At 59.3% G+C, this 57,210-nt stretch carries 53 protein-coding genes and 2 pseudogenes; 30 read left to right on the forward strand and 25 right to left on the reverse strand.

The window, feature by feature from the left end; all coding sequences use genetic code 11:
- Nucleotides 1–222: 222 nt before the first annotated feature.
- Nucleotides 223–1,428, forward strand: coding sequence for a replication initiator protein A (locus M673_RS22870; RefSeq protein ID WP_061979092.1), 1,206 nt, complete (start codon nt 223–225; stop codon nt 1,426–1,428).
- A 979-nt stretch (nt 1,429–2,407) separates the two neighbouring features.
- Here the strand turns inward: M673_RS22870 and M673_RS24410 are convergent.
- Nucleotides 2,408–2,716: a ribbon-helix-helix domain-containing protein gene (locus M673_RS24410; protein ID WP_148640244.1), complete on the reverse strand. Its 309-nt coding sequence runs from the start codon at nt 2,714–2,716 to the stop codon at nt 2,408–2,410.
- On the reverse strand, nt 2,713–3,342 hold the full coding sequence (locus tag M673_RS22880; protein WP_061979059.1) for an AAA family ATPase: 630 nt from the start codon (nt 3,340–3,342) through the stop codon (nt 2,713–2,715). Before M673_RS22880 ends, M673_RS24410 begins: the two co-directional genes overlap by 4 nt.
- 88 nt (nt 3,343–3,430) lie before the next feature.
- Between M673_RS22880 and M673_RS22885 the strand changes: the two genes are divergently transcribed.
- Entirely contained in the window at nt 3,431–3,625 is a 195-nt protein-coding gene (locus tag M673_RS22885; protein WP_061979060.1) for a hypothetical protein, read from the forward strand.
- Nucleotides 3,626–3,694: 69 nt separating this feature from the next.
- Here the strand turns inward: M673_RS22885 and M673_RS23905 are convergent, their stop codons facing one another.
- Nucleotides 3,695–4,786, reverse strand: coding sequence for a helix-turn-helix transcriptional regulator (locus M673_RS23905; protein ID WP_187301376.1), 1,092 nt, complete (start codon nt 4,784–4,786; stop codon nt 3,695–3,697).
- Between the two features lie 866 nt (nt 4,787–5,652).
- On the opposite strand from M673_RS23905, the gene M673_RS23910 reads away from it, so the two are divergent.
- Both M673_RS23910 and M673_RS23915 read left to right on the forward strand, forming a co-directional pair.
- The gene (locus M673_RS23910; protein WP_082640094.1) at nt 5,653–5,892 is read left to right on the forward strand and encodes a hypothetical protein; all 240 of its coding nucleotides are present in this window, start codon (nt 5,653–5,655) and stop codon (nt 5,890–5,892) included.
- Nucleotides 5,893–6,290: 398 nt separating this feature from the next.
- Nucleotides 6,291–6,875 (forward strand): helix-turn-helix domain-containing protein, encoded by a 585-nt coding sequence (locus M673_RS23915; protein WP_244493300.1) that lies wholly within the window; start codon nt 6,291–6,293, stop codon nt 6,873–6,875.
- Nucleotides 6,876–7,033: 158 nt separating this feature from the next.
- On the opposite strand, the gene M673_RS24415 is transcribed toward M673_RS23915, so the two are convergent.
- Complete coding sequence (locus M673_RS24415; protein WP_148640245.1) at nt 7,034–7,288, reverse strand: hypothetical protein; 255 nt, start codon at nt 7,286–7,288, stop codon at nt 7,034–7,036.
- Between M673_RS24415 and M673_RS23920 the strand changes: the two genes are divergently transcribed.
- The 4 genes and pseudogenes from M673_RS23920 to M673_RS22900 all read left to right on the forward strand — a co-directional run bounded on the left by M673_RS23920 (nt 7,275) and on the right by M673_RS22900 (nt 10,081).
- Nucleotides 7,275–7,529, forward strand: a complete 255-nt coding sequence (locus M673_RS23920) for a FitA-like ribbon-helix-helix domain-containing protein (RefSeq protein WP_082640102.1) — start codon at nt 7,275–7,277, stop codon at nt 7,527–7,529. The two genes, M673_RS24415 and M673_RS23920, sit on opposite strands and share 14 nt — an antisense overlap.
- Nucleotides 7,526–7,947, forward strand: a pseudogene (locus M673_RS22895) (type II toxin-antitoxin system VapC family toxin). The gene M673_RS23920 and the pseudogene M673_RS22895 overlap by 4 nt, the downstream one beginning before the upstream one ends.
- A 997-nt stretch (nt 7,948–8,944) precedes the next feature.
- A complete protein-coding gene (locus M673_RS23925) occupies nt 8,945–9,088 on the forward strand; it encodes a DUF1127 domain-containing protein (RefSeq protein ID WP_082640095.1) in 144 nt (47 codons plus the stop codon).
- A gap of 408 nt (nt 9,089–9,496) precedes the next feature.
- Nucleotides 9,497–10,081 (forward strand): YqaA family protein, encoded by a 585-nt coding sequence (locus M673_RS22900; protein ID WP_061979062.1) that lies wholly within the window; start codon nt 9,497–9,499, stop codon nt 10,079–10,081.
- A 117-nt stretch (nt 10,082–10,198) separates the two neighbouring features.
- Here M673_RS22900 and efeO (M673_RS22905) read toward each other — a convergent pair whose 3' ends face one another.
- The 4 genes from efeO (M673_RS22905) to efeU are packed head-to-tail and all read right to left on the reverse strand — an operon-like array spanning nt 10,199 to nt 14,398.
- A complete protein-coding gene (gene efeO, locus M673_RS22905; RefSeq protein ID WP_061979063.1) occupies nt 10,199–11,014 on the reverse strand; it encodes an iron uptake system protein EfeO in 816 nt (271 codons plus the stop codon).
- 14 nt (nt 11,015–11,028) lie between these two features.
- Nucleotides 11,029–12,345 (reverse strand): iron uptake transporter deferrochelatase/peroxidase subunit, encoded by a 1,317-nt coding sequence (gene efeB, locus M673_RS22910; protein ID WP_061979064.1) that lies wholly within the window; start codon nt 12,343–12,345, stop codon nt 11,029–11,031.
- A complete protein-coding gene (gene efeO, locus M673_RS22915; RefSeq protein WP_061979065.1) occupies nt 12,342–13,544 on the reverse strand; it encodes an iron uptake system protein EfeO in 1,203 nt (400 codons plus the stop codon). The genes efeB and efeO (M673_RS22915) overlap by 4 nt, the downstream gene beginning before the upstream one ends.
- Before the next feature lie 20 nt (nt 13,545–13,564).
- A complete protein-coding gene (gene efeU, locus M673_RS22920; protein ID WP_061979093.1) occupies nt 13,565–14,398 on the reverse strand; it encodes an iron uptake transporter permease EfeU in 834 nt (277 codons plus the stop codon).
- Between the two features lie 323 nt (nt 14,399–14,721).
- Here efeU and M673_RS22925 point away from each other — a divergent pair, with 323 nt between their 5' ends.
- Nucleotides 14,722–15,249 carry a hypothetical protein gene (locus M673_RS22925; protein ID WP_061979066.1) on the forward strand — a complete coding sequence of 176 codons (528 nt, stop codon included), beginning with the start codon at nt 14,722–14,724 and terminating at the stop codon, nt 15,247–15,249.
- 308 nt (nt 15,250–15,557) lie between these two features.
- Here the strand turns inward: M673_RS22925 and M673_RS22930 are convergent, their stop codons facing one another.
- Nucleotides 15,558–15,962 (reverse strand): host attachment family protein, encoded by a 405-nt coding sequence (locus tag M673_RS22930; protein WP_061979067.1) that lies wholly within the window; start codon nt 15,960–15,962, stop codon nt 15,558–15,560.
- 156 nt (nt 15,963–16,118) lie between these two features.
- The gene (locus tag M673_RS22935) at nt 16,119–16,337 is read right to left on the reverse strand and encodes a hypothetical protein (RefSeq protein WP_061979068.1); all 219 of its coding nucleotides are present in this window, start codon (nt 16,335–16,337) and stop codon (nt 16,119–16,121) included.
- 525 nt (nt 16,338–16,862) lie between these two features.
- Here M673_RS22935 and M673_RS22940 point away from each other — a divergent pair.
- A complete protein-coding gene (locus tag M673_RS22940) occupies nt 16,863–17,465 on the forward strand; it encodes a GIY-YIG nuclease family protein (protein ID WP_061978982.1) in 603 nt (200 codons plus the stop codon).
- Nucleotides 17,466–17,549: 84 nt separating this feature from the next.
- Here M673_RS22940 and M673_RS22945 read toward each other — a convergent pair whose 3' ends face one another.
- Nucleotides 17,550–18,278 carry a hypothetical protein gene (locus M673_RS22945; protein ID WP_061978983.1) on the reverse strand — a complete coding sequence of 243 codons (729 nt, stop codon included), beginning with the start codon at nt 18,276–18,278 and terminating at the stop codon, nt 17,550–17,552.
- Nucleotides 18,279–18,709: 431 nt separating this feature from the next.
- On the opposite strand from M673_RS22945, the gene traA reads away from it, so the two are divergent.
- The 4 genes from traA to M673_RS22960 all read left to right on the forward strand — a co-directional run bounded on the left by traA (nt 18,710) and on the right by M673_RS22960 (nt 27,570).
- Nucleotides 18,710–22,669, forward strand: coding sequence for a Ti-type conjugative transfer relaxase TraA (traA, locus tag M673_RS22950; protein WP_082640096.1), 3,960 nt, complete (start codon nt 18,710–18,712; stop codon nt 22,667–22,669).
- A 389-nt stretch (nt 22,670–23,058) separates the two neighbouring features.
- On the forward strand, nt 23,059–23,943 hold the full coding sequence (locus M673_RS22955; RefSeq protein ID WP_244493303.1) for a prohibitin family protein: 885 nt from the start codon (nt 23,059–23,061) through the stop codon (nt 23,941–23,943).
- 745 nt (nt 23,944–24,688) lie between these two features.
- Complete coding sequence (locus M673_RS24420) at nt 24,689–25,633, forward strand: hypothetical protein (protein WP_148640246.1); 945 nt, start codon at nt 24,689–24,691, stop codon at nt 25,631–25,633.
- A gap of 134 nt (nt 25,634–25,767) precedes the next feature.
- The gene (locus M673_RS22960; RefSeq protein WP_061979070.1) at nt 25,768–27,570 is read left to right on the forward strand and encodes a flagellin N-terminal helical domain-containing protein; all 1,803 of its coding nucleotides are present in this window, start codon (nt 25,768–25,770) and stop codon (nt 27,568–27,570) included.
- A 113-nt stretch (nt 27,571–27,683) separates the two neighbouring features.
- On the opposite strand, the gene M673_RS22965 is transcribed toward M673_RS22960, so the two are convergent.
- On the reverse strand, nt 27,684–27,953 hold the full coding sequence (locus M673_RS22965) for a hypothetical protein (RefSeq protein ID WP_061979071.1): 270 nt from the start codon (nt 27,951–27,953) through the stop codon (nt 27,684–27,686).
- Nucleotides 27,954–28,055: 102 nt separating this feature from the next.
- Here M673_RS22965 and M673_RS22970 point away from each other — a divergent pair, with 102 nt between their 5' ends.
- On the forward strand, nt 28,056–28,253 hold the full coding sequence (locus tag M673_RS22970) for a hypothetical protein (RefSeq protein WP_148640247.1): 198 nt from the start codon (nt 28,056–28,058) through the stop codon (nt 28,251–28,253).
- A gap of 92 nt (nt 28,254–28,345) precedes the next feature.
- Nucleotides 28,346–28,639 (forward strand): hypothetical protein, encoded by a 294-nt coding sequence (locus tag M673_RS22975; RefSeq protein WP_148640248.1) that lies wholly within the window; start codon nt 28,346–28,348, stop codon nt 28,637–28,639.
- Here the strand turns inward: M673_RS22975 and M673_RS22980 are convergent.
- The 3 genes from M673_RS22980 to M673_RS24775 all read right to left on the reverse strand — a co-directional run bounded on the left by M673_RS22980 (nt 28,620) and on the right by M673_RS24775 (nt 30,210).
- On the reverse strand, nt 28,620–29,192 hold the full coding sequence (locus M673_RS22980) for a hypothetical protein (RefSeq protein WP_061979074.1): 573 nt from the start codon (nt 29,190–29,192) through the stop codon (nt 28,620–28,622). The two genes, M673_RS22975 and M673_RS22980, sit on opposite strands and share 20 nt — an antisense overlap.
- On the reverse strand, nt 29,192–29,869 hold the full coding sequence (locus M673_RS22985) for a hypothetical protein (protein WP_148640249.1): 678 nt from the start codon (nt 29,867–29,869) through the stop codon (nt 29,192–29,194). The genes M673_RS22980 and M673_RS22985 overlap by 1 nt, the downstream gene beginning before the upstream one ends.
- A gap of 170 nt (nt 29,870–30,039) precedes the next feature.
- A complete protein-coding gene (locus M673_RS24775) occupies nt 30,040–30,210 on the reverse strand; it encodes a hypothetical protein (protein WP_156421159.1) in 171 nt (56 codons plus the stop codon).
- A 212-nt stretch (nt 30,211–30,422) separates the two neighbouring features.
- On the opposite strand from M673_RS24775, the gene M673_RS22990 reads away from it, so the two are divergent.
- A complete protein-coding gene (locus tag M673_RS22990) occupies nt 30,423–30,878 on the forward strand; it encodes a helix-turn-helix domain-containing protein (RefSeq protein WP_061979076.1) in 456 nt (151 codons plus the stop codon).
- Here M673_RS22990 and M673_RS22995 read toward each other — a convergent pair.
- Nucleotides 30,801–31,457 carry an SOS response-associated peptidase gene (locus tag M673_RS22995; RefSeq protein ID WP_061979077.1) on the reverse strand — a complete coding sequence of 219 codons (657 nt, stop codon included), beginning with the start codon at nt 31,455–31,457 and terminating at the stop codon, nt 30,801–30,803. The genes M673_RS22990 and M673_RS22995 overlap by 78 nt on opposite strands.
- A gap of 189 nt (nt 31,458–31,646) precedes the next feature.
- Between M673_RS22995 and M673_RS23000 the strand changes: the two genes are divergently transcribed.
- Both M673_RS23000 and M673_RS23005 read left to right on the forward strand, forming a co-directional pair.
- Entirely contained in the window at nt 31,647–32,453 is an 807-nt protein-coding gene (locus tag M673_RS23000; RefSeq protein WP_244493301.1) for a thermonuclease family protein, read from the forward strand.
- 297 nt (nt 32,454–32,750) lie between these two features.
- Nucleotides 32,751–32,999 carry a hypothetical protein gene (locus M673_RS23005; protein ID WP_148640250.1) on the forward strand — a complete coding sequence of 83 codons (249 nt, stop codon included), beginning with the start codon at nt 32,751–32,753 and terminating at the stop codon, nt 32,997–32,999.
- 618 nt (nt 33,000–33,617) lie between these two features.
- On the opposite strand, the gene M673_RS24780 is transcribed toward M673_RS23005, so the two are convergent.
- Both M673_RS24780 and M673_RS23010 read right to left on the reverse strand, forming a co-directional pair.
- Entirely contained in the window at nt 33,618–33,758 is a 141-nt protein-coding gene (locus tag M673_RS24780; RefSeq protein WP_156421155.1) for a hypothetical protein, read from the reverse strand.
- Nucleotides 33,759–33,892: 134 nt separating this feature from the next.
- Entirely contained in the window at nt 33,893–34,132 is a 240-nt protein-coding gene (locus M673_RS23010) for a hypothetical protein (protein WP_148640251.1), read from the reverse strand.
- Nucleotides 34,133–34,450: 318 nt separating this feature from the next.
- Between M673_RS23010 and M673_RS23015 the strand changes: the two genes are divergently transcribed.
- On the forward strand, nt 34,451–34,729 hold the full coding sequence (locus M673_RS23015; RefSeq protein ID WP_148640252.1) for a hypothetical protein: 279 nt from the start codon (nt 34,451–34,453) through the stop codon (nt 34,727–34,729).
- 94 nt (nt 34,730–34,823) lie between these two features.
- Nucleotides 34,824–34,955 carry a hypothetical protein gene (locus M673_RS25135; protein ID WP_274534691.1) on the forward strand — a complete coding sequence of 44 codons (132 nt, stop codon included), beginning with the start codon at nt 34,824–34,826 and terminating at the stop codon, nt 34,953–34,955.
- Nucleotides 34,956–35,137: 182 nt separating this feature from the next.
- On the opposite strand, the gene M673_RS23020 is transcribed toward M673_RS25135, so the two are convergent.
- Together M673_RS23020 and M673_RS25250 are read right to left on the reverse strand one after the other, a co-directional pair.
- The gene (locus tag M673_RS23020) at nt 35,138–35,353 is read right to left on the reverse strand and encodes a CsbD family protein (protein WP_061979081.1); all 216 of its coding nucleotides are present in this window, start codon (nt 35,351–35,353) and stop codon (nt 35,138–35,140) included.
- Between the two features lie 341 nt (nt 35,354–35,694).
- The gene (locus tag M673_RS25250) at nt 35,695–36,816 is read right to left on the reverse strand and encodes a globin-coupled sensor protein (RefSeq protein WP_061979082.1); all 1,122 of its coding nucleotides are present in this window, start codon (nt 36,814–36,816) and stop codon (nt 35,695–35,697) included.
- Between the two features lie 635 nt (nt 36,817–37,451).
- On the opposite strand from M673_RS25250, the gene M673_RS23030 reads away from it, so the two are divergent.
- The 7 genes from M673_RS23030 (at nt 37,452) to M673_RS23930 (ending at nt 47,550) form a co-directional block, all read left to right on the forward strand.
- Nucleotides 37,452–38,036, forward strand: coding sequence for a recombinase family protein (locus M673_RS23030; protein WP_061979083.1), 585 nt, complete (start codon nt 37,452–37,454; stop codon nt 38,034–38,036).
- A gap of 466 nt (nt 38,037–38,502) precedes the next feature.
- Nucleotides 38,503–40,251, forward strand: coding sequence for a type I secretion system permease/ATPase (locus M673_RS23035; protein ID WP_244510327.1), 1,749 nt, complete (start codon nt 38,503–38,505; stop codon nt 40,249–40,251).
- A 94-nt stretch (nt 40,252–40,345) separates the two neighbouring features.
- Nucleotides 40,346–41,764, forward strand: coding sequence for an HlyD family type I secretion periplasmic adaptor subunit (locus M673_RS23040; RefSeq protein WP_082640099.1), 1,419 nt, complete (start codon nt 40,346–40,348; stop codon nt 41,762–41,764).
- 23 nt (nt 41,765–41,787) lie between these two features.
- The gene (locus M673_RS23045; protein WP_061979085.1) at nt 41,788–42,051 is read left to right on the forward strand and encodes a hypothetical protein; all 264 of its coding nucleotides are present in this window, start codon (nt 41,788–41,790) and stop codon (nt 42,049–42,051) included.
- Between the two features lie 161 nt (nt 42,052–42,212).
- A complete protein-coding gene (locus tag M673_RS23050; protein WP_061979086.1) occupies nt 42,213–42,521 on the forward strand; it encodes a helix-turn-helix domain-containing protein in 309 nt (102 codons plus the stop codon).
- A gap of 63 nt (nt 42,522–42,584) precedes the next feature.
- The gene (locus M673_RS23055) at nt 42,585–44,438 is read left to right on the forward strand and encodes a hypothetical protein (RefSeq protein WP_148640253.1); all 1,854 of its coding nucleotides are present in this window, start codon (nt 42,585–42,587) and stop codon (nt 44,436–44,438) included.
- Between the two features lie 352 nt (nt 44,439–44,790).
- Nucleotides 44,791–47,550 carry a beta strand repeat-containing protein gene (locus M673_RS23930; protein ID WP_082640100.1) on the forward strand — a complete coding sequence of 920 codons (2,760 nt, stop codon included), beginning with the start codon at nt 44,791–44,793 and terminating at the stop codon, nt 47,548–47,550.
- A 259-nt stretch (nt 47,551–47,809) separates the two neighbouring features.
- Here M673_RS23930 and tnpC read toward each other — a convergent pair whose 3' ends face one another.
- From tnpC to M673_RS25055, 4 genes and pseudogenes are all read right to left on the reverse strand, one after another.
- Nucleotides 47,810–49,345: an IS66 family transposase gene (gene tnpC / locus M673_RS23065; RefSeq protein WP_061976823.1), complete on the reverse strand. Its 1,536-nt coding sequence runs from the start codon at nt 49,343–49,345 to the stop codon at nt 47,810–47,812.
- A gap of 55 nt (nt 49,346–49,400) precedes the next feature.
- Nucleotides 49,401–49,757, reverse strand: a complete 357-nt coding sequence (tnpB, locus tag M673_RS23070) for an IS66 family insertion sequence element accessory protein TnpB (RefSeq protein WP_061976826.1) — start codon at nt 49,755–49,757, stop codon at nt 49,401–49,403.
- A complete protein-coding gene (gene tnpA / locus M673_RS23075) occupies nt 49,754–50,209 on the reverse strand; it encodes an IS66-like element accessory protein TnpA (RefSeq protein WP_148640090.1) in 456 nt (151 codons plus the stop codon). Before tnpA ends, tnpB begins: the two co-directional genes overlap by 4 nt.
- A gap of 90 nt (nt 50,210–50,299) precedes the next feature.
- A pseudogene (locus M673_RS25055) lies at nt 50,300–50,473 on the reverse strand (IS3-like element IS426 family transposase); the annotation flags it as partial.
- A 94-nt stretch (nt 50,474–50,567) separates the two neighbouring features.
- Here M673_RS25055 and M673_RS23080 point away from each other — a divergent pair.
- Nucleotides 50,568–51,337, forward strand: a protein-coding gene (locus M673_RS23080; RefSeq protein ID WP_148640254.1) for an IS5 family transposase whose coding sequence is annotated in 2 segments (ribosomal slippage) — nt 50,568–50,883 and nt 50,883–51,337 — 771 coding nt in all. Because the reading frame shifts where the segments join, the coding sequence is not laid out codon by codon here.
- Between the two features lie 363 nt (nt 51,338–51,700).
- Here the strand turns inward: M673_RS23080 and M673_RS23085 are convergent.
- Nucleotides 51,701–52,822: an acyltransferase family protein gene (locus tag M673_RS23085; RefSeq protein ID WP_061979090.1), complete on the reverse strand. Its 1,122-nt coding sequence runs from the start codon at nt 52,820–52,822 to the stop codon at nt 51,701–51,703.
- Between the two features lie 520 nt (nt 52,823–53,342).
- On the opposite strand from M673_RS23085, the gene M673_RS23935 reads away from it, so the two are divergent.
- Nucleotides 53,343–57,209, forward strand: a complete 3,867-nt coding sequence (locus M673_RS23935; RefSeq protein WP_082640101.1) for a class I SAM-dependent methyltransferase — start codon at nt 53,343–53,345, stop codon at nt 57,207–57,209.
- Nucleotide 57,210 lies beyond the last annotated feature (1 nt).

The raw sequence follows: 57,210 nt of genomic DNA on the forward strand, positions 1-57,210 counted from the left end.
TTATAAATGAACAAGCACGAATGGGATAATCTGAAGGATTTCCTATTCGTGCTGTTTGGCCGCCTTTAAATTATTCTTCTCGTGGAAAGACTGGTCGTGTTTTTCCATCGCCGCTGCGAATGGTGAGTGTTGCGTATACGATATTAGACATCGAACGCATATTTCCGATATGTCTTATCATCTGGCTTCATTGGCACCGGTTTGCCGGTCACGGTCTTGTTCATGAGCAGGCATAAACTCGATCTCTTGGCGCGCGAAGCCTTTGCGGCCCTCTCGCTCCACGAGAAGAACGCCTACCTCCAGGGTGTGGTCAAGGAGATCCAGACTGCCCGCGCAGAAGCGTTCGAGCCTCTGGACAAGGATGCGCTAAGCCGCCTGCGCCGCTTCTACTCGCGCCGCAGCTTTGCCGATCTCCAACTCGAAAAGATCGCCAACGAGCGCCTGCGGGCCGCTATGGGGAAATGGGGCGAAGCCATTCACCTAGGCGAGGTTCAGAAGGCCATCACGCACGAGGCGCCTAGCCAAGTTCGCCCTATCAAGCGGGCTGCGCCGCTCGATGACGATCAGCTCTCCTTCTTTGTCCCGACGGTGCATGACGCGCCGGTCAAGGACGATCTCAACCTGATGGATATCGCCCCCTTCTCGTTGTCGAAGACCGTCAAGGGCGGCGTTTTGCGATACGAATTGAAGGACAGCATCGTCACGATCGAAGGCGGTGCCGAGGTCGGACTGGCGACAGCCTACGACTACGACATCTTCATCAACATGGTTTCGCATCTCGCGGCCGAGATGCGCGACTATGGGATCGCTCAGAAAAAGGGGTTGCGGCCGACTATTCCCGCTCGCGTCTATCGCCCTGCAGCAGCTGAGCTTTTGAAATTCTGCCGGCGCGACCTCGGGGGCAAGCAATATCTAGAACTGGAGAAGGCTCTCGATCGCCTGCAGGCTACGCGCATCAAGATCACCAATCTGAGTGATGGGAAACGTCGTGAGACCGAAGCCTTTCCGCTCATTGGGCATTTCAAGGTCGTATCGCGCACTGTCCAGGACAAGATTGATCAGGTCGAGATCGAGATCCCGGGCTGGGTCTATGAAGGCGTTGTCACCCCTTCTGGGAAGCCATCGATCCTGACGCTCAATCCCGATTATTTCCTGATTGCCCGCCCCCTAGCAAAATTCATCTATCGTCTCGCACGAAAGACTGCTGGAGAAGGAGAGGCCTTTTACCGCGTCGACGACGTTCACGTGCGGAGCGGCTCGCGATTGCCACCTCATAAATTCGCACAAGCACTCGAACGATTGGTCGAGGGAACGAAGGAGGATCCTCTTCCCGACTATAATTTGGAGTTGCGAAAAGGGGATAGAGGGCAAGTGCTCTATATGAGCAAGCGATTGGACACGATGACCGAGATCAGCGGGAAGGACTGACAAAACACCGTACTTCAGTCCGCGATGGTTTGACAAAAAGAGGCTGCAGCTTTCACTGCGCCATGTCAAAATGCCGTACATCAGTCCGAGCAGCTTTGACAAAATGGCCTGCGTGGCCTTCTCCAAGAACTGCCAAAACGCCGTACATCAGTCCGCCCGGTTTTGACAAAAATTCTGGCGCTTGCAATCGATCAACGTCCTTCTGGTGAAAGGCTAAACCGTACATCACTGCCAAAAAAACCGTACATCATTCTGTCAACGCCGTACATCATTCCGTCAAAACCGTACATCACTCCCAAAATCACCTTTAAGGCTTTGATTCAATAAGGATATTTTCTCTAAAACTAAAGAAAAAACTAGAAAAACGTCCAAAAACCTCCAGCGCGCGAATTTTGACAAAAATGACGGAATTTTCCGGGGCTGGTTTTTTCGAAGAAAAAGCCCCGCTTAGCCCCGGCAATGGACCTCAGAACTCTCAGAAATCAGCCCGACGAGATGCACGTCGTAGTCTGTAGCAGACCCTAGATCAGTGAACGCCTAGTCACATAGATCAGCTGGAATTGTCCTCTTTGAAGAGACATCCAAGGATCCCATCGTCTCTGCTAAGACCCCTCTTTACCTCGCTTGAGTCATGACGCTCCTGCGTTGCGTCGCTCGTGCATCATGCACCCCAGAGAGGGTTCTCGAATGAATAGATAGTTCGCCTTTCACCGACCAAACAAGCTCGCCCCTGTGCTTCGAAAAGCGGGCCTGGAAGAAGCTTGGCACGTTGCGGTAGGAAATGAGCGATACCCTGCGAAGACGCACGGGAGGGCGATTTTGGCAATTTATGAAGCCACCCAATGGCTGGTCTGCGCCGAGGCAATCAATTTCGACGTCATAGCGTTTTAAATTAACATCGGTGAGTCGGTTAAAACTAGGTTCGATGAGTTACGGGCCGGAGATAACGAAGGGCGCAATGGTGGCCCTAATCGCGGTTTCATCGCGCTCTGCTTCTCTCATCAGGCGTTACCTTCATTGCAATCTCAGGCAAATTGCGGCTCCTGAAAAGCAGGTTCAGGCTTTCGACAAAAAGGTCGCCGATTGGGGTTCCCTCATTGGCGGAGAGGATCTTCAGAGCGCGATGCGTTTCCTCGTCCACCTTCGCAAGAACGGCTTTGTAAGACGTCGTCTGATCACGAGTTGCAGAGCGCGGAGCGCCCTCGAGGGTCTGCTGCTCGACTTCGACTGAGGCAATCACTCCACCCTTCTTCGGGGCAAGGCTGGCAATGCTAGGTCGCTTCGTCACTTCATGCGCTCCTTCAACTCGCGCCACAAAATCACACACTCTCGCGCAGCCTTCCCCTCTGGCTCGTATTCGCCGGCGCTCGATCCAGACAGGAGGGCATGGGAGAAGGCTGCACGTTGCCCGATCGTCGCCTTACAGACGTCTACTGGCAGACTGGCGAGGTAACCCCTCGCCTCCTTCACAATCGAAGCCTCGCCACCTGTCATGCCCGGAGGCGCACCAGTGATGACTGCGATGGCTGGCTTCTTCAGCGTCCGCGCCATGCTGATCGTGCTTTCGGCAGCTCGCAGATCAAAAAGGCTCGGACGAACGGGGATCAACACAAGGTCGGCTAGGCGCATGGCCTCGGAGATCGACGCCTCGTTGTGCGGCGGTAGATCGATGATGCTCCAGGCGAACCCTTCGGCATGAGCGGTTTCGGTAACCCCACGGATCCCGTTCTGGGGTGCTGCCACGACATAGGGGCGCTCAGCTTCCCGCAGTTCGTACCAAGCCGAAGCCGATCCCTGAGGATCGGCGTCTACGATGACGCATCCACCATCGGCATCAGCGAGACCCGCTATATGAACGGCCGTGGTGGTCTTGCCCGAACCGCCTTTGCGGCTCGCTATCGCCAACGTTTGCACTTCTTCACCGTTCCACTATTTGACCGTTTAACCGATTTACAGAAGAAGCTTGTTCAAACCTGGATCGCGCCCTCGAAGGTGCATTGCAATGGACGATCTGATCGACATTGAGTCGTCGCATCTTCGCGACACACTTGAAAACTCTGGAGTCAGCGCGGAGATCCTCGCCAAGAGCAACCGCCGAAAACTCGTCCCACATGATCGAGCAAAGTACCGCTGGCGCAACCAGATTGAGCGCCTCTTCAAAAAGCCGAAGAGGTTACAAGGCGACGCCGCCTGCTAAGACATAATCCCTAAATAATATATTTAATTATCAATATCGCATCATTTTCTCCATCTAGTATTGTGCGGTTTAAAGTTGATTTTTTAGGGCAGAGAGGCTGCTTATTGAAACGAGAAAATCTGTTTGTCGAGAAAAACCAGTTTTTCTTAGAATGGCCTTTACATGCGTCCTGACCGTGTTTTCTGAAGTACTTGTCTCTTGAGCGATTTGATTTACATTCAAACCGATGCTGAGCTTGGAAGCAATGACTGCTTCAGTAGCAGTCAAGTCGTACAGCCAGCGGAGGAATTCTGGCGCCGCGCCAGCGTTCTCCCTCGGCTGTGCGAGCACAAGAAGCGTAGCATCGGAGCCGAGAAGATCCATCGCTTGGCGGCAGGCTGGAACGGTGTGAAGCACGCCGACAACTCCTTCACTAGACGTGACGGGGATGGAGCGCACAATTGGATTGTCCGAACTCGTAGTTGACAACGCCTGTTGCAAAGCTTTGTCTGCTCGTCGATCAGCTAAAGATATGCGACCCAAGGCGCGTGTGATGAATACGGTGTCGATCAAGTCATCGAAAAGGGCGTTCGTCGCCAATAATCCCTTGCCCCGCTGTATAACAGCCGCTGGGATGCCAATCATCTGTAGCGCAGCGGTGGTGTTTGCCGCCACGCGCATTTTCAATCGACTTGTCAGCGAAACAGACCGACTGAGGTGAGGGCGCAGATGGTCGAGCCAGCCAATATCTGTCGGCGTAAAATAACCCGCTTTCATACCTCGATCGACTGAGAAAACTGCGAGATCGCCCTTAGCGCCTGAAATAACCGTAGCGGCCGTATAAACTATATCATGCGGGCGAAGGAAGTCTTGAACAATCGGCAGCGAGTCGTACTCACCGTTTGCAACGTCGCTATCCTGGATGAAGCCAGGGTGCGCGCGGCTGATCAAGCCGTCCAGTCGCGGATTCTTCTCAGCCCATCCGCCAGCGATGTAGGCTTCCATAATCGGTCGCGTACTCGCGGGTGCATCCCAAGTCAGTTGGCCGTCCGAGAGAGTAAACAGGGATCCACCGCGGGCATTCATTCTGCGTGCCATGCGATCGATAACCTCTGGCCATGTCTCAGGTATGAGAGCAGCGGTGTAGATTAGCTCGATAAGCTCGGCTTCGTACGTGTCCATAGGCATTCCCTAACGGTATGATGTCGAAAAGTTCTCATCAAAACGTTTGCATCAAGTTTATACCAACCCACTGTTAAGACCTGGTTTGTAACGCATTCGGTCAAGTTTATGAACTGCTTCATGGCGCGACGTCCCTGGATCAACTGCCCGACGTTTCGACGGTTGGTAGATAGCCGCACCACAGCGCACTTCTTCCACCAACAGCTTTGAGACATCGGCGCCCGGCTGCCGTTCAAGAGCGGCTGCCTGAAGCTTCTATCGCCTGCCCGGGCCTGATCACCCATAACTGCAATCGGGTCGAGCGACCTTGGATCCGGCTAAAGCGTAGCGCGCCATCGTCACGTGCTACCAGGACCGCCGCCAGCTTCCTCTGTCTCGCTGCCGCTCCCGACGGCGTTGAACGCTAACGGATTCTGATCGCAAAACGTTTTTCATGTCGGATAATTGTCCGATCAAGGAGGTAGGGTCTGCCATGCGCCTCGCACCGATGGATCGTGCTAAACGATAAAACGGTATTTAGAAAAATCGGTTAAACAGTTATAATTAAATTATTTAACCAAGATGCGTTGCGTCATCTAAGCCGTTTGCATCTCACGGCTGCTTTGGTGAGGATCATTACCTCAACCTGATTTCTAGGATCAGATATAACCGTACCGAGCGTAGACGGCTCAGAAATGGCCTTGCCATCTCCCGTCATAACGGCGAGGCGTCAGGGCCTCCCTAGCAATGACGCGAAAGGCAAGCGGAGCGACATACGACGTTGTCGCCTTGCCCCAGGCTGATGCTTTCCTTCACACGGTGCCTGGCTTTGTCCAGAGAACTCGCTTATCGTACACACCTAGGTGCCATCGAACCGAGTCGCTGCCATGAATGCATCCAGAAGCCGAGCCGCTGACAATGCCCGTATCCGCGCACGTCGTCGTGCGGAGGGTCTGACCGCGATCGAAGCGATACTGCATCGTGACGACGTTGCGTTGCTGGACGAGCTCAAGGCACATCTAGGCGTTGGCTCTCGTTCGGAAGTCCTGCGCATCCTGATCGCGAAGGCTGACCGCACCACTCTTTCACCGGCCGACGTAGCAATGCTCTCTCAGAGCGCCGCATGACGCCGGCCCACCTCAAGACGGAGACGCCATAGGCAGAGAAAAGGCCCCGAAGCGGGAGCCGCCTGGAGCCTAATCTGAGTTCGTGGATGTCCTCAGAATTACGCCCCTTCGCCTTCATCGTCAAATGAAATCGCGGCTTCCCGCCACGGCCTCGCTTTGCCTTCGCGCAGGAGAGACCAGTGACGGCAGAACGATACCGTGCGCCCCTACGCCAGGGAGCGCGAGCGGCTGGGTATGGTCATGATGGCCACACCCTAACGGACCTCTTTGCGCTCGCTGGAGGATCATCCAGTGAGCCGCATCCCGACTTCCTCGCCCGGGCCGCCATTTGGCGCGACCATGCGGCGGGCCTGATCTCACGCGCCGAGGCTTCGCGCCGGTCAGCAGCGATCGGCGCCATGGTTGCCTCGCCCCAGCCTGAAGCCTCGTTGCGTTTGAAACGCAGTCAGCGCCCCCGCCATGCGCGTCCTTCTCCGAACGAGAGCCGCCAATATGCCGGCGACATGGCAACGACGGCTGCTCGTGACGATCGGCTCACGCCAAACGCCAAAGCCTTCCTGCAGGTGCTCCGTGCTCGATGCGGAAAGGGCAGGGAGACGACCATCACTAAGGGCACGATGGGCGCTGTGATGGCGCGCTCGGCTCGCACGATCCGCCGTTACCTCGTGGACCTCGTGCGTTTTGGCTATGTCGAGCTGGAGACGCGCCGGAATGCCCAGGGGCTTCATCTCGGCCTCACGGTGCGGATCACGGAGAAGGTGCTGCCGTTCTTCGAAGAGGCGAAGGGGCTGGCACGGTGGCTGGCCGAGACCCCCAAGGCGGCATTTCTCCCTTTTTCCGGGTCGGTTCTTTCAGGAAAAGCAGGGGTGACACTCCTGACACCCAAAAACCAATCTCTCAATCATCCCTCTTATCAGGCCCGCAAAACGGGCGATAGAACGGCATCGAAGATCGGGTTTGGGGCGAACGCCGCGCCAATCTGAAAGTGCGAGAAATCCGAGCCACCAATCGCAGAGCGTTTTTCGTACTGGATAAAGCTCCGATCGAGAAAGCACAGGCCGACACATGCCTTGCGTTGATGGACTTGTTAAATGATGAAACGGTAAATTGATAAATCGGTTAAAGAGTGATAAATTTATAATTAACGGAATATTTGACGCGATTTAAGCTGTTTGAATTTTTCGGTTTGCGTTGCCGAGAAATTCGGATCGGGTCCGTGCCAATCCCGCTCGATCACTTCCTCGACTAAGGATGCCAGCCCCTTGGCGTGATGGAATCCATAAGCAGAAGGGGACGTTTCCACCTTCGGGAACTTGGCCTTGTGCGTTGCCATCAACCTTCTCAGATTGATAGCACCATCGCTTCGACTCGGGGTCGCCACCATGTCAGCTGTCACGATCCGCAATCTTCCCGACGAGACGCATCGTGCGCTGAAGTTGCGCGCGGCGCAGCACGGCAGGAGCGCCGAGGCAGAAATGCGTGCCATTCTCGAGGCAGCTGTGCGCCCCGAGACCCGCCTTCGGCTTGGCACCACTCTATTCGAACTTAGCCGGAAGGCCGGTTTGACCAATGCGGATATTGACGCGCTCAATGGGGCGAGGAAACAGGCACCAGCTGAACCGATTGCGCTCGGATGATCCTTCTCGTCACGAACGTCATCTCGGAAACGATGCGGCCGGAGCCGAACCTGGCAGTTCTGCGTTGGATCGATGAGCAGTCCGCCGACACGCTTTACCTCTCCAGCGTGACGATTGCCGAACTCTTGTTCGGCGTGGCCTCCTTGCTTGACGGCCAGCGGCGGCGGCGCCTCACTGCGGCCCTGAACGGCCTCCTACCGCTTTTCGAGGGCCGCGTGCTGCCATTCGATACCGAGGCAGCTCGGCACTATGCCGATCTGGCCGTTAAGGCCCGCACCGCCGGTCGAGGTTTTCCGTGTTGGACGGGTACATCGCCGCAGTTGCAATCTCGCGCGGCTTCATCGTCGCCACCCGTGATCGAAGTGCCTTCGATGTTGCTGACGTTGCCATGATCGATCCGTGGGAGGCCCGTGGCTGAGAGGGGTCTTCAGATTAAAGATAGCAAGGCGACCTCTGGGCCGTGCTTGCTGTCTAGCGCACTGGTGGCACAGTGGCTTCGAGGAGAAGACGGCGCCGGCTAGAATGCGAGATTGGTCGACATGACAGGTTCAGGGGGTGGGGATCGCGCTCTGGTCGTTGCGCTCCTCAAGCTCCTAAAAGGGTCTCGGCCATAAAGGGTGACGATCACGAACGCTAATTGCAATCGCGGTCGATCCTTTCCCACAGATTGGGGGAAGACGCTCATAGGGATTGCAAAACTCGACGCCCATCGGAGCAAAACCCTTAGCGTTCCGGGTCAGAAGAGTGAGGCCTCGCGCATGGGCCGTTGCAGCGATCGCGACGTCCGCAAATCCGGGATCGCTTCCAGCGTCTCGGGCACGATCCATTGAGAGGAGCTGCTGCCTGTGCGGCGGCGAGATCGAAGGGTAAGATACAGGCCGCATACAGGTGTTCGATCGTCAGCCACCAGTCTCGCAGGGCGCTTGCTTTGCTAGATGCGCCTTTGCGTTCGAGCTTGGCAATTGGGGAGGATGCCGGGCGCTCTGCCCGGCGACCCTCAAGGCTTTCGCCGCGCCGCCGATCTAGCCGGGCTTCGCGACAAGTGCGTGACAGGATCGAGACCATGTCGCAGCCCCTCGCGCGAGTGCGCGGGACGATCATAGAAAATTCCCAGGCGCAAAGTGGATCGCTCGCTCGGCCGTTCTCGGCGGTTGGCGACGCGCAAAGGCCACGCTTCACGCAAAGTGGTGGCGGCGTTCAACACCATGGTGGACCTTTTTGTGAGACGGCCGGGCGCGATCCATGCGCAGGCTGCATGTCGTCCGTGCAGGTGGCCGATAGCGAAGAGACGCAGGGCTCCCCTTCGGTCTTTGCGCTACTATCGAGCGTAGGCGAGGCGTAGGTTCTGGGCATCGAAAGAACACGAACGCGCTGGCCACCACCGATGAGAGGCCGGACAGACAAGGAAGCCCACCATGAACCTCGCTCGCTCCTTCAACGCTTGGCGCCAGTATCGCAGCACCGCCAACGAGCTGAACCGCTTGTCGCAGCGCGAACTCTCCGATCTTGGCATCTCGCGCTCCGAGATCCCGGACATCGCCCGCCAGTCGGTGCGCTAACAGTTTTACGCTTTCGTCCCGGCCGGTCCTCCCCCGGCCTGCGGCGACCCGGCCAAGAGGTTCCTCCCACCCTTGGCCCTAAGCTGACGCCCTTGCCGGTCCTCCCCCGGCAAGGGCGTTTTCGTTTGGACCGGTCGCCTCACACCAAGCGCCGGTATCAGCAGTTTCAACCGATCAGGCGGACCCCTTGATCTGCCCCAATGGGGCCGGCTGCCTGAATGAGAGCCTGAGGAGCGTCAATCTCGCGATTGCCGGAACCTGTTCAGCCTAGCTGAGTTTTGACCACCCCAGCGCTTGACCCACATGGGAGGCGTTCGCTAGGCGTGGCTTTACCAAGGCGGACTTACGACCGCTTCTGTTTCGCAAGGTCTCTCCGGGATCGTGTCGCAGCCATCCCAGGGGACGTGCATGCTGAGAAGACTCTACGACTGGACCATGCGCCTAGCTGCGCGGCCTCGCGCTGCCTATGCTCTTGGGGCAGTTTCCTTTGCAGAAAGCTCGTTCTTTCCGATCCCGCCCGACGCACTGCTGATCCCGATGGTGATCGCCAAGCGAAGCCAGGCATGGCTTCTGGCCTTCATCTGCACGGTCACATCGGTTCTGGGAGCGCTCTTCGGCTACTTCATCGGCGCCGTCCTGTTCGAGGAAATCGCACGGCCGATCCTCGCCTTCTATGGCTACGCCGACGAGTTTTCAGATTTCGCCGTCACCTACAACGAGTGGGGCGCCTGGATCGTTCTGATCGCCGGCGGCCTGACCCCGTTCCCCTTCAAGGTCGTCACCATCGCCAGCGGTGCCACCGCGCTGAATCCAGTCGTGTTTCTCCTGTCGGCCATCGCTGCGAGAGCCGTCCGCTTCTACGTCGTCGCTGGTCTTCTCTACTGGTTTGGCCCACCCATCCGGGACTTCATCGAAAAGCGCCTAGCGGTCGTATTCAGCCTGGCACTGGCAGCCTTGATCGGAGGGTTCGTAGCGGTCCGTCTGTTCGTTTAGCCTTCTTCGCCACCCATCCTACGAACAGGCTCGATGCAGAGCCTGTTCGTAGGAGCGAGAACGGCGAAAATGGCCAGACCTAAGCTCCTGGGGCCAGAGCGGCCGGGCGATGCAGGTTCAGTTCAGGCCGAGCTTGCCGCGCAGCGTCGAGAGATTTTCGGCCAGCAAGTTGACGTTGGCAGCCAGGACCTTGCGATCCTCGTCCGTTAGCTTCTCGTATTTCTCATAGCCCGTGCTGGTCCGATATTTGTCGAGAGTCGTGTCAACGGTGGCAAAACTCTTGTCGACCTTGCCGACAAAGGCCGTGTCGCCCTTCTCGATGAGCGGACGGACGAGTTCGTAAATCTTCTTGGAGCCGTCAAAATTGCCCCGGAAGTCCCAAAGGTCGGTGCCGCTGTAGCGGTCTTCCTCGCCGGAGATCTTGGTTGCGGCGACCTCTTCCATCAGGGCGGCGGCTCCGCCCACGACCTTCTCCGGCGGCAGGGTCAGGTCGGCGATACGCTTCTCCAACTCGGTCACGTCCGCCAGCAGCTTGTCGGCGATAGGCGCCAGCCCTTCGGTGGAGTTCTGCGAGAACAGACCGTATTCCAGGCGGTGGAAGCCCGTGAAGCCTGGATCCTGCTCGTGTTTCTCATGGTCGTCGGCGCGCGAGTCGATCGAACCGTCGAGATCGCTGAAGAGTTCGGCGATCGGCTCCACCGCCTCGTAGCTCATCCGCGTCGGCGCGAAGAGCATCTTCGCCTTCTCCAGCTCGCCTGCCTTCACGGCATTGGTGAAGGCCTTCGTGTCCTTAGCGAGCTGCGCAAGCTTCTCGGAGACGTAGATCTTGTACTCGGCCACCGGTTGCACGATGTCGAGCGGCGAGACTTCGGCCTGGGCGGGGCCTGCCAGAAGGACGGCCAGCGCCGCGCCACGCAGGAGAGAGGTCTTCATGAGTCAGGTCTCCGTTAAGATTTGCGACTGGCTGCCGCTTCGAGAAGCAAGCGGCCGAGAAAGTCCTCGCCGTCCCGGACGCCGGGCAGGGTGAAGAAATAGCCGCCGCCGACCGGTTTGATGTATTCCTCGAGCGGCTCGCCATCGAGCCGCCTCTGGACCGCGATGAAACTCCGTTCGAGATCGGCCTGATAGGCGATGAAGAGCAGGCCCTGGTCGAGCTGGCCGTTCTTGGTGACGCCGTTGGAATAGTTGAAGGGACGACGCAGCATCAGGCTGGCCCGCGCCTCCGGCGTGCGCGGATTGGCAAGGCGGATATGGGCGTCGAGCCGGGTAAGCGCGCCCTCGGGATCCCGGCCGTAGTCCGGCACGTGGCTCTCCGTCGTGCCGCCGTCCAGCGGCGCGCCGCTGGCTTTGCGTCGGCCAAGGATCGCCTCCTGCTCGCCCAGCGGCGTGCGGTCCCATCGTTCCACGAAATTACGGATGATGCGGACCGCCTGATAGGTGCCGTCTCTAGCCCAGTCCGGTTCGTTTCCCGCGTCCCCGACCCAGACGACGCTCTCCATCATGGCCGCGTCGCGCGAGTCTGGATTGGCCGACCCATCCCGAAAGCCCAGGAAATTGCGCGCACTCTCATGCGTCCCGTCGCGGCTCGGCGGCAGGATCGGCACGGTGCCTTCCTGCTTCCAGCGGATCACCAGAAGGTCTGGAAGCGATTTGATGATGTCGCGCAGCGCATGGATCGTGGCGTCCGGCGTGTTGGCGCAGATCTGGAGCGAAAGGTCGCCGTGGCATAGCGAGGCGTTCAGGGCGTCGTTCCGGAACTGCGTCATGCGCTGCAAGCGTCGCGGCGCCAGGGGCGCCAGCCACGGACGCTGGTCGAAGAAAGAATGGCCGAGCGACAGCGTCATGGTCAGGTTATCGGCAGCCGGGACGGGGCCGAGAATGCCGGAATCGGCTGGCGGCAGCTTCGGGTCGAGTTCGGGCACCGGGCCGCCTGCCATCAGGAAGCGAAAGCGCTCGGTCAGGGTGCGCAGCAGCCGCTCGACGTCCTCCGGGCTCTCGGCCAGCGTATCGAAGGAGGCGATCATGCCGGCGGCGGGTCTGGGCGTGACGATGCCGCTCTGATGGCGCCCTTCGAACGGTTGAACCTCTCGCGCCCGATCGCTGCGAGGCACTTCGGACACCTGCTCGTCTGGCTTCGGGCCTGCCGAGACGCCGGCGGGGCGAAGCGCCACCGCGGCGGCCGTCGCGCCTCCGGCAAAGCCGACGAGGAGCCGACGCCGATTGGTGACGAAGCCGGAGTTCGAGGTTCTGGTGTCGCCCGTCATGCGCCGTCCTGCCCGAACCCGACCGCTGCGTTGAGCTGGTCCATCACCTGGCCGAGCGCTTTCACACCATCGACCAGCGCCGCGCGCTGGAGCTCCGGCATGGTGCGCACGTCGGGATAGCGGTCGCCCTCGCGAAGCGCCGCGAGTTGTCCGTTCACGCTTGCGAGCGCGGATTCCACCGCGCCAAATTGCCCGGGCGCGGCGTCGGTCGCCACGGGCTTGACGAGCGTCACGATCTTAGCGACGCCGGCAAGGGTCGCCTCTGCGTCGGCCAGGTCGCTATGGGCGTAAAGCTCGGCCCCGCCGGCGGAGAGCGTGTCGGCGAGAGCGCCGAGGCTTCGCACCGCACCTTCGCCCATCGTCTCGGGTCGCAGTCGCAGAGCGCGCAGACGGGCCTGAAGCGTGTCGACATCGGCGACGAGCCGCGCTGAGATCGGAGCCAGCCCGTCGAGCGTGCCGCGCGCGAACAGCCCGTATTCGATGCGGTGGAAGCCGGTGAAGGCGGGGTCCTCCTCGCGCTTCTCCAGATAGGTGGCGAGCGGATCGATTGCGTTGGCAAGGTCGCCGATGCGCCCGGCGACGGGCGCGAGCCGGGCATAGGGCGCCCGCGCCTCGGTATAGAGCGCGCGCGCAGCCGCGAGATCCCCGGCGCGGATCGCCTCGTCGAGCGCTGCCACGTCGCGCGCCAGGGCGCGAGACTGAAGCGCCACGAAGACCTGATACTCCGCCAGCGGGCCGATGAAGGCGGTCAGCGCCGGGCGCTCGTTCGCGCCTCCGGAGTCAGCGGAAGGGGTTACGGTCAAGATGCCGCGAGGATTGGACAGGAGGCCGCAGGTGACGGCGTATTCGCCGGGCCGCAGCCGTGCGGCCAAGGTCTGAGACAGGCCGGGCGCGATGTTCTCGCGCTCCTCCAGCACCATGACACCGTCGAGGATCTCCCATTCCACGGCACGGTCGGTCTCGTTCACGACCCGAAAAAGCGTGCGTCCGGCGGGGACGGTCAGTGCGTTCGGTTGGCAGCGATTGTCCCGCAGCGTGACGGTGACAGCCCCGTCGCTCTGGCCAGCCGCGCGCGTGGCTGCGAGCTGCGAGGCATAGGCGAAGGCGCCGAGCCCGGCGAGCATCAGGAGGCCGGACCCGGCTGCCCCCCACAGAAGGAGCCGGTTCGAGCCGCCGGATGGAGGGGTGGACCCTGACATGATTGATCCTTGGGTTCGGCTCAACTCAGCGCGGCGGCGGGGCGCCGACCCGGCGTAGAGGGTCGCAGGAAGGCGGTGAGCGTCACCGCGAGGTAGGCGACATAGACCAAGAGCTCCCCGACCGTCGGGTCTGCGAGATAGCCGAACAGGCCGGACAGGATGCTACCCGGCAGTCCGTCCACGGGCAGGACAGGGCTGAGGTCGAAGACGACCGTCTGAAGCGCGTTCCATACCCCGGCCTCGTGCAGATGGCGCAGCGCGCCCGACAGGATGCCCGCTGCGACGAAGAGAATGAACACGCCTGTCCAACGGAAGAAGCGCCGGAGATCCAGCCGCACGCCTCCGGCATAGATGCCGTAGCCGATGAGAGCCGAGACCACGAGGCCGAGCAGCGCGCCCAGCGGCCCCGAGGCGCCGGGGCTCTGTTGGAAAATTGCCAGGAGGAAGAAGACTGACTCCAGTCCCTCACGTGCCACCGCGAAGAAGACGAGGCCGACCAGCGCTAGGCCGCGCGTGCGCGAAGCCGAGAGCGCTGTGTCGATCGAGCTTTGCAGCTCGGTCTTCAGCGAGCTGGCGGCGCGGCGCATCCACAGGACCATGGAGGTGAGGATCCCCACGGCCACGAAGCCGACCAGCGCTTCGAACAGCTCTTGCGTGCGCTGCGGGAATTCAGCGCTCGCCAGCTGCAGGCCGGCGCCGACGAAGAGAGCCAGGGCTACGGCCAGGAAGATGCCGATCCAGACCGCCGGCATCCAGACACCGCGCCCGGTACGCGAGAGATAACCCGCGACGATCCCCACGATCAGGGCGGCTTCTAGCCCTTCGCGAAGCATGATGAGGAACGGGACGAGCATGGCCGGACACGAAGCGAAGAGGGACAAAAACGGGACCTTTCCCGTCTCGCCCTCTTAATCCTTCACGAAATTGTCAGCAATTGCTATGTTCTAAAACGGTTCTAAGAACCTCGCGCCAGTGGCTTCTCTCGGGCGGGTTTTGGGCTTCATCTGGCGATACGTTTAAATGCTCCCGGCGAGCCTATGACGCCCCTTTCATGCCTGATCTCGATGGTCTCGCTCCACCCTGTTGAACATCCGTCGAACAGCCGTCCACGTCCAGACAAGGCTTGGTGTCGATCATGTCCAACAGGTGATCAACGGGTGTTCAACGGGTGTATGGCATGGCTGAAGACTGGTTGACCTACAGTGAGTTAGGCGAGCGTCTTGGCGTATCATCTGAAGCGGCTCGGCAGAAGTCCATGCGCCTTCGCCTGCGCAAACAGTCCGGAAACGATGGCAAGGTGCGGGTCTGGGTCGATTGGCAGGACGTTGCCGCTAGCACGACGGCGCGCAAATCCAAGGACGACGAGACCGACGAAACGGCCGATGAACAGGCGTACGACGAGCGTACGATCGCGGCTCTCGAAGCGCATATCGAGAGCCTTCGGGAGGCTGTCCAGCGTGGAGAGACCGCGTTCCATGCCGAACGCGCCCGAGCCGACGACGAGCGCGCTCGAGCGGATCGGGAGCGTGACCGAGCCGACGCCGAACGGGGCAGGGTAGACGAGCTTCTACGTCGGGTCGCAGACCTCGCGACCGGGGCCGTCCAACAGGCGGACAACGACCGTCGAACGGGCGAAGACCTAGCGCGCCTGCGGGCCGAGCTGGAGCAGATGCAACGTCCATGGTGGAAGCGTCTCGTAGGATGAACGGGTGTCGGACGAGCGTTGAACAGGTGTTGAACAGGTGTTGAGCGCCCTCGAGATTTCAGTAGCTTGTATCTGAGATATCAGAGCATGGATGAGAGCGGATGGAGAACGAGATGCCGTGCCAACGGGAATGGAACACCTGCTCTCATTCGCTTGGCGCTCCTGGGAGCACATGGTCTGCATGACCAACGCCGTCCGGCTGGGAGTGAAGTCTCTCTAGCTCGCCTGTTCGCGTCAAAATCTTGGAACGACAAAGGCGCCGCTCAAACGAGCGACGCCTCCAAATAAACGACCTCAGTTCGAGGACATCAGGCAGCTGCGATGGCCTTCTCGATGTCGCCGCTGGTCTGGCCCGTGAGATCCTTCGAGATCTCGCCAACAAGGGCCTCCTTCAGCTTGACATGATAGTGCTTACGCATCTCGCCGAGCGCCCTCGGAGCGGCGATCACCACGAGCTTCGATAGTTTGCCGGAGATGGCTTGGTTGTTCAGGATGTCAATCACGCCGGTCACGAAGCCGTCTTCGTCCTGCGTGTTGTCGTCCGGGTTGGCCGAACTGCTGGCGTGGCCTTTGCCCCCGCTCTTGTTGTCGGTGTTGACGGCTTCTGCAGGCAGTGCGGTGAGGCTCGGGTTGGCTTCGTCGCCGCTGTTGCGAAAGAGGCTGAGTTTCTGGCCATCGACAACTGCAACCGTCGCACCGTTGGGAAGCTGCATCATAATTCTCCGTTCTGAAGCCGCGAGGAATATCGCTGCCTTTGAACGGACCTAACGCCGAGGCGCCCTGATCGCTCCGGACCAATCGATCCGAAGCAGTTCAGAAACGTCCCTACCCTCCGCGGTGGTGCCTTTCCTTCCTAAGGGGCATTGCCGCTAACTCTCGACACGGTTGCCCAGCACGCAGACCACGGGCTTGTTCCCGGCCAGGCGCCGCAGGACGCGGAAGCCGTGCGCGGGATCGGCGCGCCAGACGTCGCCGGCGCAAACCAGGACGTCGAAGTCGGGGGGCGTGGGGGCGAAGGCATCGGGGTGGGGAAGGGTCTCCAGATGGAGATCGGACAAGATCCAAAGCCGGGCGATCGTGTTGGTCATCCGCGTTATCCGATGGCGTGGGGGGCGGCGGCTCTCACCAGCGCCCTTGTTCCGCTTCGAGGCGCCTCGGATCGCGTCCGACGTCGGTCGCTGGACCGGCCTCGACGGGCGGGTACCGACGCAAGCGGTTTGTCACCGGCGCGACGCTCAAAGAGCGGCATCAGGGCATCGTGGTGTCGGCCACGCAATGGCCACCCGAGAGCGATGCGGCCGTCGTCGACGCGGGAGGGGAGGGCGGATCCGCCGAACGGCCGGATGCTCGGCGCGCGGTCGCACACAGAGGCGGACAGGGGGAAGGCGGAGCGCTGTTCATCCTCGGCCTGCAGCATGAGCCCTCGTCCTTCCATCCAGGCCAGGCAAAGCGTAGCGGCTGACGGTTCTTGGCGCCATCCGGATCGGCGCGCGATGCGATGCATCAGCGGCATCGTGGACGCCAAGGTTCGGGCCCAATCGGAGCGATGCGGTTGAGAGAACGAGACAGGGAGGGAGAGGGGGAACTTCGTTCAGGAGAGAGAGGAAGACCCCATGCCCTGTTTGGCCTTTTTGGAACCGCATGAACTGGCGATCGAAGACCTGTCGGTGGACGGCAGCCTGTTGTTTGACGAGGAGGATCTGCGCTCGCTTGATGATGCGCGTCTGTGTGCCTACGCAATGGGGTACGCAGGCACGGCGGGCACGTTCCACGACGCTCCGGATCCCTACGCTCCGACGTATTGGGTGTACGCGATCTGCCGACCGGATGGGACGCCGTTCTATGTCGGGATGACGACGTGTCTGGAGCGTCGCTGGCAGGAGCATCGCGCCAGCATCGACGAGTTGCCAAAGTTGCGTGAGGATCTGGCCGGTGAGCCCAATCCTCACGCCGACACGATGCTGAGGTATCGTCGGATCCAGCAGATCGCGACCCATCTCGCAGACGGCACGGGGCCGATCTTCCGGCAGCTGGGCGAGGCGGGGTCGTGCAAGGAAGTGCTGGCGCTGGAAACGACCTGGGTGCACCGGATGACGGCACAGGGGCACAAGCTTCTGAACCCCGGCGCACACCGCGCCATTCCCAAGCACTACCGCAGCCATCGCCGCTACGAGCGGAAGTACCATTGCGACGCCGCTCAGGCCGGGACGCGGTGAGCAATCCCATCCGACCGGTTCGGGATGGGCATCGGGGCAGGGAATGGGCCAGGGAACGGGACGGTGGAAAGCGCTTTCGCCGTCTCAGTCGCTGGCGCGGGCAAGCGTCTCGAGAGCGGCGGCGAACTCGGCGGCGAGGAGGGGCTCGCAGCGTTCCGCCTCCTCACGCCGTTGACGGGCTCGCATCCTCTCCTCGACCCACCGCTCGGTCGCCTCGTGCAACCCGGCAGACGCGCCAGCCTGAACCGGGTTCTCGGGGTGACCACCGCCCGCTTGGTGAAGGGCGACCTGCACCAGCATGGCCAGGCGTCCCACCGCCTCCGGTTCGTCGGCCCGGTCAACAGGCTGGAGCATGCGCTCGACGATGTGAAGCAGGGGGAGCGACCCATGCTTTATCCAACCCTCCAGAACAAAGCGCAGGTGCAGGGACACGGATGCCAGTTCGTCGAACCCGACGCGGCCATCGGCATCGGTCTGCAGGCTGAGAACGCTCGCCATGCGCTCGGCGCCCATCCCGAAAGCGGCTTGCAGGATGGCGGGATCGAACACGTCGATCGCACCCTGGTCAGAGGCATGCAGTCCGATGCGTCGCTCGCGAAGAGCTTGATCGATCCAGCGATCGCAACGAGGGCCGACGGGGCCACGCTCGGGCATCAGCCAGACGAAGCACTTGGTGTCGTAACGCGAGTCAAACCCGCACGTGATCTCATGCTCGTCCGCGAAGGCGAACGCCCCGCCTTCTCCCGTTTCCTGGCAGACACCGGGCTCGCCACGAGCAAATCGCCGATAGGCGTCGATGGCAGCGTCCTGCATGCGGTGGCTCCTTCCTTTTCCGTCCGGTTCCCGCTGCGCCTCTTCGGGCTCGCTCGGACGAGCAGCGAAGAGGGCCCTGACATTGCGACGCATCAGCACGAGCGGCGTGTCGAAGAGGCTCGCTCGCCAGGTGCTTCTTTCCTGTTTTCTTGGCCGATCTGATGGAGGTTTGGAAGCCGCTCAAAGGGTGTTTCGCCGCGATCCCGGCGACGCATGCCGTGCCTCGCAGGACCCTGCTGTTTCCTCTCTTCTGCCTTTTCCTAGCGGTCTCTCCGGAGCGGAGCGACCGCTTTCAAACGGAGACCGCTTCGCGGTCGCGCTGGTATCTAGTAGCGAAGCTAATAGCGCACTTAGCTGTTGCTTTTCGCAACAGACCCTTGCTAGGCTCCAAAACATGCCGCTGACGCGGCCTTTCTGCGTTTGGGGGTGGTTTGGCGATCTACAGCTACCGCCAGTCAGTGATCTCGGGTGGCAGCGGCAGATCTGCCGTGGCTGCGGCCGCCTATCGCCACTCTGCCCATATGGAACGTCAGATCACCCATCGGACCCACGATTATTCCGAAAAGAAGGGGACCATTCACTCCGAGATCGCCCTTCCGCCCAATGCCCCGGCCTGGCTGCTGGAGGCCTTTCGCGTTGGGTCCTCCGATCCAGAATCCGCTGCCAACCGGGTCGAAGGTCGTGAAGCTGTTGCCGCCTCGGAAATCCTCTGGAATGCGGTCGAGATCGGTGAGAAACGCCAGGATGCCCGCTATGCCACCGAACTGGTTCTGGCGCTTCCGGTCGAGCTGTCGCGCGAGCAAAACATCGAACTCGTTCGCGCCTTCATCGAGCAGAACTATTCTGCCAAAGGGCGTGTCGCGGATTGGGCCTATCACCTTCCGGAAGGGCGCGAACACAATCCCCATGTTCACATCCTTTCGACCGTCCGGCCCTTGGCAGAAAACGGCTTTGGGCCGAAGGCGACGATCGCCTACGACGATGCCGGTGAACCGCTTCGTACGGCCAGGGGCGATGTGGTCTACGAGAAGTGGTCGGGGTCCAAGGATGAGCTCCGTGCGATGCGCGCGTCCTGGGCCGACGAGGTGAACCACGCTCTTTCGATCGCGGGCTATGACATCACCGTCGATCATCGCTCGTTCGTGGATCGCGACATCCACGAGATCGAGCCGACGCTCCACCGCGGCAAGACCCATCACATGCGGGAGATCACCCCCGAGCATGAGGTTCCCAGGTTCGATCAGGAAGACCGCGCCGCGAACTTCCAGGCGTTCCTCCAGAACCCCTCCCTCGTGCTCGAACACATCACCCGCGAGCAGTCGACTTTCGACACCCGCGACATCGCCAAGGTGCTTCACCGCTATGCCGGTCGAGGAAACGACATCCAGGGCCTGATGCAGCAGGTCGGACTGCTCCCCGAACTGGTGACGGTGCAGGCCCAAATCCACGATCCCGAAAGCGATCGGATCGTCCAGCGCGAGCGCTTCACCACCACCGCCGTTCTGGAACGCGAAGCCCTTTTGCAGGAGCGCATCCACTCCCGCCATCACGACCACAGCTTCGCTGTCGCGCCCGAGGTTCGCGAGGCCGCGTACCTTCGATCCGAGGAAGCCCAGGGCTTCGCCTACTCGCCCGAGCAACGGGCGGCCATCGAACGCCTGACCCGGGACGAAGGCGTCGGCGTCATGGTTGGCATCGCGGGCGCCGGCAAGTCCACCGTGATGCGCGCGGTCAACAAGATCTACCACTCCGAGGAAACCCGTGTTTGGGGCGCGGCGCTGGCGGGAAAAGCCGCTGACAATCTCCAGCAGTCTTCCGGCATCGCGAGCCGAACCCTGGCCTCCTGGGAAAGCTCATGGTCGCGTGGCTTCGATCACCTGAACAAGGGCGACGTGTTCGTCATCGACGAGGCCGGAATGGTCGCGTCCGCGCAGATGCTGCGGGTGATGGAACGCCTGGACGAGTTCGGCGCCAAGGTTCTCCTCGTCGGTGACGCTCGCCAGCTCCAACCGATCGAAGCCGGTGCCGCCTTCCGGTCCATCGCGCATGAGGTCGGCTACGTCGAACTGACCGAGGTTCGCCGTCAGGAACGCGACGATCATGCCCAGGCCAGCGTCCTGTTCGGCGCGGGGCAAACTCGCTCCGCGCTGAGCATCTACCATGGCAACGACGCGTTCCAGTTCCACGAGACCGCCAGCAGCGCCTATCAGTCCGCCATCGAAGGCTGGAAACATGATTGGACTGCCGGCGCCGATGTCGTGATGTTGGCTCACACGAACCGGGACGTGTTGGCTCTGAATGCCTTGGCTCGCGAAGCCATCAGGCTCGATGGTGGTCTCTCTGACGGCGAGCGCTTCGTGACCGCGCGGGGCGTGCGCGAGTTCGCGGTTGGCGATCGCGTGCTCTTCCTCGAAAACGACCGACATCTCGGCGTTCGCAACGGCACGATCGGCGTCGTGGAAGAAATCGTGGAAGGCCGCCTCGGCGTGTCGGTGCCGGATCGTCTGGAGCCCGTCACCGTGTCGCGGGAGGGCTACAACAACATCGACCACGGCTACGCCACGACGATCCACAAGTCGCAGGGCGCCACACACGACCGCGTGCATGTCGTCGCCAGCGGAATGATGGACGCCCAGCTCTCCTATGTCGCCCTATCGCGTCATCGTGAGGAGGTCACGATGCACGTTCCGCTGGATGCCTTCACGCATCCCTCGCGGTCAGAACTGGCGACCCCCGATTACGCCCTCAACCGTCTGGCCATGGACCGGCTGAAGGACACCTCGCTCGATTACGCCCCTACGCTCGACTACACGCAAGCCAGACAGGCTCTGGATGAGCGTCGGGCCTACGAGCAAAGCCTGGCCGGTCGCTTCGATGCCTTCCTCGAACAGCGGGGCTTGCCGCATCCCTCCGACGTGCTCCAATCCGTGCGCGAGTTCGCGAACCAGTTCTTTGAACAAAGGCGTGCTATTCCCGCGCACGAGCAGATCCGAGTTCCGACGGAACGGGCCATTCCAGAACGCGACCCTTCGCATCAGTTCGAACCCGGCGAGGATCTGCGTCATGCCCTGAACCGCCTGGAGCATGTTCAGTCCCATTCCGCCGCCATGAACCACGAGGGCCTGGCACGGCGCTCGGCTTTCTTCACCGCTGAAAACGAGCTGACGCGATCGGTCACGGCCGAGCCGCTTCGCGCCTATGCGGAGACGGTCGCCGCGATCGTTCCGCCCTCTCTCGTCGTGTCGATCGGTCCCCACCTTCCCGACGCGCAAGACGAGCCTCGGTTGGCGCACCTGTCGCCGCCGGTTCTGGACGCTCTCCAGGCGAATTGGCGTGACGTCCACGCGGTCTCGCGAGGGACCTGGGAGCTTGGCCTTCTGGAGACCGTGCGTGCCATCGATACGAGCTACCGTCAGGAGCGAGAAGATCGCTCGGTGCTGCGAGACTACGAGCGGATGGTTGCGGACCAGCTCAAACGGCACGAACGCGTTCCTGAGCCCGTTTTGGAGCACGCAAGGGTGGTCACTCCAGAACACAACGCTGTTCGCGAACAGGAGCCGGTTCGCGTTGTCGAACTGGGTCGTGAAGGCCCAGCATCGACGGAGCCCAAGAGTTACTTCATTCCCGCTGTGACCACATGGTCGATCAGCGTCGATGAGGCGGTCGCGCAGGCTGTCGTGCGAAGCCCAAGCGTCAGCCATTTCGCGGAACATGCACTTGAGTTGGCTCGCCATGTTTGGCGTGAACCAGAAAGCGTTTTGACCCAGGTTAAAGCTGAAATCTCAAGAGCTCCTCAAGACACGACTGCAATCGTGCAGCGTATCAAACAGGAGCCGCATACCTTCGGTGAGCTTATGGGAGGGCGGAACCTGTTTTTCCGACCCGATGACGAGCGTCAGGTTGCTCTCCAACATGCCCCTCGCCTCGGTTCCATGATTTCCAACTACGCTGGAGCAATATCCCGTAGTGAACCGGAAATTCGCAAAAACGAGATCGAGTGGCGCCACGTCATGGAGCAGCCACTTCCTGCTCTGTCGCGCGAAGCTCGCTCCCTTCTGGACGACCTCAATCAGGCCCATTCGTTGAGGACGCCTGCTACACTTGAGCAATCCCATGACTTGTCGCTGAAGGCACTGGCCAACAAGCCGGCATGGGAGGAGTTGCAAAGCTGGAGCCGCGACCTTTCCAGCCGTCTTGCACTCCCTGATGCGGTCGAGCGTATTCCTGGCCTTTCGCGTGAAGACCGCTCTTCGATCCAGCATACCATCGAGGCGGTGACAGTCGCTGAACGCCAGGCAAATGCCACGCAGTCTCGCGAGCGTTCACGCGAATGGCAGATCGAGCAGGAGCGCATCTATAGACATGAACGCGGGCACCAGTGGGAGTACTAGGCCGCAACGATCGCACCCTTTGCCCTCGCAACTTCCCGCGCAACAGCCCCACAAGCCCGCATTGTGTTCCCGAGCTAATTGAGTTCTCAACGCCGTCCAATCGTCAGAGGGGAGATTTCAAAAAGCGCGACCCACCTGACTCGACATCACCCTCCGGCTCGGCCGTCTCCTGGTACACCGCTGCTGGCCCTTAACCCGCTGTTCGTCGCCCAGCATCCTCGACCTCCGTCACCGAAAAAGCCCGCGACGTAGAGTCGAGTTCAGACGCTGATAGGCCCTAGCCATTCGCGCTGGGAAGCGTCACCTTGGGAAACCCAGTACAACCCTGAGGCTAAGAATGGGTCTGAGAATCGTCGGCGCCCTCGTTGTGACAGCCGTCATCATCATTGGTGTTCAAGCTATCTATAAATGGGCTCGGGAGAAGACGCGTGATCAGTAAGATTGCCTTTGGCGTCGGCGCTGCGCTTCTCATTCTGGCAGTGTTCGGATCGTTCTACACGGTGGACGAAGGCGAGCGGGCCGTCGTGCTCTACAACGGCCGCGTCAGCGAAGTCGCGGAGCCAGGTCTCCATTACAAGATCCCTGTGGTCGAGGAGACGGTCCCGATTTCCATCCGGCAGGAGAACTACCGGTTCGAGCACGTCACGGCCTACAGCCAGGACCAGCAGATCGGAACGCTCGTCCTGTCGGTGAACGTTCAGCCGACCACGAGCGAGGTGGCGCGGATCTACAGCGAGTTCGGGTCGGTCCAGGCTATGGTGAGCCGTGTTCTGGCGCCACGCGTCAACGAGGAGGTGAAGACCATCTTCGGGGGCTTCACAGCGGCCAGCGCCATTCGCGACCGGGGTAAGCTTAACGCCGATATCGAAGCCGCGATTCGCTCGAACATCGAAGGCGCACCATTCCAGCTGATCTCTTTCCAGCTCGAAAACATCGACTGGTCAGACAGCTATGAGCAGGCGGTGGAGGCCCGCGCAACGGCCGAGGCCGGAGTCGCAACACAGCGACAGACCTTGGAGCGCGAGAAGGTCCAAGCCGAGATTGCCGTGACGCAAGCGAAGGCGCGGGCTGACTCCTCCGTGGCCGAAGCCAAGGCGCGTGCGGAGGCCACGCGCCTGGCCGGTGAGGCGGAGGCTGCTGCGATCCGCGCTCGTGCTGCCGCCTTGGCCGACAACCCCAACCTCATCGAGTTGACGAAAGCAGAACGGTGGAACGGGGCCTTGCCCACGACCATGGTTCCCGCCACCGCGACACCGTTCGTCAATCTGCGCTGAGCACCAAAACCTGTTCAGGCAAACCGTCTCTGGCGTACGTCCGACCTTCGACAGCTCTTTGGTGCGGTGTGTCTTTCCAGAATGAGCAGACGCTCACCGCTGGCAACGTTTGGCACACCTAGGATCTGATGATCTGGGTGTCTCCGTATGCTCTCCAGCGGCGGTGGACTACCGGCTCAAGCCGCCACGTTTTGGCGCGGCTGGATCTTCAGCAGTGCTTCGCGCTTTGCCTCGCCGTTCCGCCGCGATTGGGTCCAGCGACGGCTGGCGACCTCCGACCATCAAGGGCAACGTCTGGCGTCGGTGCCGGCCTCGATCCGAAGCCCAACCCGGGCTTCGAGGTGCTCGAAGTTCAGGGGTGCACCCCAATCTGCAGGGCAGAGCGCCACGAATGGTTGTAAACTAGGTTAAAGATTTTCTCTCTCCGAGGTGTGATGGACCACCATTGAGGATCCCAGGGTCTCGTTGTGCGCTTTCAAATCACACTGAATCAGAATGGCCGCTGGTCGGTTATCGACACAGCGACACGCGATATTGCCTTCGACGATTTGCACCCGCTTCATGACCTGTCTTTGGGGGACGCTTTGGGTGCGGCTGAAGCGTTAGAGCTTGACGATAGGGCTTCCCTCATCGCGAGAGCTTTGCTCTCCGCGAGGAGATAGAGCTCCGCTATCTGAGTGGCCTCCAAGGTTTGGGAAAGCGCCATCTGCGAAGGAATCAGACCAACTCGATTGAGCTATCAGCGATGCAGAACCAGAACGCAAACTCGACGCTCGGCCAGATCATCAACTGGTACCTAGATTGCGCCGCTGATGGTCAGCATTCCTCATCGGGCATACCTAAGACGGACAACTACCTTCGAACGCACCGAAGTTTGGTTGACCATCATATCGAGGGTGCGACCCGCAGAAGACGTTTTGTTGATATCGACGTTCCCCAGATGCAGGCACTCATTGATCAGGCTGCGGGAGCCAACGCGGACTCGGCAGCTAAGGGGCTTCACGGCTTCTTTACTGATCTTGATAAATTCGCCGTTTTTAAAGGTCTGCTGGAGAAAACGAGGACCAAAAAGCTCCTCTCACCGCAGGTTACGCGAAAGGCGCGGGTGTTGTCTGTTGATGAGCTCGCCTACGCGTGGGAAGCGCTCCTTCGTAACAGAAGTGCCGGAGGTCTACCCACACGGCTGTCATGCCTGGCGGTGCTCATCTCTACGATGACGCTTCAGCCTCTATCCAACGTCCTGAAGCTGCGGAAGGATTGGCTGAAGGAGGGGTTGAACAGTTGGATCGAGCCCGATGTACCTCATCATGTGTACGTCCCAAGCCAGGGAGTGCCATTCATACAATCGGCTATCGAAATTGGGGAACTCGTACACCAAGAGCCGAAGACGGATTTTGTCTTCCCAAGCGTTGGACCGCGCTCAAGCTCAGATCTCAGTTTTAGCATTTCGCAGGTCCATGATGTGTGCGGCTTGGTGCTAGATCGTGGGAAGATCAAAGCTCAAGATTTGCTCGTTACCGGTGCTGAAGGATTACGCGCACAAGGCGGTGATAACTTCTCTACACTTATCGACCGCATCATGGCGTTTTGTCATGATGCGCCGGAGGGCACTCAGATTGCCATCGTGAACGCATGGGCTGATCGTCTCGAGAATCTCAGGAAAAATGCTTCTGCAGCCCGCTGGCGTTAGCGTTTCCTTCAATTAGGCCGCTTACTCTGAGTTCCTGCAGACAGCGACATTAACAGGTCGCCGGCATGAAGCCACTGTCCTGCTAGATGATTAGATTCGTCATGTCCCCTGAATGATCAATATGGGACAATCTTATGACCTCCGTGAACACAAACGCTGCTGCTCTCACCGCGCTGCGTACCCTGCAGAGCACCAATCAGCAGCTCGAGTCGACCCAGGGTCGTATCTCGACCGGCTACAAGATCGGCGAAGCCAAGGATAACGCCGCTTATTGGGCGATTTCCACGACGCTTAAGTCCGACAATAAGTCGCTTTCAACAGTCAAGGATGCACTCGGCCTTGGCGCTGCCACGGTCGATACCGCCTATCAGGGCCTCAATAAGGCCAAGGACGTTCTCGACGAGATCAAATCCAAGCTGGTTGCGGCAACGCAGGCGGGTGTCGATCGGTCGATCATTCAGACTGAGATTTCCTCGCTACAGGAACAGCTCAAAAGCATTGCATCTTCGTCGACCTTCTCGGGTGAGAATTGGTTGTCTGTCAATTCTGCGTCCTCTGACTATGACAGCTCGAAGGAAGTCGTTTCGTCATTCTCGCGCAATTCGGCAAATGGCGTGACGATCGGAACTGTTTCGGTCGATATTTCGAAGGTCGCACTTTTCGATAGTAATACGACGACCGGAAATCGTGGCATTCTTGACTCGGCGGTGGGCCTTACATCGTCCGACGGTCGCGCTCTCGCGATCGGTGGGACCGCTTCGACCACGGGTAATACGAACCTCAACGGTCTTGCTGGCGCAGTGGGCTCAGCTACCGGCGCTAACGCCATTCAAGGCGTGACAGCTTTCAACCTGACTGGTAGTTTTGCGGCATTGAATGCTGCTAATAATTTCAATGATGCAGGCGATGGCGTAAAATTTACCTTTGCTACAGAAGTTGGTTCGAGTTTCATTGATATTACGAAGGCTGATGCTACTATTGCTAACGGCGTTTCTGTTACCGGTGAAGTGAATTCGGTCCAAGAACTAGCTAATATCTTCAACAAGAAGGTCACGACACAAGGCGTAGAAGCGTTCGTTAACGGCGCTGGTAACTTGGGACTGCGTCGTACCGATGCCGGGGCGACCAAGACCGTTGCCGTTACTTCGGTGGCCACGATCGACACTGGATCTGGTACTGCTCACACCAGCACGGCGGGATTTGCTACGACACCGGCGGACACTGCCGCTAAGGCCGGCGTCGACGCGACGAAGGCGGCGCTTACAAGTGGCAACTTCTCCGCCGCAGTGACTTTGGACGCCGACGACCAGATCTCCTTCACGATCAAGACGGGCACGAACTCGGCGAAAGCCGTCATCATCGACAAGACCTTGGTAAACGACGCTCTCGGCATCAATACGGGAGTGATCGCGGACGGTTCGAAGTACCTCACGGTTCTGCAGGCAGCCCTTCGCAAAGCCGGCGTCGACGCGACTGTCTCTGCAGCTAGCGCCGCCTTCAAGTTCGAATCGACTGCAACTGGCGGCACGGCTAGCCTGTCGATCAGCCAGACTTCTGCTGTCGCTGGCGCAGCTACGATCTCCGTCACTAACTTGAATATCTCCGATGCAAGTCTTTCTGCACTCGGTGCGAAGAACGCAGACGATATCGCAAAGGTCATTGGATCGTACATTTCTGCGGTAAACACTGCGATCAACAAGATCACGACTTCTGCATCCAGCCTCGGTGCAGTCTCTAGCCGTATTGAGCTTCAGAAGACCTTCGTGAACACGCTGATGGACACGATCGATAAGGGCGTCGGCAACCTCATCGACGCCGACATGTCGGAAGAGTCCACCAAGCTCCAGGCCCTGCAGGTCAAGCAGCAGCTCGGCGTCCAGGCGCTCTCAATCGCCAACCAGTCGGCGCAGAGCGTCCTGTCGCTCTTCCGCTCGTAATCACATTTAACAGTGCGCACCGGCAGAATCACCTGCCGGTGCGCTCCAGCATCAAGCGCCTCTCGGACCTCACGGTCCGAGGGGTGTTTTTCTTTGCGCTCGCCTATTGTTCGTCACCAGCGCCGTTGCATCCAAGGCGGTGCCTTCCACTGCGCCAGGCTCTCACGCTCGAGTTTGTCCGGAAACGTGTAACGGACATAATCGGCACGTGCCCGGCAGCTGGAGCACCGCCAGTTCAACGTCTCGATGTCGGCCCCTTGCGCGATGAAGCCCTGGAAATCGATGCAGCGATAGATGACCCGTGCATTGCAGGGGTCGCAGCGCACGACGATCCCTAGGCCCTTGCGCAGCCCCTCGCCAAAGTCCCGTATTGCCTGCACCACTTGCGGACCCCATTCCTAACTCTGTGAACAAAGTAGGAACAAAAGCTTCCCTGCAAGAGCGTTCGGAGTCATGGTCGCCGCACGGAATCAAGAGGGGCTGCGATGTCTAGATTGTCGGAACGGATCACGGATCTTCCGCTTGCAAGCGATCTGGACGCAGCGATCGAGGAGGCCATTCGGACTTGTGGCGGCGACGCCCGCATGGCGGTCGGTGCCCTGATCCTGGGCCAGCGCTCGCTTCAGGAGGCCTATGCCCAGCGGATCTCGGCTGGGTATGTGCGCCGTGGTCTGCACAAATGACTGGCGGGCGTCGAACGCAGCGGTGGCCGACAATTTTCGACGCGCACCGCGCCGATCTTATGCGATCGGCTTACCAGCTATGGAGCGACTGCGTGCCCGCGATGATCAGTCTGCGCACTGACAGTCAGGATTATCACGCGGTCGCTCGCCTTCAGGCCTCCACCATCTCCTTCTCCAAGGAGATATCCGGAGGCCAGTCCTGGGTGAGCGTCGGTTCGACTAGCCCCGCCTCGTATCAACCTGAATGGCAGGCCGGTGGCGACGGCGAGATCGACCAGATCCTAGCGGAATGCAATGGTGATGAGCGGCTTGCCATCCAGACCCTTCTTGATGCGGTAAGGCAGCTGGAGCACGACCAGGAACGCTTTATGGCGCTTCACCCGTAGGGGCGGCATCGGGTTGACCTACAACGGCCAAGATGCCGGTTGGGAGCTGCAAAGCCTGTATGGTTAGAAGAACGATTGCGCTCGCTGCCCATGTTTCACGAGCGGTCCCTATCGTTTCACCATTCTGCATGCGATCGACCTGCCATCCCTGCCTAGTGCCAGGGGTAGGGTTCTTCTCTGTCAGACGCCATGAAACGCTGTCTCCTAAAATGCGACCGGTGAACTCAAGCGCCGCGTCTATGGAGGTTGTGTAGTGAGGAACTTCGATCGTTCGGCGAACCAGATATTCCTGTGAGGCATCCGATACCATGGTCGTGAAGCGGTCGTAGAAGTACCGCTCACCATCGATCAGCAAGAAAGGCAAAGGGCAATCCGCGACTTGGATCTCCTCTCCAAACTCATTCCGTATTTTCTGGACGGAACGACCATCGAAGGCTTCGAAAATCCTAAGATCCATGGAGCGACTATCGGTGAACCAGCTTGGATCGTTGAATGCCATCAGCAGTTGCTTAAGGGTTTCAGCGTCTGGTCTGGTGTCGAGATAACTCCACATCAGCCGTCCACCTTTGTCCAGACTTCCCGCCGCCCCGCTTGACGAGGCTCGGCGGTCATTTCGATCAACCGGTGAATGCGGTAGTACCATTTATCAGTCGTGAACCCGGCCCAAGACGGGTGCTGGATCCGAGCATACAACGTATCTCCGTCATCGTAGTAGATAACGTCCCGTGGCGGACCCTCAAACTGATTGAGGGTCGGCGCTAGATAGTCCCAGAGCGTTAGACCGCAGACGATCACTGCATCCGGGTTGATTTCACGTCTGATGCTCTGGAAGGATTCCGCACCGGCTTTGAACATTGCGTCAGTTGGACGACGCCCGGCTCCGCCTTCCTTCGTGTCCCTGCCGTCAACCAGCACTGGCACGTAGTTGTAGAAGGCCACCGAGTTCCAGAAGGCAATCTTGTCCTCCGGCGATTGATCGCCGCGACGAAGACCCGTCACGATCTCATGCAGTTTGCCAAAGAAGGCATGGCGACCATGGATTCCCAAGCCTTCCACGACGTCACTCGTGAAGCCGGCTGGCGTGCATCCAACCTTCGACAGGTCCTTCGTGTAATGCGACTCCCCCAAAATGAGCAGTCGGCAACCACCGACAACGTTTGGCACACCGAAACTTTTGCCAATCCACGGTTCAAACATTTCAGACCTTTCAAATGCAACGATGGATGCCACGACGCTGAACCGCTTGAGAGGTCGAAATCTACTTTTTAAATTTCCTGCAAAATGTCTGAGCTGTTCCTAGTGCACCTTTTCAGTAGGCACACTGTACCCGGTTGGGACTGGCCTGGCACATCGGCGGCTGGCCAATGGCTCTGACTCAGCCCCTCAGGAACGAAAGGGGTTCACTCCGTCGCCATCGCCTCGTTGCCATGCTGGATGTCGGCGTCGGTGGATTGGTATCGAATGAGAGGCACCGCTGTGCGCACATCCTGAACGGCCTCTGCCAGGGTCTTCTCGACCTCCCCCAGCTTGGCCAGCGCTTCGATCAGGAGGGCGTTGCGACAGGCAGGCATAGGGGGTCCTCGATCTCAGGGAAACCTACAAAGTTCAACTTATGGTGGTTTTTATTTCTTAGTAATCCCTTTTTGAGTGTGGGTTCTTATCTGTTTTGCAGCGCGGCAAAGCGCGATTCATGCCACACTTTTGGGTCAGGACGAGGGGCATGGCGGGTTCACGACATCGGCTGCAAAGCAGACATCGTTCGAACAGACGACGGAGAGTTCTCGTGGATTTGAAGTTGGATCCGGTCGATGTGGCGCTCGGCTTGCGAGTGCGGGCGTATCGAATGGAGAAGCGCCTAAGCATGCAAACCTTAGGGTTGCATCTCGGCGTCACATACCAGCAGATCCAGAAGTATGAAACGGGGCGCAACCGCATCAGCGTATCGACGGCGATCCGCATCGCGAAGGTGCTCGATTGCCCTCTCATTGATCTGATAGGCGCTGCTGAACCGGGCAGCAGCAACGCCAAGGACGTTCTCGCGAACCGGATACCGCCTCAACTCTCTCGGACGGTGGCGGATCTGGCTACGCTGCCGCCCAACATTCTCAGTCTGGTGTCCGATCTCGTCAGGGCTCTGTCGCAGTCGTCTCACGGCCAGGATCTACCCCTCGGCGTCGCTTCTCTCACCCCGTGCGACGATCCGCAGGACGCTGTCGGGAAGCGGGCGCTGAAGAGCTGACGCTTCTTTCCAATCCCCGACTAGCCAGAGGTCGAACTCGTCGGGTTCGGTCAGGATGACGGGCATGGCCTTGGGGTGGATTGCGCCGACCGTCCGGTTCGCCTCCGTCGTCAGGAAGCCGAACGCCTCCACCGTGACCTCGCCCTCGGCCTTCTTGCGAACGCTCGTCCATTCCGTCCAGAGACCGGCAAAGGCCATCAGAGGCCGATCCTCGCTGCCCGCGAACCAGACCGGGACCTTCTTGCCGTCCTCGTCGGTGTCGTATTCCGAGAACGAGGTGAATGGCACGAGGCAGCGATGGGCTGGGCCGAGCCAGCGGCGCCAGTGCGGGCTCTTGGTGTTGCGAATGTTCGTGATGCCCGGATCGGTCGCACGGCCTTTCAGGGCGAAGGCCGGCGAGGGCATGCCCCAGCGCGCCATCGTCAGCTCCCGCTCGCCGTCCACCGTGCGCACGATCGGCGCGCTCTGGTCGGGAAAGATGCCCGGCATGGGTGGCAGGTTGCCCGTGCGGTCCTTCATCGTCCGCGTGAACGCCAGGATCGCGGCCTGGCCCTTTGTCAGCGAGTAAAGGTTGCACATCAGGGGATCTCGCTGCCGGAACGGGGGAAGGCGCTGCCCTTCACCATGTGTTCGCGGTAGGCTCCAAGGCAATGTCGATGACCGAGGACGAAGCTGCAGATGGCTGACCAAAGGCTTCCAACCCTGGAGCAGGAGCGCGCCTTTGCCTCGCTCACGGACATTCTGGAAGGTCGACCCATCGACACGTCCATGGAGCGCATCGTTCGGGACCGGGAGGCGATGGAACACACCTTGTTCGAGATGATGGCGGACAAGCCTCAGGCTCCAGCCGCGACACTCCGGCGGCCTTCCAGACGGTGGCTCGTCGCGGCAGCGATTGGCCTCGGAGCGCTTGTCGTCTGGCTGACCTCGACGCCGGCACCGGCAGCCGAACGCATCGAAGGCCGCGCGACCGTCGTGGACGGCGACACGCTGGCGATCGAGGGCACGAAGGCGAGGATCAGGCTCTACGGGATGGACGCACCCGAGAGCAGCCAGACCTGTGACGACGCGGCGGGCAAACGCTATCTCTGCGGCGGCCGGGCGGCGCAGTATCTCGCCGACCTGATCGGCCGTTCCGGGCGCGTGGCGTGCTTCGAGGAAGATCGGGACCGGTATGGCCGGATCGTCGCCGAATGCGCCACACCGGGCAACGTCGTGCTGAACGCGGCGATGGTGAAGGCGGGCTGGGCGATCGAGTACAAGCAGTACTCGGACGGGCGCTACAGCCAGGAGGAGGCGGAAGCCAAGGCCGTCAAGCGGGGCCTCTGGGCGGGCCAGTTCATCGAACCGTCCAAATGGCGCAACCAGGGCCAGCGGCTGGAAAGCGAGCGCGCCGCCGAGGGGCAGCCCAAGGGTTGCGACATCAAGGGCAACATCTCGGGCTCCGGCAAAATCTACCACATGCCGGGCCAACAGAATTACGGGCGCACGAAGATCAATGAGAAGGCCGGTGAGCGCTGGTTCTGCAGCGAGGCTGATGCTCAATCGGCTGGATGGGTTCGGGCTAAACGATAGGCGCTAGACGGGTGCCTACAACTCGAAGATGATTTGGCTGAGGGAGGGCCACATGCTTCGAGGATTCGCAATTGCGTTGGCGCTGGCTGCGTCAATGTCATCTGCGCTTGCCGCGCAAACGACCCTGCAGGACCTGATATCGCGGCCGCCTCCTGCCGCGTCCGTCCCTATGACGCCGATCCCTGCCAAAGAGGTCCGTGTAGCTCAGGCGTGCTGCAAGACATGCTCCAAGGGCAAGGCGTGCGGCAATAGCTGCATCAGCCGGGAGAAGCAGTGCCATAAGGGGCAGAGCTGCGCGTGCGACCAGTGACCGCTCTCTCTGACCTCACGCCGATCCAGATCCGAGCGCTGATTAAGCTCGATACCCCAGGCGGTGACCCCGACAGCGTGGGCCGGCGGATCGAAGAGCTATCTCCGCAGATCCTGATGGGCGTGTTCGAATTGCTCGAACTGAAGCTCGCGACGTCGGAGTTCGGCTGGCAGAACACGGCCTGGTTCCGGCTGACGCCGAAGGGACGGGCTGTGCGGGAGTTTGGAGAAGCGTGATGTTTGCCTTCGCGGGCTCGTCAGCAGGGGGCGCAGAGCACCTTGGAGATCGAGCGAACGACGGCGTTCGCCGTGTCGCTTCCGGGTCATTCGGGAGCTCTTTCGAATGGCCCGCGTCTCCCTGACAAATGAGGCGGGTGACGCGGGCCGAACTGCTCATGGCGCAAGCAGTCCGCAGAATGTAACCTGTGGTTATTATATTTCAACGACAGTTTGGATTGCCGGATCGACGCCGAGGTAACGCACCGTGGTCTCGACCTGCGAGACGGGCTGGATGACACCGCCATGCGGGAGATCGAGCGCGGGCTATTGATAGCGCCCGAAGCAGCGCCACAAGAGGCAGGGCTGTGCGAGTGATCAATGACCGTCCTCTCCAACCTCACGCCTATCCAGATCCGAGCGCTGATCAAGCTGAATACGCCAGGCGGTAAACCGGAGGGGTCAGGAGGGTTTAGGGCCAACGGCGGGGCAACGGATGCCGGCTGATCCATCGCGTTTCCGGTGGGGCTAAGCACAGGGTCGCTTTGGCGAACGGGGACTCGCGCGGAGCCGGCTCCGGGTTGATGGACCTGATCTGTGAAAACAAAAAAGGACCGAATGGCTCCTTTGCGATGTCTGTTATCGCATCGGCCAGCCGTCTTTGCGGCGAGCGATATCTCGATCGATGCGTCGGCCGGTTATTTCAAAGTAGGCAATGGCGACTGGTATGGCGGCCAAACCGAACAGGGCGACCAAGAGAAGCGGATCCATGTCGGACATTTCAGCTCTCCGCTTTCATCAAGCCCACAAGATAGAATGCCACGGCCTCGGATACGAGCGCAAACAGGGTTCTAGCTGTAACGGTGAGGGAAGCTGGATGTTGCGAGCTGGATTAAGGAAGGTGCGCGAGACGTTTATTCCCTCCTTGGCATGGCCTCGGCGCGTATGATGCCCCGCCAACCCAAATCGATATGCGGGAAATCATCGCCTTTCGTCAGCAGAGGGCGGCGTTCCAGCTTCGCCTTCGGCTTCAGCAATGCAACCAGCACCGCATAGACGAGCAGCAAGGCAATGCCGGCAATGGCATAAGGCGCGAAAGCGGCGAGAGGCGAGGCGTCGGCCATGCTGCTCCATAACAGCATCGCCGCGGCCATGAACCAGTCAGTGCCAGCGACACGCCGACCCATCTGACCCGACACCACCCCGCAGGCTCGTCCGTTCCCCGCTGCACTGCCGCCGGTCCCGGCCGCGCCCTTCCCGGCCTCTTCGGTGTCCCGCGCCTTCTGGCTTGCCTCGCGCCCTGGCCATACCCCGGTCGATGACGGCCCAGCGCCAAGCCATAACCGCTGCGCGGTCCTCCTCTTCGTTCCGGTCCCCGGCTGCGCCGGCGAGGTTGGCCAGCCCTGCCCTCGCGGATCGGGTGGCTGTGGGGATTGGCTCCGCAAGCTGAAACCCCTAGATTGGAAGCGAACGTGAAGATCGACAGGCTCAAGATCGCCAAGGCTCTCAAAGCTGCCAGCAATGACCAAGGCAACGCCGACGACCTCGCGCAGGAACTCGCCGACGCCTACGACAATGCGGAGAAAGACATGGTCTCCCTTGAGGACCTCAAAGCTATCAATGCCCGCTCCGACGCGCGCCACGCCGAAATGCTTGCGAAGTTTAGAGATGCGACCAATCGCCAGATCATCTGGACCGTCGTCATCGCCTTCCTGGTGGTAGGGACGATCGCTGCCATCGTGAAGCTCTGATAGGCCTAGGAAGGCGGCTCCTGCGGGCTTCCATTTTCGCCACGCCCACCCTTCAGCACGGCGCTACACAATTGCGGAGAAGAGCATGGTTTCCATGAAGGATCTCGAGGAGATCAGTGCTCGTTCCGATGCGCGCATCAAGGCTGCCGTTAACCGCCAGATCGTCTGGATCGCCGTCATCGGCTTTGTCTTTACTATCGCGATCGTCGCCATCGTGAAGCTTTGACAAGCGACATAGGCGTGTCCCTTTAGGCCGAGCTTTGATTGCTGTTCTCCCCGAGCTCCTGAAGGGGTCTCAGTTCTTCGGATCACGATCCTTCACGCGCACGCCTGGCCGTTGTAGGTGTGATCGGACAGCAAAATGGGCGCCACAGGATCCTGTAGCACCCATACAAGGGTCTGAATATATCAGAGCTTGTCGTGCGCAGCCTTCGACACGCTGTCAGCGCCATCCTTCACTGCGGCTTTGGCATCGCCCTTCACCTGCTGAGCTTCGCCCTTCAGCTCCTGGGCTTTGCCCTTTGCTTCCAAGCTCTCATTGCCGGTCAGATTGCCAACCCCTTGCTTCAGGTTGCCCATCGCTTCGTTCGCCAGACCTGCGGCTTTGTCGCTCGTGCTACCCATGGGATCTCCAATCTCTGTTGCTGTCTCTGCGACAAAAACGAGCTTTTCCGTGATTGGTTGCAAGCCGCTGCCTCAGTGCCTTGCAAATGAAGGTGGCGATGAGAAGAGGTCCCCTCCTGATCGAAAACGTATTTCAGCGCAGCACGGCGCTCGAACAGGGAGTGCTCATTACAAATCTTTAAGACGTGGAACCAAAGGCTGCGAAACGCGCCCCTACTTTGGGTGTCGGGAGCACTGATCGGCATCTTTTTGAAGAGGCTCCCCAACCGTTCCGCAGACGGTCTTCTACGATTGCTTCTGTGCTAGCGGTGTCGCAATCGATCCGAACCTGCCCCAAGTCTTCACGCTGCCTGAGCGACAGGTGGATGCAGCATCTTGACGACGGGTGTTGAACTTAACATCTGACCGGACTGGTCTAAGCGCTGCAGAACCTCGTTGATCTGCTCTGCACCTAACGACTGCTCGCGGCAGGCAGACGAAATCTCAGACACGAGTTCGGTAGTGCGCTGGATATGGGGGACGAGCGCACGCAAACTTTCACCCGCCGCTTCGGACGCCTGAAGCGTGCTCGCAGTCAACGTCTCGATCTCGCTGGCCGCTCGTCCCGCTCGTTCGGCAAGCTTACGGACTTCGCTTGCTACGACAGCAAAGCCCTTGCCGTGCTGACCGGCACGCGCCGCCTCAATCGCGGCGTTGAGGGCCAGAAGGTCTGTTTGGCGGGCGATCTCCTGCACGACGGAAATCTTGGCAGCGATGGTACGCATGGCCACCACCGATCGCTCAACCGCTTCGCCTCCACGCCCAGCACTGGCAGATGCATCTTGCGCAAGTCGCTCTGTACGGCCCGCGTTGTCCGCGTTCTGGCGGATGTTGGCGGTCATTTCTTCCATAGTCGAGGAGGCATCTCCCAAGGCACGCGACTGCTCATCGGCTAGGCGCTGGCGCTCGCTGTCGAGCCTGACCTTCTCAGCTTCCAAAGCCTGGAAATAGGTCGAGATACCGAGATCCATGTCAAGGACTGCGAGCTTCACGAGAAGCCCGATCAGACGTCCGGCGTTCTCGGTTCGGCGACGACCAACGAAGCCACGTCCCACTAAAGTTGGGACGAGTTCGGCAACCATCGTCTCCAAGATCAGGCCATATCCGCCAAGATGCCAACGCGGCTCCAGACCAATGCGTGCATGGACGCGGCCGACGCGTTCGGCGTTCTCAGCATACGCTTCATCAATCTCACCCGATGCGATGCGGCTCCAATGCTCGCCCTGGGCAATTCTTGCAGCATCGAGTCGTTCGCTATTTGGAAAGAAGCGGTTGACGGCTGGAGTGGCCTCGACTTGAGCGTAGAAGCGACCGAGGGCACACTCGAGCGCCTGTTGAACCAATACCGCATGAGGCTTCAAGCTTTCCAGCTCATCCTCCTCGATCTGAAGGAAGCGCAAACGTTCGTTGAAAGCCGTATGCATCTGCCCTGCGTCCCGTTGGCTAACTATTAAGCTCGGGTTGCGGTGATATAACCGTGGAGTGAAGGCTTCGCTAAGGGGAGCGTATCGTCGAATTCGAAGTTTCCAAGTGCCGCGGCAGTGCACTGTGCTGGAGCGGTTCAATTCGCGGAGGGACGATTACGGCACGCATTTAAACGGCCGGACGAACACCTCCAACATGTAGAATGCAATCAGCAGCTTGTGGGCGCTACACATCCTCACTAGACCATACAAAAATTAGAATGCGGCGTCACTTCAGCGTCGATGTGGGGGTGGTCGTGACGCCCACCGAAATTTCGAAGTGTTCCCAATCTCAACGGGGGTATGCTGATGCTAGGGATAGGTCTGGCGGTCTTTAGGCACAGTATAGAATTTCGACCGCAACATCATACCACTGATAGATTGTAGTCTTCGTAGATTGATCAGAATCTGAGGAACGAATTTCGACGCCTAGATACTGCAAAACCGTTTACTTTCACACCTGTCGGAAAACACCTGTTTTCCGACAGGTGAGGGACGAGCGGTGATGTTTGCGTGCTTGGATATCCATTTTTGCACGACAAACCATGTCGGATTGACTAGATGTGCGGAAAGCTCTTACCGAGGGATTTCCGTACATGCTGGTCGGTTACATGCGGGTTTCCTCCAGCGATGATCGCCAATCCGTCGCCTTGCAGTGCGACGCACTGGTCGCGGCTGGGGTGGACGAGCGTCATATCTATTCCGACAAGGCATCGGGCGCGCGAGACGACCGGCCGGGTCTGAAGGCGTGCATCGAGTATATGAAGTGGGGCGACACGCTTGTTGTCTGGAAACTCGACCGCCTTGGCCGTTCCCTGCCTCACCTGCTAGCGATTGTCGAAGACCTGCGTTCTCGTGGCGTGGCCTTCCGTTCTCTGACCGAGTCCATGGACACGCAGACGCCTCATGGTGAGCTTCTGTTCTCGTTTTTCGGCGCCCTTGCACAATATGAACGAGCCTTGACCCGTGAGCGCGTTATCGCCGGGCTGGCTGCTGCGCGCCGAAGAGGGCGGCGGGGCGGGCGTCCTCCCACCCTGACGACTGAACAGATCGAGCAGATCACGGCCGCCCTTGCCGCCGGCGCCAGCAAAGCGTCCGTGTGCCGAACCTTCAAAGTGGCCCGCTCGACCTTGATCGATACGCTGGCCCGCATCGGTTGGTCCTCACCCATTCGAGTTTAAGCTCTGCCGCAACGGATGCGAGCTGTCGTTGCGGCCAGGGGCGCCCATGCGAACCATCCTGTTCTCATATAGGAGCACGCCATAAGCAAAAGACCGTTGCATGCCCGCCCCAGCTTCAGCTTTTGAGAGCGTTTTCTGCGACACCCCAAGGCTGAAAATCTCAAATCGATTTTTAGCCTCATTTCGGCCTTGATGGAAACGAAAGCGAGGAAGCTAAAGGGGCTCTCGCTTCCTGCGATCGATAAATTTGTGTTAAGCGGTATGCGTTGTGCCGCGTGGTATCACGCCAAGAGCCTTCATGGGTTCGGTTCGAGCAATGAAAGAAGTGAATCTGACGATGGCTCGAATTTGGCAGCCGCAAGCTCTGCGCTTCATCGCATTAAATAATGCAGTGCCGAAGTAAAATCATGGCAAAAATTTAGTTTTGCTTTCCAAAATAAAATTTTTCCATTGATCGGGGGTGCGGGTGTCGTACATCAGTAATAAGAAATCGGCATTGGGCGGAGCACTTTCCGTCTGCAAAACGAATTTCATATTCGTCATTGTTTTTAGCTTTTTTATCAATCTGCTGATGTTCATCAGCCCCCTCTACATGATCCAGGTCTATGACCGGGTTCTCGCCAGTCGCAGTGAAGTGACTTTGATCATGGTCACGCTGCTGGCTGTCGCACTGCTGGTTGTTTATGCCGCCTTGGAATCCATCCGTTCCCGTATTCTCGTCAGAACGGGCGCACGGTTCGATAAGTTCATCGGCAAGAATGTTTTCTCGACTTCCTTCCGCGGGCACCTGCGTTCGCCAACCGGTGGCTACTCGCAACCTGTGCGAGATCTCGACACGCTTCGAGAATTTCTGACGGGCGGAGGCATCATCACCTTCTGCGATGCGCCGTGGATGCCGATCTTCCTGGCTGTCTGCTACATGATCCATTTCTGGATCGGCGTCGTGGCAACCATCGGCGCGGTCGCGATTTTTGGCCTTGCGCTCGCCAATGAGCTGATGACGCGCCGCCATCTCAAGGATGCCTCCGTCGCCTCGATCGGCGCCAACCAATACGTCTCGACGACCCTGCGGAACGTCGAGATCATCCATGCGCTAGGCATGATGAAGGCCATCAGCGGCCGTTGGAGCACGCTGCACGACCGGGCGATCGGCTTGCAGGCACAGGCGAGCGACCGGGCGGGTCTGATCCTCGCGACGTCGAAATTCATACGAACTGTACTTCAGATCGCGATCCTGGGCGTGGGCGCCTATCTCGTGCTGGAGTCGGAAGTGACGCCGGGCGCCATGATCGCCTCCTCGATCATGATGGGCAGGGCCCTCGCTCCGGTGGAGGGCGCTGTCGCGCAATGGAAAGGGTTCATGGCGACCCGCTCGGCCTATGACCGACTTTCCAAAATGTTCGAAAGCACTCAGCCTGAGCCGGAGAAGATGCCGCTCCCGACGCCGACCGGAGCGATCACTCTCGAGCAGCTCGTCGTTGCCCCTCCGGGCACGAACGCTGCGACGCTCAAGAGCGTGAATATGCAGATCATGCCTGGCGAAGTGGTCGGCGTGATCGGTCCGTCCGGTGCGGGCAAGTCCACACTGGCCCGTGCTCTGACGGGTGTTTGGGCGCCGCTCAGCGGCCATGTCCGCCTCGACGGCGCCGACATCGACAACTGGCATGCGGAACTGCTGGGACCGCATATCGGCTACCTGCCCCAGGATGTTGAGCTTTTCTCCGGCACGATTGCCGAGAACATCGCCCGTTTCACATCGGTCGATGCCGAAGCGGTCGTGAAAGCCGCCCAGAAGGCTGGCGTTCATGAAATGATCTTGCAGCTCACCGACGGCTACAACACGAAGATTGGTGAAGGCGGGCGTTCACTCTCCGGCGGTCAGAGGCAGCGCCTCGGCCTTGCGCGCGCGCTTTACGGCGATCCGAAGATCATCATTCTCGATGAGCCGAACTCGAGCCTCGACAGCTATGGCGAGGCGGCTCTCGCCCAGGCATTGCGGATCGCAAAATCCGAAAAGCGCACTGTTGTGGTCATCAGCCATCGTGCGTCTTTGCTCAACGAAGTGGACAAGCTCGCTGTCTTCACGGCTGGGACGCTGACCATGTACGGTCCTGCGGCGGACGTGATCGAACGCCTGAACCCACGCTCGGGAACGCAGGCGCCTGTTGTTCAACCCATGGGTCAGGTGACCCACATGACGCGCGCGAACGCTTGACGGCTTACAAAGCTCAAACGGCAAGCCTGATGAATTGCACTTCTCAGGTGGACGACGCCCCGATTTCGCCGGAAACGCCAGAAAGGCAAAGCGCATGACCAATGGATCTATGGAACCTATGGAACGCGCGCTTCCTGCTTTGGAATCCAAGCGGAGTTTGCCCGGACCCTTGGCGCGCTTCCTGAAGAAGGGTGAAGACCAGGATCTTCATGAGGCTAGGGACATCAGCGCCCCGGTCTCCGCTCGCGGTCCGATCATTGCTGGTCTCGTCCTTATCGGCGTGACCTTCTTCGGCGCTGGGGTCTGGGCCTCGACAGCTCCGCTCGCCAGTGCTGTCACGGCATCGGGCACCGTGACGCTCGCAGGCAAGCGGCGATCCATCCAGCATCTGGAAGGCGGCATCATCAAATCCCTTCATGTCCGCGAAGGTCAGGAGGTGCAGGCCGGTGACGTCTTGGTCACGCTCGACGAAACGCAGGCCAACGCCGCTGTCGTCCGCCTGCGGACCCAGCTTGATACGCAGCTCGCCATGCAGGCTCGTCTGATCGCCGAGCAGAGCGGAAAGGAGAGCATCTCTTTTCCGTCCGATCTCGAGCAGCGCAACACGGATGCGAAGGTCCAGGAAATCCTGGCAGGTCAGCAGCAGGAATTCGACGAGCGGCGTAAGACGTTGTTCGGCACGGTCGATCTGCTGCAACAGAAGATTACTCAGCTTCAGCGTACGATCGATGGCCTGACGGCACAGAGAAAATCCCGCGAAACGCAGGTCAAGCTGATCCGTGAGGAACTGACTGCGCTGGAAGGCTTGCTGCGCAAGGGATTGATGAACAAATCCCGTGTTCTGGAACTGCAGCGCGGTTCGGCACAGCTCGACGGTGAGATCGGTGATGTCACGGCCCAACTCGGCCGGGCTCAGCAGCAGATTTCCGAAGCGCAGATGCAGATCATACAAACGCAGCAGCAGTTCCGCGAGGATGTCGTCTCGCAGCTGCGCAATGCCGAATCCCGTGCCGCCGATCTGCAGCAGCAGTTGTTCGTGGCCAGCGATATCTCGAAGCGCTTGGACATCCTCGCGCCCCAGAGCGGCACTGTGCAGAACCTTGTCGTGACGACGGTGGGCGGCGTCATTGCGCCGGGCGAGGTGCTAATGGAGATCGCGCCCAAGGAAGGCGACTTCCTGGTCGAGGCTCAGGTGTCGCCGCTCGATATCGACAATGTTTCTATTGGACAGGAAGCTGAAGTTCGTTTCTCGGCGTTGGATCTGCGTACGACGCCGGTAATCATGGGCAAGGTCGTATCGCGATCGGGTGATCGGATCGAGCCGAACAACCGCCCGCCCTATTTCCGTGTTCAGGTCGAAACGCCGCCTGAGGAGATGAAGAAGCTCCAGGGGCGTCAGTTGCAAGCGGGTATGCCGGCGGAAGTGCTGATCCAGACCAGCGAGCGGACCTTGATGAACTACCTCACCAAGCCGCTGACGGACCAGCTCCGCCGTGGCATGAACGAACAGTAAGCCTTCAAACGGAGAATATCACTATGACCGATTCCAACGGCTTTCAGCTTCCTCCTGAGAACAAGGAACGTGTCATGCGTCTGACGCAGGATGTCTTCGTTCCGAACCTCCAAAAGGCCGTCGAGGAAGGTAGCAAGCATGCGCCTTTCACTGAGGTCTTGAGTGCAGCCTCTACGGCATACGCCAATCTTGTTGAGATGACTGTCGGCCGCGAAGCTGCCGTCATGCTTCTGCGCAACTTGGCCGACCATATGGAAACGCGCCCCGTCGAGCAGCCGATCCAATAAGGGAAGCGGCCTTTCGCGAGGCCGAACGTCGGGCGTTGCCGTCACTGGAACTCGCGCGAATTTTGTCCTATGATAAAGTTCCGACCGTTGAAGCGGTTTCTTCTAAAATTTTGATCCGCTTCCGGAAGCTGGTTTAAGGCCAGGTGCGTAAGGGTTGAGTGATGGCGACGCAGACTGTTCTGGCTGAGGATATGGCGCGCCAGCGTCTTCGTAAGGAAGGCGGTGCCTGGCTTCGGAGCCGGCGCGAGGCTGCCGGTCTGTCGCAGCGCGAACTCGCCGAACGCGTTGAGGTTGGTTATTACACGTTCGTCTCTCAGATCGAGGCGGGACGTGGCCGTATCCCAGCCGAGCGTTACAGCATCTGGGCAAACGCCCTCGATATGAACGCACGCGACTTCGTGCGTAGCATCATGTCCTATTACGAACCGAGCACGTACGAGATCCTGTTTGGCGAAAAGGGTCAGGCGTGATCGGTCGCTCGATGGCCGCGCCGATCAGCGTACGCTTTTAGGCGCTTGGGAGCGGATCGCGTCGTGACGGCAACCATTCTTTCCTTCGGACGTCGCCAACCTAATACGCCCCTTCTGCCAACGAAGATGCCTTGGCAGAACCAGGATCTCGCCGAACTCTATCGCGTTCGAGATCGCTTGTGTGCGGCCGGGCTGAATGTCGACGTCGAAGCCGGCGTTACCGACGAGGGTGATCCCTGGTTCGTGTACGTTCAGGCGGGCACCGACAATGTCGTTGTCCATATCGCGCGTATCGACAGCGAGATTCATGTCATCAACTGCGTGACGGGCGGTGCCTATACTGGGACGAGCTTCCGTGAAGTGTCCGACCAGATGCTGGCGGATGCGCCTCTTGCGCTGAGCACCCAGGTGCGCAGAGGCTCCAACGTCGTCCTGCATCCCAGTGCGTTCCTCACCGCCTTTGTCGCTGCCGCGATCATGCTGATCGACCTTCTGGAGCACGGCAGGGCCGAGGCGGCGACCCACCACGATGATGTAACCGGTATCGGGCATCACGGAGGGTGGGTCGTGACAACCGGCGCTTCGCAGGCTGACCCTGAGGCTGCCCATTCCAACCAGCCCGCCGCCTCCAGCAATGAGCCTACTGGCGATGTGGATGTTCTTCATCGTCGCCTGAGCAAAGAAGCGACCTTCTCGCTCCAAACCCTTTCCAACGCATCCCCTATAACCAATTTCCTAACCGTTCCTGGCACTGGTTTTACGCTGGCTTCATCGCACGGTTTTCTGGCTGAAGTGCCTGGCATGAGCGCGAGCGTGACGCTCGCGGCCGGTCTTCTGGCGGCCGAGTTCGCCCGCTCGTTCGCGAGCGAGGTTGCGCATTCGACGCCCGAGAACACAGGACTGACGCAGGGCTTCGTCTCTCTCCTGAATGCGTTCGTCGCCGTCGAGTCCGTCCACGCTAAGGCACCATCGCTGCCTGCGTCTGTGTCGGCCGTTGTGTCCGCGCCTGTCGATCCCATCGCGATTGTCACGCACAGTGAAGCAGACACCGCCCATCATGCCGTAGTGGCGGAAATCGGCTCATTGAGTGCGGCTATCAGCGTCAAGCCGGTTGCAGATGGGTGGACTGAGCACGCTCTGTTTGCAGCATCTGACGCGCACAAGACGACCCCGTTGGGGGCTGGATCTTCGGTCTTCCAATCGCTTGTGCAGGCTATGGCTCCCGCGCAGGAAACAACGCGCTCCACGCCTACACCTTCCACACCTGCCGAGACGTCCGCGCCCATACCTGTTGCCGTTGCGCAGACCGCCACTGGCACTACCAGTCCTCTACCCGCTACAAAGGCTGAAGGGACGAAGGACGGATCGACGCTCGATCTCGGCTGGGTCGTGTCTCAGCTCGTCAAACACACAAGTCTAGCGGACTCACTGCAACAGTCGTTCAATCTCTCTGATAATTCCATATCCAAGACCAAAACGCCGCTGACCGATAGTTCAAGCGAGAAGACTACGTCCAGCATTTCGCCAGACCATGCCGCCGTTGACACGACCGTTTCCAGGCCCGAGCTTCTAGCGCCGTTGGACACAGCCCTGTCGGTCGATGATCCCAAGACGGAAACCAAACCTGTCGAGTCCACCATCGTTCAGGCGAAGGATGGTGTTGCGACGTTGCAAGCCGGTCTGCATGAGACGGTGCATTACCACACCGGCACTTCGCTGACGATCAAGGGCTTCGTACTGGGAGAGGATCATCTTCTCTTCGACGGTACGGCGGGGGACACGATGACGAAGAGCGCCCGTGCGGATGGCTACGACCTCGTTTTGGGTGATGTGGATACGGGGATCATGCGTCTGATAGGCGTTCTAGCCGATCCCGCTATCTCTCATCCGCAGGGCGAGCAACACGCGGACGCTTGATCGCACTTCAAAAAACTCGAACCTGACCCGAACCTTAACGGGCGAAAAACCATAGGTCGGGTTTGACACGGTAAGTGCGTCTTTTTAATCACGTTGCGACACGCGGAAGGCGAAAGCCGGTTGAGGGTCGCTTGTCAGGGATACAGTGATTGCTGTATCCCTGATCTCGAATGAAGCATGGGGAGGACGGCGGGGGCCGTCGGGGAAGTTTTCAAACCAGCATTCGCCGCCCTTTTAGGGCGCGGCCTCTTCAGTCACCGCTCGTTTGCGCGAGCCGTGACATGGCGGCCGATCTGATCAGCATGCCAGCAGGGCTGGCGCCAGCCCTCAACGAAGCCAACGGAGACTCCAAATGGCACAGCTTGCGTTTGACGCGACCTTCTACCTCTCGCAAAACCCGGACGTCGCTGCTGCGATCTCGCGCGGTATTTTCACAAGCGCGGAACAGCACTACAATACGTTCGGTCGCTTTGAGAGCCGCAACCCGAGCGCTTACTTCGACACTGCCTTCTATCTTTCACAGAATCCGGATGTCGCTGCTGCTCGCGTCAATCCGTTCGCGCATTTCCTCCAGTTCGGCGCTGCAGAAGGCCGCTTTGCGAATAACACCGCTGACGCAGCCCTCGACACCGACAATAATAACCGCGCTAACGAATTCGACGCTGCTACCTACCTCGCTGCCAACCAGGACGTCGCTCAAAACGTTGGCACCGGCAAAGCATTCGCAACGGCATACCAGCACTACATTCTGTTCGGCCAGTTTGAGACACGTTCTGGCGTTCCAGCTGCAGGTCCGTTCACCAACACCGGTGTTGCGCCTAACACTGGTACGACATCTGTGTTGACGGTCAATACGGATAGTCTCACTGGTACGAGCGGGAACGATACGTTCCGGGGCGATAACACAACGGTTCAAGCTGCTGACACCATCAACGGTGGATCGGGGCGGGACACGTTTGCGTACACGGATACTTCCGCTAACGGCGTAAATCCGACGCTCACAACGACCGCTGTAGAAGTTATCAGCATTCGCAACATCAACGGCACCGCTGCTGTCAATGGTGCTACTGAGGTTGCGACTGTCACGTTTACAGATCTGACTGCCGGCCAGACCGTTGTTATCGCCGGTCGTACTGTGACCGCAGGCGGCACCGGAGCTACCGCAGCCGACGTTCGTGATGCTTTCCTTAGCGGCAATACCACCCCGGTCGGTGGGGCAACTCCGTCTGGAACCTTGACTGGTTATGCCGGTGCAAATGGCTCTGGCGCAAATGCTGTCCTTACTAGCAGCACTGCTGGCAACGTGACCGATGCTTCAAATACCGGCACCGGCGTTGCTAACATCAACATTCAGCAAGGCGTGACTGCGGTTACTGGTTCGCAGACCCCGATTTCGGTTTCTGCGGCGAATTTCGTTGGAGCAACGGATTTCGTTTCCGACAACTCGACCGGCATTGTTTCGTTCAATGGCCTTTCGCAGGGCCAGAACATCACTGTGAACGGCAATGGCGTTACTGCGAACGGTAACGTAAACGCTTCTTATGGTGCTACTGCCACGTCTTCGACTGTCAACGTCACTGGTGGAACAACTACCGGTGCGGTCACCTTGACAGGTTCAGGTCTCACGACGGCTACAGTTGTTTCGTCTGGTGCAGCAAACACCCTGGGTGCGATCGACCTTGCGGCCTCCAAGACCATCAACATTAATGCTGCAACCGCGCTTACCGCTGCCAGCATTGCTACGACTGGTACCGAAAGCACGCTGAACATTACGGGTGCCGGCAAGACCACCATCACTGGCGCTCTTGATACCGACTTCACGAATGTCAACGCGTCCACGAACACCGGCGGCGTCGCTCTGACACTGAGCTCCACCACGACTACAAAAGTCATTGGTGGTACGGGCGCTGACACGTTCACCACGGGTTCGGCTTTGACGACTGGTACCGTGGATGCTGGCGCCGGAACAGATACCCTGGTTGTATCGAACAGTGCACATCTCGCGACCGCCGCGCTTGGTGCGAAGTACACCAACTTCGAACTGCTTCAGGTTCAGGATGGGGTGAGCGTTGATTTGGGGAACATCTCGGGCATCACCGGTGTCCGGATCAACGACGCTGGTAACGCCACTAGCGTGACCGGTCTGTCGGCCGCTCAGGCTGCTAACGTTTCTATTCTTGCAGCGGACAGCGCGAATGGCACAATCACAATTGGCTTGACCAACGCTACGGCAGCTGGCCAGATTGACTCGGTTAACGCGACGCTGACGACTGTTACAACCGGATCTAACCCTGCAGCACAGTCGATCAACCTTACAGGCCTTACACTCGCTGGCGTTGAAAAGCTGGCGTTGACGGGAACCGGTACTGTAACCTCTAACACGGGCGCTGTTACGTTTACGACCACGAACGCAACATCCTTGGACACCATTACCTTCAGTAACGCAGGTAACGGCAACAGCATCACGATTGCAGCAGGCCACACCGCAACAAACTTGGTTGTTGATGCTTCGGCATCGGCTGGTTCGATCACCATCAATGCCTCTGCCTACGCAACTTCCACTGGTGCAACGCTCCGGGGCGGCGCTGGTAACGACACGATCACGGGTTCTGGACGTGCTGACATCATCGTGGGTGGTGCCGGCAATGATACGATCCGTGGCGGTGCTGGTGCGGACGTACTGACCGGCGGCGCAGGCAACGATAAGTTCGTTTTTGGAGCAAGTGAGTCGTCTGTTTCCGCGGTTCATACGATCACGGATCTCAATCTTGGTTCGAATGCTGCAACAGGTGCTGTTGATGGGCTTCAGTTTGCCCAGTCTGGCGCGTCGGGCGTTGCGGGTGCTGGTGTAACCATTGTTACGCTGACGGCCGCTCAGCAGACTGCAGTTTCGGGCGCCGCCGATCTTGCTACGGCTGTGAACGCGCTGCTTGCAACTGGCGGTGCAGCAAACGCTGCTGGCTCGGTTGCGCAGTTCACGTATGGTTCGGATACTTATATCCTGCATTCGGGTTCTACTGATAACGCGACGTTCGCAGCGACCGATCATCTGGTGAAGGTTACTGGCCTTGCTGGAACGCTCGATGCTTCCGATATTACGCTGTTCGCGTAATGTAAGTCCGACAGCTATCACTTCTGACAGTTGTTAATGCAAAGCGGCGGGGAGAAATTCCCGCCGTTTTTATTTAATCTAAAGGGTGTTATAGGCTGGTCGTAAACGCCGTTCCGTCCGCGCTTCGCTTAGAGCGTCATAGGCATTGAGTCTGAGCCCTTGGCGTAGCAGGAGGGCTTGGAGCCATGATGCTGCAGCTGGTCATGGCGACGAAGGCGTCGATCATGAAGGCTAGACGGATGACCTGTAAGCGCTGTCCTCAGGCCACGGCTGCGAGCGCAGTCTCAGCGGATTTGAACCGCCACGGCATGAGTTCGTCGATGCCGCGGTTGGGATGGGCCTGAACGATGCGGGTGATGACATCGGCTAGGTAGACCTGTGGATCGACGCCGTTGAGTTTGCAGGTCTCGACGAGTGAGGCGATGACGGCCCAGTGTCGAGCGCCTGCGTCGGATCCAGCAAAGAGGGCGTTCTTTCGCGTCAGGGCGAGCGGACGGATCGAGCGCTCGACAACGTTGTTGTCCAGCTCGACGCGCCCGTCGTCGAGGAAGCGGGACAGGCCTTCCCAGCGTGAGAGCGCGTAGCGGATGGCCTCAGCGAGCTTGGTCTTCTGGCTGATCAGCGTGAGCTTCTCGCGCAGCAGGGCTTCGAGTGCGTCGAGAAGCGGCCGGGTGAGGTCCTGGCGCACGAGGCGACGCACCTCGGCGGATCGTCCGCGGATCTCGGTCTCGATCCGGTAGAGCGCAGCGATGCGCTCCAGCGCCTCCGATGCGATCGGTGCGGGACCGGCAGCGGCGAGTTCGTAGAACTTGCGTCGCACGTGCGCCCAGCAGAAGGCGAGCTTCACCTCGCCCTTGTCGGCCAACGCCCGATAGCCGGCATAACCGTCGACCTGCAGCGTGCCGGTGAAGCCCTGCAGATGCTCGACCGGACGCTCGGCCTTGCGGTCGGGGGCATAGACGAAGACAACGGCAGGCGGATCGGCTCCCTGCCAGGGGCGATCGTCGCGGGCATAGGCGAAGAGTTGGCCGGTTTTGGTCCGGCCGAGGCCGGGATCGAGCACCGGCGCCGTGGTCTCGTCGGCGAAGAGCTTGGAAGAGGCCTTCAGATGACCGAGCAGCCGTTCGTGGACGGGCCGCAGCAGGAAGGCGGCACGCCCGACCCAGTCGGCCAACGTCGAACGATCGAGATGGACACCCTGCCGGGCGTAGATCTGAGCCTGGCGGTAGAGCGGCAGGTGGTCGGCGAACTTGGAGACGAGCACCTGCGCAACGGTCGCTTCGGTGGGCATACCGCCCTCGATCAGCCGTGCCGGCGCGGGAGCCTGGACCACGACGCCCTCGCAGGCCCGGCAGCCGTAGCGCGGGCGCCGCGTCACCAGCACCCGGAACTGGGCTGGGACGATGTCGAGACGCTCGGCGACATCTTCGCCGATCACGTGCAGCGCATGCCGGCAGCAGGGACAGACCTTGTCCTCGATGTCGACGACGGTCTCGATCCGCGGCAGATGAGCGGGCAGCGAACCCCGGTTCGCCCGGCGGCGGACGGCCCGTTCGGCCTTCGCCTTCGGAGCGGAAGCTTCTTCGGCCGCTTCGTCGTCGGCCACGCCCTGCTCGACGTCTTCCAGCCCGAGCAGGAGCTGGTCCTCGGGCAGCGTCTCGGCGCGGCGGCCGAAGCGGTGACGCTGCAACTCCTTGATGATCTGCTCGAGCCGCTCGGCGCGCAGCCGCTCGGCGATCAGCATCGCCTTGAGCGTGCTGGGATCGTCGGGAAGCGTGTCGGCCGCTAGGGTCATAGAGCCAGTGAATCACCTCCCAATCCCAGCGGCAACAGGCTTTGCCGCTCCTACGTCAGCCTGGCAGAGCCGGCACACGGGTCTCCCGCACGGCATGGACGCGGCGCCAGTCGAGGCCTTCCAGGAGCGCCGAGAGCTGGGCCGCTGTCAGATGCAGCACGGCGTCCTGCGCCTTCGGCCAGCGGAACTCGCCGTCCTCCAGGCGTTTGGCGACGAGGACGACGCCCGTGCCGTCCCAGAACACCAGCTTGATCCGATCGGCCCGCTTGGCGCGGAACACGTAGACCGCGCCCGAGAAGGGATCGGCGCCCATCGTGTCGCGCACCAGGGCCGCCAGCCCTTCGGCGCCCTTGCGGAAGTCCACCGGCTTGGTCGCCACCATCACCCGGACCGAGCCCGAGGGGCCGATCACGATGAGCCCTTCAACGCCTGTATCACCGCCGTGATCGTGCGCGGGTCGGTGCCATTGGGGATCCGCACCGAGACGCCGTCGATCTCCAGTTCGATCGTTGGGCCTGCCTTGCCGGCGGAGCGCGGACGTCGCTTGCGCGCCGGACCCTTAGTCTCCACGCTCGCCGCCGCGACCACCACCGGCACGAAGCGTTGCTCGATGACCGGTGAGGGCAAAAGCGGCGAAGCTCGATCGGCGTCATTCATCGGTCCGCGAAGCTGGCGGCGCCAGGTGAAGAGCTGGGAATGGCCGAGCCCATGGCGGCGAGCCACCGCGCTCACGCTCTCCAGGCCCGAATAGCTCTCGGCAACGATCGCAGCCTTCACCTCATCGCTCCATTCGCGCCGACGGCCCGCGCCCGTGAACACCTCGAACCGCCGAACCGGCTCCGGGCCAGCATCGGCACATGACATCGACATAGCTCCAAGCCCTCCTGCAACGCGAAGGGCTCAGACTCGACGCCTACCTCGCCCTCAGCAAGGTGCGGTCGGGACGACGCTTACGATGACCTTGCCATTCCAGCTTGTGAACTTCAGTCCGTCGGAACACCATTTCAAATTCGAACGCATCACCATGACCTTGCCGTCTTGGATCCGGCCCCGCGGACGGCCTATGTGGCGCTCCAGCACAAGAGCGTTGACCTGCATAATACGGTGTACGCGCTTGCGATCGGCCACAAGAACCAACCCGGTCCCACCCCAGAACTCTAGGGCCTGTTAGCGTCTGAAGCCGACTCTATGTCGCCAGCTTTTCCGATGACGGAGAGCTGAGATGCTAAGCAACGAGCAATGGTCTGATCTGGAGCCGCTGATCGAAGCGTGCCGCCCGCATGCGAAGGTTCCGAGCCCGCACCTTCGCCGAACGGTGGAAGCGATCCTTTGGCGTCAGCAGAACGGAGCGAAGTGGCGTGCTCTGCCGGCCGAGTTCGGCCCGTGGTGGATGGCCGCGCAGACCTTTATCCGGTGGGCGCGGCTGGGGGTCTGGGAGAGGCTGCTTGTGCTGGTCCAGGAACGCGGCGTCAGGCTCGGCATGGTGTTCCTGGACGGCACCAATATCCGGGCTCACCAGAAGGCGGCAGGCGCCAGTCGAAAGGGGGATCTGCAAAAGAGCGAGACGGCCGTGAAGCGCTTGGCCGATCTCGTGGTGGCTATGGCACCAAAGCCTGCGTGATGGCCGACGGCGCAGGGCGTGCCATCGCATTCCGCCTCGCACCTGGGCAGGCCCATGAACTGCCGCACGCCGTCCCGCTCCTCGATCGCCTACCGGACGTGCCGAAGTGGGTGGTGGCCGGCCGCGGCTATACCAGCCATGCGTTCCGCCGACACATCTGGGACATGGGTGTCCGGCCTGCCATTCCCCCACTTCGCCACGAGGCCCCCGTCGCCTGTCCGGACTGGATCTACAACAACCGCAATCGGGTCGAGCGTTTGTGGGCTCGGCTGAAGGAATGGCGCGCCGTGGCTACCCGCTACGAGAAGACCGCAACCAGTTTCCTCGGCGTCCTCTGCCTCGCCGCCACGCTCCATTGGGTCAGGCGCTAACAGGCCCTAGAGCGTTTTCCGGCCGGGTAGAGTCTTGGCGTCATTCGTGCTTCCTTTCGTCGATCGGAAGGGAGGCAGCGGTGGCGAGAGCTCTGTCGATCGATCTTCGGCACATGGCCCGCCGCCGCCGGTCGAAGCTGGATGACGACCGGCCAACTGGTCCAACAACGGGTAGCATCTCAAAGCCACCATGCATTAGATTTGAACCGGGCCACCTAACGGGGGCAAGCCACGCTACTGCCATCGACGGCAACAGGTCTTCGAATAGCGCCGGGAGCCCAATATTTTGTGGGGCCGTTGTACATGCGGCGATCTAAGCGAGAGTCCACATCCCCGATGAGGATAAGGACTACTCTAAATGCGTCAGGACCGCTTGAATGCGAGCCTATTGATGCGCCTGCGGAGAGTCTGCTCGAACGCGAAATAGCTCAAGCTTGAAACGAGCAGAAGGGTCATGAGGTACAGAGCATAGATCCGAAAGCCCCAGCCATTCGCCATCCCGAGGGTGTTCACGAACAGGATGTAGAGAAGCATGTGGAAGATGTAGAGAGAGTAGCTGATCTCTCCCAGAAACCGCAGGGTGGAGCCGTCCAGCAGTCTGGCCGCAGGTCCAGTGGGTCGCGCCGCACCTAGGATCAGAAGCGGAAACAGAAGCACGATCGTATGCATGGGCAGGCCGCTGATCGGCCAGGCGATGATCAAAGCAACAACCAAAAGGCAAAGGGGCGTGAAAAGCTGCGAGGCTTTATCGCTGAGCCAACCCTTGTTGCGGTGGGCGCAGTAGATCAGCCATCCGCAAGCAAACCCGCATGCGCTTCGGATCACTGCGACCCAATAGACGGCCTCTCCACTTGCCTCCTGTAAGCGCGTATCCATGATCCGTGGGTCGTAAAAACCGACGAACGCAACGAAAGACAGGAAGGCAAGAACGGCCGTTCCCACGAGAATGGCCCGATCGCTGCGGATCCGTCCAAGCCGGAACAGGAGGGGGAACAGCAGGATATAGCAAAACAGCTCGGCGGAAATCGACCAGGTCGGTAAGTTCCAGTGGACGCCATTTCCAACGAGAGGCCATGCGTTGATGCCCAGCAGCTGCGCCAGAAAATCAACAAAGGTGACCTTCAAGGGATAGCTGGTGGGTTCGATGACGCGTGGCCACACATAGAGCAGACCGACCAAGGCAAGCGATAGCAGGTAGAGAGGGTAGACGCGTGCGTATCGCGCCAAAAGGTATCGTCCGTATCGAAGCTGCCCGTCGTCAAGCAGACCGTACACGTAAAAGAGCGTGAACCCGCTCAGTACGAAGAACAGGTCCACGGCAGCGTTGTGCCAATGGACGACATATTCCAGGCCGAGAGGGAAAGAGATCTGGATATGAGCCAGGACGACAACCACTGCGGCGATCCCACGCAAGCTCGTCAGAGCTTCCAGCTTTGGCTTGTGTGCGGTGCTGTTGAGCGCCGTAGCGCTGCTTTTGACGTCCATGATGCCTTCTCGTTGTGTTCGCGGTACCCATCAGGGCGCAGCATCTGACCTCGAGACTCCTTTCTCCTCGGATTGAGGGAGAGCCCAAGTTTCGCTTCTTGCCATATACGGCCTGCTTTTTCAGCGCGGATTCGCGGCTGAGCTCGGCGGGGCCGACATCTCACCCCCCGCTTTCAGCTGTATAGTTCTCATGTCGACGCTCCAGGCTGAGGGCAAAGCGAGCCTTGGAGGCGTCACGTTCCCAGACGCTCCAAGGGTTTTGCTCTGCATCAGAGAGTGCCCAGCGAGCTGGGTTTGGATCCGAAGAAGCTCAAGCAGCGTGAGGGTTGGAACTCGAAGCCAAACCCAAAAATCATGAATGGGCGTCTATCCCTGGTGGTTCACCACCTGGGCACCGATCGGTCCCACTGGCGGGTTTGCTGCTTGACAGTCCGGTGCTTAAGGTGTTCGCCACGCAGCTAAGTGGAAGCGTTCTCAGCGTTTTCAAAATGAGATCCGTGTGCACACCGAAGGCAGCTTCATGAACGACGAGCCAATGTTCGATACGATCCTCTCCGCCGAGCATCTGGACGATCTTCAAGCCGAAAACCTTCTACCCCTCGCTCCAAGCGGATGGCACGAACTGGTTCCCGTCGCCCATTGGCTTATGGGAGCGACGCGTCCCCGCGTTCTCGTAGAGCTAGGAAGCCACGCAGGCGTTTCCTTCAGTGCCTTTTGCAACGCTATGATGCGCAAGGGGATCGTTGGCAAAGCCTATGCCGTGGACACGTGGCAGGGCGACGAACATGCCGGGCGCTACAGCGAGACGATCTATGACGACCTGCGCGCTTTCGTGGACGAGCGATACAAGGATTTCGCGCATCTCCTGCGCATGACGTTCGATGAGGCTCTGGGCGAGTTCGAGGATGGGTCGGTCGACTTCCTACATATCGACGGTTTTCATACCTACGAAGCCGTGAAGCACGATTTCGAAAGCTGGCGCTCCAAGCTGTCCGACCGCGGCGTTGTGATCCTACACGATGTGAACGTTCGCCATCCGGGGTTCGGCGTTTGGCGCTACTGGGAGGAACTATTGAGGACTTTTCCGTCTTTCGAGTTCCCGCATGGCAACGGGCTGGGGGTTGTGGCTGTTGGTGAGAATGCGCCTCAGCCAATCCTCGCGCTCACGAATTTACAGGATCCGGACGCGATCCTCAAACTGCGCTCTGCCTTTAGCAAAGCCGGGCGCCCCCACGGTCGTCTGTATGAAGCTCACGCTCGACATAGCTTCGAGCAAAGCCAGCAGCGAGAAAGACTGTCGCTGCTGCAGACAGATCGCGATCTAATCGATGAAGACCGGCTTCGTTTGGACCGCGAAAAGAATGATTTGGGTGATCAAGTCAGTGATCTCCGAGGCAAATTTTCCCGCGCCGATGCTGAGTTGAAAAACACTCGCAGACTTTATGACCGCTTGCGCACTGACCAAAAAACCACCGAGACAGAACTTTTCGAGACGAAGCGGACGCTTCACGACGTTACCAAGCGGTTGGAAGCGGCAACGACCTTGAATTCCATGGTGGTTGCGTCGAAGAGCTGGAAGCTAACGCATCCGCTGCGCGCTGTTAATGCAAGACTAGCCCCTCAGAAGCCGCGGATTGACCTCCTTCGAAAAGTCGCTCGCCCAAGCGAAGCGGAAGCTCGACGTATTTTGTTTCGCGCCATCAAACGTCGCATCGGCCTGTCTGTATTGCACTCTGGAGAAGACGCTGCAGGGATCTACGCTCCAAACTTGACTGAGCAAGATAAGACCGTGCTTGCAGCACTGTCAAAAAAAAGCGAAATTCCTTCTGTCAGCGCACTCATCATTGTTGAGAATTCGAGCCACCTGAAACTTGAACAGAGTGTTGCTGCGATTGACGCTCAGGTCATTCCAGTAAAGCAGATATTGGTGTGTGCCCCCCTCGACTCTCCAATGCGACAGGAGATCGAAGCTTTGGCGCGAAAACGCGCTGACATCCAGCCAGTTTGGAGAAACGAAGTAGCATCGATTACGTCGGTCGACTCATTCTTGGTTCTCTCGTCGTCTATAATTCTTCGACCAGAAGCTACAGCTGTGATGGCTTCAGAAATGGGGAACGAGCGTGTTGAGCTTGTTTACTCTGACGAAATCTATGTCGGTAAAAACGGCCGGGCTGACGAACCTTTTTTCAAACCATCGTACTCACCAAGACTAGCTCAGTCGTCAAATTACATGGGAGCATGCGCCCTCATAAGGACGCGTGTCGGAGATAACGTTGAAACCGTAACGAACATCCTCACAGCGATGAACGGCTCCCCTAAAATTGAGGCCGGAATAACAGCTTACGCATCTTCTTTGAATGCAGAGGCTGTAAGAAGGACTCCTTTTGTCCTTTTTACAGAGCGGAATCCCGAGCGTAAATTACTTGAGGCCGCTGCAAAATCTCCCGTTGGCGATCGAGGAGAAAAAGTTTCAATTATCATACCAACTCGTGACAGATTGTCTCTTGTTGCCCCATGCGTTGATTCAATAATTGAAAAAACAAATTATTCGCGTGAGAACTACGATATCATTATAGTTGATAACGGTTCAGTTGAAGAGGAAACCATTAATTATCTCAAAGACGGAGCGTCTCTTGGGAAGTTCTTGGTAATCTCTGATAATTCTTATTTTAACTACGCAAGATTGAATAACGTTGCAGCGAAAGCAAGTGCTGCTGACGTCCTTGTGTTTTTGAATAACGACACGCTGATCATTCAACCTGACTGGCTAAGCCGCATGGTAACGGCAGCGGTAGCTGATGGGATCGGCTTGGTAGGAGCGAAACTCCTGTATGAAGATGGCTCTGTCCAACATGGCGGCGTCGTCCTGGGCATTCAGGGCGTGGCAGGGCATGCTGATCTGAATATTGAACCAGCTGATTTCGGATATCATGGTCTTGCTCAACATGACCGAGAAGTCTCAGCAGTGACGGGTGCCTGCATTGCTACGCGTAGAGATCGGTTCTGGGAGGTTGGCGGATTTGACGAGAATCTGGCCGTTGCCTTCAATGATACGCTTCTCTGCATAAACATGCTGAAGGCGGGTTACACAAACTATCAACTCAATTCTGTTCTCGTTACGCATTTAGAATCAAAGTCCAGAGGATTAGACGTTACTGATGAGCAGAAGGAAAGATTCCTTCTGGAATGCAGGTATGCACGTAGCCGTGGTCAAGATTATTTTCTTGACGACAGATATTATAGCCCGAACCTTAGCCTTCAGGATACGTATAAACCTGCTGCAGTGCTTCGCCGACGTAAGCCTTGGAACTCGCCGCGCCATCGAAAGATGCCACGCGTCCTAATTTTGAGTTGCACACATCAACGAGGACATGGCGTTCCAGTCGTTATTGAACAGCACGCAGCTTACATGCGCAGCCAGGGAATTGAAGTGCATATCGGCGGGTACTCCTCCCCGAACGATATTGCCTATGAGGGCTGCACACGTGTCGAATTGAACGATCCTTTCACAGCGATCGCTTATGCGACAACCAACGACATTGATATTGTGATACCGCATACACCTCCATTCTTCTCCGTTGCTCGTTGGGCAGGACCATTCCCATTCGTCGCTGCTTATGATCACGGCGAACCCCCTCCGCATATGTTCCCTGATGCGGAAGGTCGTAGAGAGATCAATAAAGAGAAGACGTTTGCTCTGTCTTTGATGCGGCGGTTGTATGGCAACTCAGAGCCGGTCAGGGACGAATCCGGTTTTCCGGAAATGGTTGTGGTTCCACTTGGTAATTCGCATATGGATAGGTGGGAGCCATCCAAAGAAAATATTCGCAACCAAATCCGTTCAAAGTACGGATGGGGTGACAAGGTTGTCATACTCAATGTCTGCCGTTTTCATGAGGCAGAACGCAGCTACAAAGGCGTAGATTTCTTCATTGCTTTGAGAGGCTATATTAATAGAAATATTAAAGAAATACAAGATAAGGTCGTATTTGTCCAATGTGGAAAAGCATCACTAGATGACATTTATTATGTGTCATCTGAGGGTGTCGAATGTTTTGCAAACGTGACAGATCAAGAAATGTCAGAATTGTATTATGCGTCTGACATTTACGCTAATTTCTCGCAATGGGAAGGCTGGAATCTCGGGATCGCACAAGCTCTCGCGTATGGGCTTCCTGTTGTTGCATCAAATATAGATGCGCATAGGCGGAATTTCGATGTGAAATTAGCGGATGATTTGCCATCGGCTGCAGACGAGATTGTTGCCCTTGTTCACGATATAGAGAAATCTGGCTTCTCACCAGAGCGAGAAGCTCACGTAGATAAGTGGGAAACTCGACTAAAGCCATTTCTTGACGATTTGCTGCAGAATTGGCGGAAATTGTAAT

It is taken from the genome of Aureimonas sp. AU20 (assembly GCF_001442755.1).
In the GTDB taxonomy this organism is placed as follows: Bacteria; Pseudomonadota; Alphaproteobacteria; order Rhizobiales; family Rhizobiaceae; genus Aureimonas.

Bases quoted from the DNA above. Each gene is read 5' to 3' on its own strand.
- M673_RS24775 (WP_156421159.1), bottom strand. From the start codon at position 30,210: ATGCCTGCCTGTCGCAACGCCCTCCTGATCGAAGCGCTGGCCAAGCTG.
- M673_RS23905 (WP_187301376.1), bottom strand. From the start codon at position 4,786: ATGGACACGTACGAAGCCGAGCTTATCGAGCTAATCTACACCGCTGCT.
- M673_RS22925 (WP_061979066.1), top strand. From the start codon at position 14,722: ATGGCTGAAGACTGGTTGACCTACAGTGAGTTAGGCGAGCGTCTTGGC.
- M673_RS23935 (WP_082640101.1), top strand. From the start codon at position 53,343: ATGAACGACGAGCCAATGTTCGATACGATCCTCTCCGCCGAGCATCTG.
- M673_RS22995 (WP_061979077.1), bottom strand. From the start codon at position 31,457: ATGTGCAACCTTTACTCGCTGACAAAGGGCCAGGCCGCGATCCTGGCG.
- M673_RS22900 (WP_061979062.1), top strand. From the start codon at position 9,497: ATGCTGAGAAGACTCTACGACTGGACCATGCGCCTAGCTGCGCGGCCT.
- M673_RS22970 (WP_148640247.1), top strand. From the start codon at position 28,056: ATGTCTAGATTGTCGGAACGGATCACGGATCTTCCGCTTGCAAGCGAT.
- M673_RS23030 (WP_061979083.1), top strand. From the start codon at position 37,452: ATGCTGGTCGGTTACATGCGGGTTTCCTCCAGCGATGATCGCCAATCC.
- M673_RS23010 (WP_148640251.1), bottom strand. From the start codon at position 34,132: ATGGCCGCGGCGATGCTGTTATGGAGCAGCATGGCCGACGCCTCGCCT.
- efeO (WP_061979063.1), bottom strand. From the start codon at position 11,014: ATGAAGACCTCTCTCCTGCGTGGCGCGGCGCTGGCCGTCCTTCTGGCA.
- M673_RS22930 (WP_061979067.1), bottom strand. From the start codon at position 15,962: ATGCAGCTTCCCAACGGTGCGACGGTTGCAGTTGTCGATGGCCAGAAA.
- M673_RS22945 (WP_061978983.1), bottom strand. From the start codon at position 18,278: ATGCAGGACGCTGCCATCGACGCCTATCGGCGATTTGCTCGTGGCGAG.
- M673_RS23085 (WP_061979090.1), bottom strand. From the start codon at position 52,822: ATGGACGTCAAAAGCAGCGCTACGGCGCTCAACAGCACCGCACACAAG.
- tnpA (WP_148640090.1), bottom strand. From the start codon at position 50,209: ATGTCATGTGCCGATGCTGGCCCGGAGCCGGTTCGGCGGTTCGAGGTG.
- M673_RS24780 (WP_156421155.1), bottom strand. From the start codon at position 33,758: ATGTCCGACATGGATCCGCTTCTCTTGGTCGCCCTGTTCGGTTTGGCC.
- efeO (WP_061979065.1), bottom strand. From the start codon at position 13,544: ATGTCAGGGTCCACCCCTCCATCCGGCGGCTCGAACCGGCTCCTTCTG.
- M673_RS23040 (WP_082640099.1), top strand. From the start codon at position 40,346: ATGACCAATGGATCTATGGAACCTATGGAACGCGCGCTTCCTGCTTTG.
- M673_RS23000 (WP_244493301.1), top strand. From the start codon at position 31,647: ATGGAGCGCATCGTTCGGGACCGGGAGGCGATGGAACACACCTTGTTC.
- M673_RS22960 (WP_061979070.1), top strand. From the start codon at position 25,768: ATGACCTCCGTGAACACAAACGCTGCTGCTCTCACCGCGCTGCGTACC.
- M673_RS25135 (WP_274534691.1), top strand. From the start codon at position 34,824: ATGAAGGATCTCGAGGAGATCAGTGCTCGTTCCGATGCGCGCATCAAG.
- M673_RS23915 (WP_244493300.1), top strand. From the start codon at position 6,291: ATGGTTGCCTCGCCCCAGCCTGAAGCCTCGTTGCGTTTGAAACGCAGT.
- M673_RS25250 (WP_061979082.1), bottom strand. From the start codon at position 36,816: ATGCATACGGCTTTCAACGAACGTTTGCGCTTCCTTCAGATCGAGGAG.
- tnpC (WP_061976823.1), bottom strand. From the start codon at position 49,345: ATGACCCTAGCGGCCGACACGCTTCCCGACGATCCCAGCACGCTCAAG.
- M673_RS22885 (WP_061979060.1), top strand. From the start codon at position 3,431: ATGGACGATCTGATCGACATTGAGTCGTCGCATCTTCGCGACACACTT.
- efeU (WP_061979093.1), bottom strand. From the start codon at position 14,398: ATGCTCGTCCCGTTCCTCATCATGCTTCGCGAAGGGCTAGAAGCCGCC.
- M673_RS23020 (WP_061979081.1), bottom strand. From the start codon at position 35,353: ATGGGTAGCACGAGCGACAAAGCCGCAGGTCTGGCGAACGAAGCGATG.
- M673_RS22870 (WP_061979092.1), top strand. From the start codon at position 223: ATGAGCAGGCATAAACTCGATCTCTTGGCGCGCGAAGCCTTTGCGGCC.
- M673_RS22935 (WP_061979068.1), bottom strand. From the start codon at position 16,337: ATGACCAACACGATCGCCCGGCTTTGGATCTTGTCCGATCTCCATCTG.
- M673_RS23930 (WP_082640100.1), top strand. From the start codon at position 44,791: ATGGCACAGCTTGCGTTTGACGCGACCTTCTACCTCTCGCAAAACCCG.
- M673_RS22940 (WP_061978982.1), top strand. From the start codon at position 16,863: ATGCCCTGTTTGGCCTTTTTGGAACCGCATGAACTGGCGATCGAAGAC.
- M673_RS22980 (WP_061979074.1), bottom strand. From the start codon at position 29,192: ATGTGGAGTTATCTCGACACCAGACCAGACGCTGAAACCCTTAAGCAA.
- M673_RS23050 (WP_061979086.1), top strand. From the start codon at position 42,213: ATGGCGACGCAGACTGTTCTGGCTGAGGATATGGCGCGCCAGCGTCTT.
- M673_RS23045 (WP_061979085.1), top strand. From the start codon at position 41,788: ATGACCGATTCCAACGGCTTTCAGCTTCCTCCTGAGAACAAGGAACGT.
- M673_RS23910 (WP_082640094.1), top strand. From the start codon at position 5,653: ATGAATGCATCCAGAAGCCGAGCCGCTGACAATGCCCGTATCCGCGCA.
- M673_RS23925 (WP_082640095.1), top strand. From the start codon at position 8,945: ATGAACCTCGCTCGCTCCTTCAACGCTTGGCGCCAGTATCGCAGCACC.
- M673_RS24420 (WP_148640246.1), top strand. From the start codon at position 24,689: ATGCAGAACCAGAACGCAAACTCGACGCTCGGCCAGATCATCAACTGG.
- M673_RS23920 (WP_082640102.1), top strand. From the start codon at position 7,275: ATGTCAGCTGTCACGATCCGCAATCTTCCCGACGAGACGCATCGTGCG.
- efeB (WP_061979064.1), bottom strand. From the start codon at position 12,345: ATGACGGGCGACACCAGAACCTCGAACTCCGGCTTCGTCACCAATCGG.